Source organism: Tenggerimyces flavus (assembly GCF_016907715.1).
Lineage (GTDB): Bacteria > Actinomycetota > Actinomycetes > Propionibacteriales > Actinopolymorphaceae > Tenggerimyces > Tenggerimyces flavus.
This window is the reverse complement of the sequence record NZ_JAFBCM010000001.1, coordinates 7286925-7344595: the sequence shown is the minus strand read 5'-3', so window position 1 is coordinate 7344595 and position 57671 is coordinate 7286925. Positions and strand designations below refer to the sequence as shown.

46 protein-coding genes and 3 pseudogenes are annotated in these 57671 nt (G+C 66.2%); 28 read left to right on the top strand and 21 right to left on the bottom strand.

Annotated elements, in window-relative coordinates:
• Positions 1-145: 145 nt before the first annotated feature.
• Positions 146-625, top strand: coding sequence for a cytochrome c biogenesis CcdA family protein (locus tag JOD67_RS40710; RefSeq protein ID WP_307782651.1), 480 nt, complete (start codon positions 146-148; stop codon positions 623-625).
• On the opposite strand, the gene JOD67_RS34105 is transcribed toward JOD67_RS40710, so the two are convergent.
• The 3 genes from JOD67_RS34105 to JOD67_RS34095 form a co-directional block, all read right to left on the bottom strand.
• Positions 602-1327: a class F sortase gene (locus tag JOD67_RS34105; protein ID WP_205121794.1), complete on the bottom strand. Its 726-nt coding sequence runs from the start codon at positions 1325-1327 to the stop codon at positions 602-604. The two genes, JOD67_RS40710 and JOD67_RS34105, sit on opposite strands and share 24 nt — an antisense overlap.
• A gap of 14 nt (positions 1328-1341) precedes the next feature.
• Positions 1342-2142, bottom strand: a complete 801-nt coding sequence (locus JOD67_RS34100; protein ID WP_205121342.1) for a GVDTG sorting domain-containing protein — start codon at positions 2140-2142, stop codon at positions 1342-1344.
• Positions 2143-2807: 665 nt separating this feature from the next.
• Complete coding sequence (locus JOD67_RS34095; RefSeq protein ID WP_205121793.1) at positions 2808-3146, bottom strand: hypothetical protein; 339 nt, start codon at positions 3144-3146, stop codon at positions 2808-2810.
• A 581-nt stretch (positions 3147-3727) separates the two neighbouring features.
• Here JOD67_RS34095 and JOD67_RS34090 point away from each other — a divergent pair.
• The 4 genes from JOD67_RS34090 (at position 3728) to JOD67_RS34075 (ending at position 9252) form a co-directional block, all read left to right on the top strand.
• Positions 3728-5173, top strand: coding sequence for an alpha/beta hydrolase (locus tag JOD67_RS34090; RefSeq protein ID WP_205121792.1), 1446 nt, complete (start codon positions 3728-3730; stop codon positions 5171-5173).
• 43 nt (positions 5174-5216) lie between these two features.
• Positions 5217-6404 carry a sensor histidine kinase gene (locus tag JOD67_RS34085; RefSeq protein WP_239556186.1) on the top strand — a complete coding sequence of 396 codons (1188 nt, stop codon included), beginning with the start codon at positions 5217-5219 and terminating at the stop codon, positions 6402-6404.
• Entirely contained in the window at positions 6401-7096 is a 696-nt protein-coding gene (locus JOD67_RS34080; RefSeq protein WP_205121790.1) for a response regulator, read from the top strand. Before JOD67_RS34085 ends, JOD67_RS34080 begins: the two co-directional genes overlap by 4 nt.
• A 212-nt stretch (positions 7097-7308) precedes the next feature.
• Positions 7309-9252: a multicopper oxidase family protein gene (locus JOD67_RS34075; RefSeq protein WP_205121789.1), complete on the top strand. Its 1944-nt coding sequence runs from the start codon at positions 7309-7311 to the stop codon at positions 9250-9252.
• 1273 nt (positions 9253-10525) lie between these two features.
• Here JOD67_RS34075 and JOD67_RS34070 read toward each other — a convergent pair.
• On the bottom strand, positions 10526-10918 hold the full coding sequence (locus tag JOD67_RS34070; protein WP_239554175.1) for an STAS domain-containing protein: 393 nt from the start codon (positions 10916-10918) through the stop codon (positions 10526-10528).
• A 104-nt stretch (positions 10919-11022) separates the two neighbouring features.
• Here JOD67_RS34070 and JOD67_RS34065 point away from each other — a divergent pair, with 104 nt between their 5' ends.
• From JOD67_RS34065 to JOD67_RS34055, 3 genes are read left to right on the top strand one after another with little or no spacing between them, the layout of a single operon-like run.
• Entirely contained in the window at positions 11023-11730 is a 708-nt protein-coding gene (locus JOD67_RS34065; RefSeq protein ID WP_205121788.1) for a response regulator, read from the top strand.
• Positions 11727-13088, top strand: a complete 1362-nt coding sequence (locus tag JOD67_RS34060) for a HAMP domain-containing sensor histidine kinase (protein WP_205121787.1) — start codon at positions 11727-11729, stop codon at positions 13086-13088. The genes JOD67_RS34065 and JOD67_RS34060 overlap by 4 nt, the downstream gene beginning before the upstream one ends.
• Positions 13085-13684, top strand: a complete 600-nt coding sequence (locus JOD67_RS34055; protein ID WP_205121786.1) for a GerMN domain-containing protein — start codon at positions 13085-13087, stop codon at positions 13682-13684. The genes JOD67_RS34060 and JOD67_RS34055 overlap by 4 nt, the downstream gene beginning before the upstream one ends.
• Positions 13685-13783: 99 nt before the next feature.
• Here the strand turns inward: JOD67_RS34055 and JOD67_RS42550 are convergent.
• The 3 genes and pseudogenes from JOD67_RS42550 to JOD67_RS34040 all read right to left on the bottom strand — a co-directional run.
• A pseudogene (locus JOD67_RS42550) lies at positions 13784-14176 on the bottom strand (ANTAR domain-containing protein); the annotation flags it as partial.
• A gap of 185 nt (positions 14177-14361) precedes the next feature.
• Complete coding sequence (locus JOD67_RS34045) at positions 14362-15126, bottom strand: GAF and ANTAR domain-containing protein (RefSeq protein ID WP_205121784.1); 765 nt, start codon at positions 15124-15126, stop codon at positions 14362-14364.
• Between the two features lie 45 nt (positions 15127-15171).
• Complete coding sequence (locus tag JOD67_RS34040; protein ID WP_205121783.1) at positions 15172-15981, bottom strand: GAF and ANTAR domain-containing protein; 810 nt, start codon at positions 15979-15981, stop codon at positions 15172-15174.
• 410 nt (positions 15982-16391) lie between these two features.
• Between JOD67_RS34040 and JOD67_RS40705 the strand changes: the two are divergent.
• Positions 16392-17033, top strand: a pseudogene (locus JOD67_RS40705) (dimethylsulfonioproprionate lyase family protein).
• Positions 17034-17130: 97 nt separating this feature from the next.
• Here the strand turns inward: JOD67_RS40705 and JOD67_RS34025 are convergent.
• From JOD67_RS34025 to JOD67_RS34015, 3 genes and pseudogenes are all read right to left on the bottom strand, one after another.
• Positions 17131-17287, bottom strand: a pseudogene (locus tag JOD67_RS34025) (ATP-binding protein); the annotation flags it as partial.
• A 963-nt stretch (positions 17288-18250) separates the two neighbouring features.
• Positions 18251-20074, bottom strand: coding sequence for a helix-turn-helix domain-containing protein (locus tag JOD67_RS34020; RefSeq protein WP_205121780.1), 1824 nt, complete (start codon positions 20072-20074; stop codon positions 18251-18253).
• A gap of 4 nt (positions 20075-20078) precedes the next feature.
• Entirely contained in the window at positions 20079-21161 is a 1083-nt protein-coding gene (locus JOD67_RS34015; RefSeq protein WP_205121779.1) for an MFS transporter, read from the bottom strand.
• A gap of 18 nt (positions 21162-21179) precedes the next feature.
• Between JOD67_RS34015 and JOD67_RS34010 the strand changes: the two genes are divergently transcribed.
• The 6 genes from JOD67_RS34010 to JOD67_RS33985 all read left to right on the top strand — a co-directional run bounded on the left by JOD67_RS34010 (position 21180) and on the right by JOD67_RS33985 (position 25852).
• On the top strand, positions 21180-21470 hold the full coding sequence (locus JOD67_RS34010) for a transposase (protein WP_205121778.1): 291 nt from the start codon (positions 21180-21182) through the stop codon (positions 21468-21470).
• Positions 21467-22021, top strand: a complete 555-nt coding sequence (locus tag JOD67_RS34005) for an IS3 family transposase (protein ID WP_307782650.1) — start codon at positions 21467-21469, stop codon at positions 22019-22021. The genes JOD67_RS34010 and JOD67_RS34005 overlap by 4 nt, the downstream gene beginning before the upstream one ends.
• Positions 22022-22121: 100 nt before the next feature.
• Positions 22122-23300 carry a tyrosine-type recombinase/integrase gene (locus tag JOD67_RS34000; protein WP_307782644.1) on the top strand — a complete coding sequence of 393 codons (1179 nt, stop codon included), beginning with the start codon at positions 22122-22124 and terminating at the stop codon, positions 23298-23300.
• A complete protein-coding gene (locus JOD67_RS33995; RefSeq protein ID WP_205121606.1) occupies positions 23300-24265 on the top strand; it encodes a tyrosine-type recombinase/integrase in 966 nt (321 codons plus the stop codon). Before JOD67_RS34000 ends, JOD67_RS33995 begins: the two co-directional genes overlap by 1 nt.
• Positions 24262-25251, top strand: coding sequence for a tyrosine-type recombinase/integrase (locus JOD67_RS33990; RefSeq protein WP_205121605.1), 990 nt, complete (start codon positions 24262-24264; stop codon positions 25249-25251). The genes JOD67_RS33995 and JOD67_RS33990 overlap by 4 nt, the downstream gene beginning before the upstream one ends.
• Positions 25252-25336: 85 nt before the next feature.
• Entirely contained in the window at positions 25337-25852 is a 516-nt protein-coding gene (locus JOD67_RS33985) for a DDE-type integrase/transposase/recombinase (protein ID WP_239554174.1), read from the top strand.
• Here the strand turns inward: JOD67_RS33985 and JOD67_RS33980 are convergent.
• From JOD67_RS33980 to JOD67_RS40700, 9 genes are all read right to left on the bottom strand, one after another.
• Positions 25809-26120, bottom strand: a complete 312-nt coding sequence (locus JOD67_RS33980; RefSeq protein ID WP_205121777.1) for an MFS transporter — start codon at positions 26118-26120, stop codon at positions 25809-25811. The genes JOD67_RS33985 and JOD67_RS33980 overlap by 44 nt on opposite strands.
• A gap of 90 nt (positions 26121-26210) precedes the next feature.
• The gene (locus JOD67_RS33975; protein WP_205121776.1) at positions 26211-26975 is read right to left on the bottom strand and encodes a 3-hydroxybutyrate dehydrogenase; all 765 of its coding nucleotides are present in this window, start codon (positions 26973-26975) and stop codon (positions 26211-26213) included.
• A gap of 720 nt (positions 26976-27695) precedes the next feature.
• Positions 27696-29273 carry a protein kinase domain-containing protein gene (locus tag JOD67_RS33970; protein ID WP_275577206.1) on the bottom strand — a complete coding sequence of 526 codons (1578 nt, stop codon included), beginning with the start codon at positions 29271-29273 and terminating at the stop codon, positions 27696-27698.
• Positions 29274-30829: 1556 nt separating this feature from the next.
• Positions 30830-31297, bottom strand: a complete 468-nt coding sequence (locus JOD67_RS33965; RefSeq protein WP_205121774.1) for a hypothetical protein — start codon at positions 31295-31297, stop codon at positions 30830-30832.
• A gap of 248 nt (positions 31298-31545) precedes the next feature.
• Positions 31546-32601 carry a S1C family serine protease gene (locus JOD67_RS33960; protein WP_205121773.1) on the bottom strand — a complete coding sequence of 352 codons (1056 nt, stop codon included), beginning with the start codon at positions 32599-32601 and terminating at the stop codon, positions 31546-31548.
• 171 nt (positions 32602-32772) lie between these two features.
• The gene (locus JOD67_RS33955) at positions 32773-33168 is read right to left on the bottom strand and encodes an SPW repeat domain-containing protein (protein ID WP_205121772.1); all 396 of its coding nucleotides are present in this window, start codon (positions 33166-33168) and stop codon (positions 32773-32775) included.
• Positions 33169-33207: 39 nt separating this feature from the next.
• A complete protein-coding gene (locus JOD67_RS33950; RefSeq protein WP_205121771.1) occupies positions 33208-33792 on the bottom strand; it encodes a vitamin K epoxide reductase family protein in 585 nt (194 codons plus the stop codon).
• A 56-nt stretch (positions 33793-33848) separates the two neighbouring features.
• Positions 33849-34901 (bottom strand): SDR family oxidoreductase, encoded by a 1053-nt coding sequence (locus tag JOD67_RS33945; protein WP_205121770.1) that lies wholly within the window; start codon positions 34899-34901, stop codon positions 33849-33851.
• 158 nt (positions 34902-35059) lie between these two features.
• Positions 35060-35848: a YflT domain-containing protein gene (locus JOD67_RS40700; RefSeq protein ID WP_239554172.1), complete on the bottom strand. Its 789-nt coding sequence runs from the start codon at positions 35846-35848 to the stop codon at positions 35060-35062.
• Positions 35849-35894: 46 nt separating this feature from the next.
• On the opposite strand from JOD67_RS40700, the gene JOD67_RS33935 reads away from it, so the two are divergent.
• The 10 genes from JOD67_RS33935 (at position 35895) to JOD67_RS33890 (ending at position 48479) form a co-directional block, all read left to right on the top strand.
• Positions 35895-37586, top strand: coding sequence for a peptide ABC transporter substrate-binding protein (locus JOD67_RS33935; protein ID WP_205121769.1), 1692 nt, complete (start codon positions 35895-35897; stop codon positions 37584-37586).
• Between the two features lie 25 nt (positions 37587-37611).
• Positions 37612-38541 (top strand): ABC transporter permease, encoded by a 930-nt coding sequence (locus JOD67_RS33930; protein WP_205121768.1) that lies wholly within the window; start codon positions 37612-37614, stop codon positions 38539-38541.
• A 1-nt stretch (position 38542) separates the two neighbouring features.
• The gene (locus tag JOD67_RS33925) at positions 38543-39496 is read left to right on the top strand and encodes an ABC transporter permease (protein WP_205121767.1); all 954 of its coding nucleotides are present in this window, start codon (positions 38543-38545) and stop codon (positions 39494-39496) included.
• A 9-nt stretch (positions 39497-39505) separates the two neighbouring features.
• Positions 39506-40522, top strand: a complete 1017-nt coding sequence (locus tag JOD67_RS33920; RefSeq protein ID WP_205121766.1) for an ABC transporter ATP-binding protein — start codon at positions 39506-39508, stop codon at positions 40520-40522.
• Positions 40456-41550: an ABC transporter ATP-binding protein gene (locus JOD67_RS33915; protein ID WP_372442375.1), complete on the top strand. Its 1095-nt coding sequence runs from the start codon at positions 40456-40458 to the stop codon at positions 41548-41550. Before JOD67_RS33920 ends, JOD67_RS33915 begins: the two co-directional genes overlap by 67 nt.
• Before the next feature lie 42 nt (positions 41551-41592).
• Positions 41593-42030 (top strand): BON domain-containing protein, encoded by a 438-nt coding sequence (locus tag JOD67_RS33910; RefSeq protein ID WP_205121765.1) that lies wholly within the window; start codon positions 41593-41595, stop codon positions 42028-42030.
• Between the two features lie 1501 nt (positions 42031-43531).
• Positions 43532-43966: a PRC-barrel domain-containing protein gene (locus JOD67_RS33905; protein WP_205121764.1), complete on the top strand. Its 435-nt coding sequence runs from the start codon at positions 43532-43534 to the stop codon at positions 43964-43966.
• 230 nt (positions 43967-44196) lie between these two features.
• Positions 44197-45249, top strand: coding sequence for an AI-2E family transporter (locus JOD67_RS33900; protein WP_205121763.1), 1053 nt, complete (start codon positions 44197-44199; stop codon positions 45247-45249).
• 77 nt (positions 45250-45326) lie between these two features.
• Positions 45327-47363, top strand: coding sequence for a glycoside hydrolase family 15 protein (locus JOD67_RS33895; protein ID WP_307782758.1), 2037 nt, complete (start codon positions 45327-45329; stop codon positions 47361-47363).
• A gap of 750 nt (positions 47364-48113) precedes the next feature.
• Positions 48114-48479 carry a hypothetical protein gene (locus JOD67_RS33890; RefSeq protein ID WP_205121761.1) on the top strand — a complete coding sequence of 122 codons (366 nt, stop codon included), beginning with the start codon at positions 48114-48116 and terminating at the stop codon, positions 48477-48479.
• Positions 48480-49215: 736 nt separating this feature from the next.
• On the opposite strand, the gene JOD67_RS33885 is transcribed toward JOD67_RS33890, so the two are convergent.
• Together JOD67_RS33885 and JOD67_RS33880 are read right to left on the bottom strand one after the other, a co-directional pair.
• Positions 49216-50619: an FAD-dependent oxidoreductase gene (locus JOD67_RS33885; protein WP_205121760.1), complete on the bottom strand. Its 1404-nt coding sequence runs from the start codon at positions 50617-50619 to the stop codon at positions 49216-49218.
• A gap of 712 nt (positions 50620-51331) precedes the next feature.
• Complete coding sequence (locus tag JOD67_RS33880; protein ID WP_205121759.1) at positions 51332-51811, bottom strand: DUF6328 family protein; 480 nt, start codon at positions 51809-51811, stop codon at positions 51332-51334.
• Between the two features lie 837 nt (positions 51812-52648).
• On the opposite strand from JOD67_RS33880, the gene JOD67_RS33875 reads away from it, so the two are divergent.
• From JOD67_RS33875 to JOD67_RS33865, 3 genes are all read left to right on the top strand, one after another.
• Positions 52649-52987 (top strand): hypothetical protein, encoded by a 339-nt coding sequence (locus tag JOD67_RS33875; protein ID WP_205121758.1) that lies wholly within the window; start codon positions 52649-52651, stop codon positions 52985-52987.
• Between the two features lie 231 nt (positions 52988-53218).
• Entirely contained in the window at positions 53219-54133 is a 915-nt protein-coding gene (locus JOD67_RS33870; protein WP_205118013.1) for an IS982 family transposase, read from the top strand.
• Between the two features lie 913 nt (positions 54134-55046).
• Complete coding sequence (locus JOD67_RS33865) at positions 55047-57173, top strand: ABC transporter substrate-binding protein (protein ID WP_307782649.1); 2127 nt, start codon at positions 55047-55049, stop codon at positions 57171-57173.
• Positions 57174-57671 lie beyond the last annotated feature (498 nt).

The following is a 57671-nucleotide window of genomic DNA, read 5'->3' as shown; positions in this document are numbered from 1 at the left end:
ACCTGGTGGAGGGGTGCTGGTCGACGAGGTCGTCGACAGTGCAGTCGACAGGGAGGCGGAACGGAAACCCACGCGCGACCTACGCCCTTTTGCGGATCATCGCCGGGATCGTGGTCAGCTTCAGTGTTTCACCTTGCAGGGTTCGGTGATCTTGTCGTTCCTCGGTCTGCCGGACAACCTCCTTCGTTGGGCTGGCCTGACCGTGCTCGTTCTGGTCGGGCTCGGCCTGATCGTCCCGGCGCTGGCTCACCTGATCGAGAAGCCGTTCTACCGGCTGCCGAAGGTCACCCGGAACGCCAACGGCGCCTTCGTTCTCGGGTTGGGTCTCGGGACCCTGTTCGTCCCGTGCGCCAGTCCCGTCCTTGCGGCGATCACCGTCGCCGGCGCGACCGGGCAGATCGGGTGGCGTACGGTCGTTCTCACGGTCTCGTTCGCCATCGGTGCGGCGCTGCCGCTGCTGATCTTCACGGCTGCGGGATCGCGGATCGCGCGTTCGGTCGGAGAACCTCACACTACCGATAATCGCGCAGATCGCCTTCACCTGAGCGCGAGAGACCTAGCCAGTTACGCCTGCCCTGCCCTAGGAAGTGCGCTGCTCGAGCTAGGTCTGTGTAGGTGTGCTTGAGACCAGTCGCGCCCAGACGATGGTGTTGTCCTTGTAGGACCGTCGTGCGGAGTCGTAGTCGCCGCCGCAGGTGATCAGGCGGAGGCCCGCGTGGCCGGCTCCGGCGTAGACGTCTTTGCTGGGGAAGTCGTTCTTCGGGAACGTGGCCACCCGTTCGACCTTGAACACCGCGGTCGTACGGTCTGCTCGGTCCACCTCGATGCGGTCACCCTTGTGCAGGGTGGACAGCTGGAAGAACACGGCCGGACGTCGGTCCCAGGTGATGTGGCCCGCGAGGATCGCCGACCCCACGACGCCGGGAGTGGGCGACGGGGTGAACCAGCCCGCCTTGGCCGGGTCCTTGGGCGTTTCCATCACGCCGTCGTTGTCGAGCTCGAGGTGTTCCAATGTCGAGGAGACGTCGAGTCGGGGGATGCGTACGCGCCTCGGCTCGGACCTGGCGAGCTCGAGCTCAGGCGTCGGACGCGCCGCGGGCGAAGGCGAGCGGGACGCCTGCGGCGGTGCGGAGGAAGCGGAGGGCGACGGCGCGGCCGACTGCTTCGGCGGCGTGGGCAGCGTTTGGGTCTCGTTCACCGCGGGCGGATCGGGTTGCTGGCCGACCAGCGCGAACACGACGGCGGCCACGCCCAGAAGCGCGAGGGTGGCGCCGACGAGCGCGAGGATCCGCGCTCGTCGGCTGCGAGGCAGCTGTTCCGAGGTCAACGAGTCGTCCTGGTTCAGGACTCGACTCGGTGAGCCGCGGCGGACCGTCGGCGCGCGATCAGCACGCCACCCGCACCCAGCATCAGAACGCCACCGGCGGCGAGCAGGTCGAGCCGCTCGATCCCGTGGGTGCTGCTGGCGCCGGTTTCGACACCGCCCACAGGGGAGACCTCTCCGCAGGTCGCCGGGTTGGTGGCTTCCTCCGGGATGCCGCTCACGCCGAGGGACTTGGCGAAGACAGACTCGCCGAGCGCCTCGAGGTCGTACTTGTCGTTACCGTTGGCATCCAGGCCGTGCTGCACCACGTGCAGGTGCGACAGGCTGTCCACCAGGCCAGCTGGCAGCTGGCTGGCGGGGATGGTGCGGTCGTACTCGAGGTCTCCGTTCGCGTCGGCGACCGGGAACCGGTCGATCGCGAGCCCGCTCTTCGGACTCGTGTCGCCCTTCGTCGTCAACGACACGAACACCCCGCCGTACTGGGGAACGCCCTCTTCGGTGGCGACCTGTCCGTCACCGTTCTTGTCCGCCGACGGAGGCGGGCAGAAGAAGTCGTCGCTGTGCGCCATGCCGTGAATGTGCTGAGCGTGCGGCGAGTTCGGGGTGAAGCCCGAGCCCTCGATCTTGACGTGCAGGCTGCCGTCTTCTCGTGCGGTGATCGTCGCGTCTCCGCTGGAACCACTGTCGTTCAGCTCGTCCAACGTGAACCGGACTGTCTGGTCCGCATAGGCCGGGCTCGCGGCGAACAACACCGCGGCCATCGCCGCGATCAAGCCGGTTCCGGCCGCGACTGCCGCCGTACGTGTCAAGCGTGGCATCCGCATCACACCTTTCCGAGTCCTTCGGAATCTGGTCATTTGAGTGTGGTTCGGAGCCGGAGCCTAAACGGATGGGTTCGACCTCAACCACGGCGTGTCTATGATATAGCCGATAAAAAGGATAAAGCGGGCGATAATAGGCCCTGCCTCATTCCAGGTGCAGGTCAGCCTCTGGCTCCCCGCTCGTTGCGGGCGAGGGCGCTGCGAGACCGCCATCGTAATAACCGATGGCACCGTGGGCCTCGTCTCCGAGGGTCACTGGACGCAGTTCTCCAAGACCGTCGGCAGCCCTGCCAACCGTCGAGAACCCGCGCGATAGCTTGACTACGGTCCGTCTCGGATCTTCTTCCCAGGCACGTTCGTAGACGAAGTCTGCGACGAGCTCATGGAGTCGGAACGGACCTGCCCCACAAGGTCGTGCCCTAGCGGTTTCGACCAAATGCATGTCCGTGAGGTCAGCTAGCAGAGTTCACACCTCGACGGTGCCCGAATCCTCGCCGAGCAACTCCTCTGCGACCCACAACGGCCAGTCGTCTCCGACTGCTCAACCCAGCCGGCGGAACAGCAGCCGTCGCCGGTCATTGAGCGATTGATAGCTGAGTTCGATCCCAGCTCGCACATCGACATCGCTAACCGCGAGTTCTCCAAGCGACCTCGTTCGTCGATCAGTAACTCCTCCAGCTGCCCGAGGCCCCACGTCGGGTCCGCCGCCAGGCGAGCACCGGCGACGCAGAGCGCGAGCGGCAAATGGACAGCTCGGCGATCGACTCCGCGGCGACGACGACGCGGCCGATCCTTTCCGAACCGGCGATCTCCGCGAGCAGCCCGACGCGTCGGCGATCGAGTGAGGGGCGGCCGTCCAGCGGGACCTGCCCGTCAACGCGGCCAGACTCCGGCGCGATGTGCCGATAGACCTGCACTCCGCTCCGCTGGGAAGGAGCGGGGCGGACCTGCGCCTCGTCCGCAGCGTCGTCGAGAACGATCAGCAGCCGCCGCTCGTACACCCGACTTCGAAACCTGGCAGTCCGTGCGCCATCGTCGGAGGGGATCTGGCCTCCAAGGACACCGGGCGAACCGGAGGCGCGGCTTGCCGATGCCGCCGGGACCCACCAACAGAGAGCGGAATGCACGAGGCCATCAGGACGACGGTTCTGGTCGTCGAGTTCGTCGCAGATCTCGTCGAGGACCTTGGCGCGTCCGACCAGTGAGAGTTGGACGCCAGGCAACTCCCGTGGAACCACGACATCGGTTGGTCGATGTACGCAGCTCCGCGGCTGATCGGAGGCTGTCGCCGTTGAGGATCTGGTGTTCCAGCGGGCGGAGAGCTCGCCGGGCTCAATGCCGAGTTCGTCGGCGAGGGCCGGCCGCAGGTCGGTGTCCGCTGGGCGTTGGGAACGGGCGAGGCGCCACCTTGGCCCCTGCGCTGCCTGCTGGAGCTCCTGGTGCGGTTCCGAAGCTTGGGCAGCCATGATCAGGATCTGACTTCGATCGTGTGGGATACCGCGGTTGAAGTATCCGCGAGTGGTAGCCGCGCCGGACCGGTGTCTGTTCTGGGCTGACGTGCCGCGGTCGCGGCGAGCCGACGATGGTGCGCATGATCACTGAAGACAGGTCTGAGGGCGGGGCAATTCGTCGGCGGCGAGGTCCGCTGTTCGCTGTTGCAGGATGTGCCGGTATCGGCGGTGTCATTGTCATCCTGGTGGGGCTGCCAGCGATGTGGCAGCTGACGTGGCCGTACACCTTGGCGCTGACGCTCTTGCTGGCTGCGGGGCTCGCCGCCTACGTCGCGGCCGGAATCCGCCCCACCCGCGCGAGGATGCTGCTCGCGGCGGTCCCCACCGCCGGCTTCGCCGGTGTCTGGCTGCTGACGCAAGCATGGCCGGTCCTGCCGGATCCGAACCCATGGACGCCACTCAACGCTACAGTCGGCATCACCGGGCATCTGTGCTTCGGCCTGGAGGCGCTGGCGCTCCTCGGCCTGCTCGGCGTGGCGGCGCGTCCAGGCCGGATAAGCCGGCCACGGTGGCGGCGGGTCGTCGCGATGGTCGTCGCGGCCCCGGTCCTGGTGCTGGTGGTGGCAGTCACGACGCTGGGCGTGGTGCTCGGAAGCAACGCGTTCGCAGGCGCCGCCATCCCTGCCGCGACCGTCGCACCGCATGCGCTCCCGGCGGGCCAGCGCAGCACGGTGGAGTACTGCCGGCCGGACGGCATTCCGCTACCGATGGATCTCTACCTGCCTGCCGTGGCGCAGCGCCGGAGCGGACCTGCCCCTGTGGTCATGTACGCGCACGGTGGCGGGTTCGTTCTGGGTAATCGTCGGCTGGACGGTCTCGGCGCGCGACTGGGTGGGCATGAGGGCGCATTGTTCGTCCCGCTCCAAAAGTGGTTGAACGCGCTCGGTTTCGTGGTCGCGTCGATCGACTATCGCCTGGCTCCGGGCGTGCCACCGATGGTCCCAGTAGAGGACGCCAAGTGCGCGGTCCGGTTCCTGCGTGCGCATGCCGCTGGCCTAGGCATCGACCCGCACCACATTGGCGTGTGGGGCAGCAGCGCGGGCGGGACGATCTCGTCGCTCGTGGGCCTGGCCGGGCCCGGAGCGGGCTTCGACCACGGCCAGTACGCCGATCAGTCCAGTGCCGTCCAGGCGGTCGTGGACATGTTCGGACCGGCAGACCTGACCCGGGTCGGCGACGCAGGTCCGTTCGCCCGGTTCACAGCCCGCGTCAGCCTCGGCGGCTCGCCCGGAATCCGCCACGCGATCAGTCCGATCAGCTACGTGCGCCCCGACGCACCGCCGTTCCTCATCCTGCACGGCCGGGACGACACCGACTTCCCGGTACGGCAGTCCACCGACTTCGCCGACCGGCTGCGATCGGCCGGCGTCCATACCGCGCTGGTGGTCGTGGATGGTGCGGACCACGGCCTGGCCGTTCCCGGCGAGCAGCCATCGCAGGAACAACTCACCGAGCAGGTCGTGGACTTCCTCGCCCGTGAGTTGGCGGGCCGGTCAACGCGAAGTGCATCCAGTTGAGCGCATGCCTGGTCGCCGAAGCGCCTATCTTGGGTCCGTGGCGATGCTGAGGCGGACCGGTCGGGAGTGGCTGGTGGACGTCGTGTTGGCCCTCGTCGTCCTGACCGTCGCCGAGATCTCGATCGCCGCCGGCAGCGAGGTCGGGTCGATCCCGCAGAACGCGGGAGCGTACCTGCTCGGTGTTTCGATGGCGGTGCCCGTACTGGTGCTTCGGCGACGCAGACCGCTCGCGGAGCTGTACGTGGTCGCTGTCGCGTTGCTGGCCTACTACGTGATCGGATATCCGGGGTTCCCGCCGGCGGTCGTGCTCGCCGTGCCGCTGTACGACGCGGCACACGCCGGCCGGCTGTGGCGTGCAGTACCCGTGCCGGTCCTGTTACTCGGCGTGGGGATGGTGGTCGCCTGGCGGAAGGGTACGGCGCTGCTCGATGTCGTCGACGTGTTCTTGCCGCAGCTCGGCCTGGTCGCCGTCGCGCTCCTGCTGGGTGCTCTCGTGCTGAGCCGGCACGCCTACGCGGCGGAGGCACAGCAGAGGCTGCGCGCCGTCGAGGCGGCGCGTGACCGCGACGCGGAGCGCCGCGTCGTGGACGAACGGCTGCGGATCGCTCGTGAGCTGCACGACACCGTGGCGCACGCGATCTCGACGATGACCGTTCAGTCCGGGACTGCGCTCTATACAATGAACGACCAACCGGCGAAGGCGCGTGAAGCGTTGACCGCGATCCGACAGACGGGCAAGGACGCGCTCGCGGAGATGCGCGCCACGCTGCGAGTACTGCGTGCCAACGGGGAGCCGTCCGTCACCGCCGAACGCGACGCGGGGCTGGAACGACTCCCTGACCTGCTGACGGCGGTCCGGGCCGCCGGGCTGGATGTCGTCGTGGAAGGCAACCTCGACCGTTCACCGGCCGGCGGAACGGGCGCGTCGTTGCCCGCGCTCGTTGACCATGCCGCGTACCGGATCGTGCGGGAGTCATTGACCAACGTGCTCCGCCACGCCGGAACGCAGGCCCGGGCAAGGGTACGGCTGGAGCTGGGAAAGGGCGCTCTCGAGGTCGAAGTCAGCGACGACGGCATCGGGCCGACGCAGCCACCCGGCGACGGGCATGGCCTTGAGGGCATGGGAGAACGCGCTCATGCGCTCGGTGGCCATTTCGAAGCCGGCCCCATCGGCGACGGAGGGTTCCGCGTGCGGGCTCGAATCCCCATCGGCATTGGAGATTCGGCGTGATCCGGGTTCTGCTCGTCGATGACCAGGCGTTGGTGCGGGCCGGGTTCCGAGGCTTGCTCGACACCGCGCCCGACATCCGCGTGGTGGGAGAGGCGTCCAACGGCGGGATCGCTGTGGCATTGGCCCGCGAGCTGCGGCCGGACGTGGTCTTGATGGACTTGCGGATGCCGGACGTCGACGGGGTCACCGCGACCCGACGCATCACTGACGACGCCGCGCTGAACGGTGTTCGCGTGTTGGTACTGACCACGTTCACCGAGGAGGACGACGTCTTCGCCGCCCTTCGTGCTGGCGCCAGCGGCTTCCTTGTCAAAGACGCCGAGCCGGACGAGCTGCTTCAGGCGGTCCGCATCGTCGCCGGTGGCGAGGCCCTGCTCTCACCACGAGTTACCCAGTCGGTCATCGCGAAGTTCACCGCTTCGGCCGCGCCAACTCCCGCGCCACGACGCGAACCGCCCGAGCTCGGCCTTCTCACGCAGCGGGAACGTGAGGTCGTGCGGCTCGTCGCGTCCGGGCTGACGAACGACGACATCGCCCGTCACCTGGTAGTGAGCCCGTTGACGGCCAAGACGCACGTGTCGCGAGCCATGGCCAAGGTCGGTGCGCGCGACCGCGCACAGCTCGTCGTGTTCGGCTATCAGAGCGGGCTCGTCGCACCGCCGTACTCTCCAGGGAGTACAGAGGCGCCGTAGCACCTGGGCGCAAATGCCTCCGTCAGCCGGATGCCTGTGCCGCTGCTGATCGAGACCATCTCAGCATGTTCGAGATCAGCGCAAACCTGTCTGAGGTCCTCGGCGCCGTTCTGTTCGTCGTTTGGTCACTGGCTGGATATCGGACCGGACAACTTGCCTCCCGTCCAACGCCGCGCAAGCTTCGTCGCACCGCGCGATGGATCCTCGTTCACTTGAGTGCGGGGTTCCTCTTCCTGATCGTCCAGCTCGTATTCGCCCTCGACTTGTGGACGATCGACTGGAACTTCGCCTCGAACCGGGTCGTACTCGCGCTACCCGCCGTCGAGATTCCCGCAATCGCCGTTGGCGCGTTGACGATCCCTCGCCTGTGGCACCTCGCGCGGGGGAGGTCGACGCCGCTTCACCGCGAGGCGGCAAGCCCGCATCTTGTCGTTCCCGTGCAACTAGCCGGACTCGGCGCGTTCGTCGATTTCTGGGTGGTGTTCATCGACCGTCCGGCTCCGCCGTACCTGAGCTACGCCACGCTGATCTGGATCGCGCTCGGGGGTGGGGCGGTACTGTTGTGGCGTCGGCAAGCTGGCCGCCAGCGCGGTTTGAACACGGCCGCACCGCTCGGCAGGACGGCGCTGTGGCGGCGTAGTGCGAGGGCGGCCGTCGGGATCGGTGCGGTGGCCATCGCCGTGGTCGGCCTCATCGGATACGGCACGCTTACGAGCCGATTGCCGGACCGTCTCGGCATGGCGTCGGCGACGATGGATTGGGGCGGCGGCCCGGTTGGCGCCGCTCATCACCCTACCCACCACGTGCTCGCCGCGAGCCACGGCGACGTCGCCGTTCCCACGCTGACCGGTCATACCGCCGGGACGCCCGATGTACGGTTCACCCTTGTCGCGCAGGAGCAACGCCTCCGGCTCTCGTCCGGGCGTGCCGTCGAGGCGTGGACGTTCAACGGGCAGGCACCCGGTCCAGAGCTGCGCATGCACCAGGGCGATCTGGTCGAGGTCACCGTCGTCAACCACCTGCGGTCAGAAGGCGTGACCGTGCACTGGCACGGCCTGGACGTACCGAACGCCGAGGACGGCGTCGCCGGAGTAACCCAGGATGCGATCCAGCCGGGGCATCGCTTCGTCTACCGGTTCCGCGCCGATCAGGTCGGCACGTTCTGGTACCACTCGCATCAGGCATCGGCGCCCGCCGTGGCGCGCGGGCTGTTCGGCCCGCTCGTGGTGCTGCCTCGCACCGCGCCCTCCACCAACGTCCTAGACATCCCGGTGGTAGCACACACCTGGCAAACCTCGCAGGGCAACGTAGAGGCGCTCGGGACCTCCGACACCCCGCAGCGCCGCACGGTCACGGCCGGCACGCACGTCCGGCTTCGACTGATCAACACCAGCGACAACCTCACGTCCGACGTCCAGCCGAGGATCCTCTCGGTCTCGGGCGCCCGAGTGCGCGTCACCGCGATCGACGGGACCAACCTCCACGGCCCGACCGAACTGGCAACCGTGCGGCTGGCGATGGCGGTCGGCGGACGGTACGACGTAGAGCTCACCATGCCCGACCATCCAGTCCGATTGACTGACGAGCTCGCGCCGACCGCCGGGTTGGTGCTCAGCCCGTCGGGGACCGGGAACGCCCGGCCAGTGCGTCTCGACGGCCCGGTGTTCGACCCCGCCGCGTACGGTGCGTCGGCTGCGACACCGTTCGACGCGCAGAGCAAGTTCGACCGCTCGTTCCGACTCATCCTCGACGACGGGCCCGGCTTCTACGACGGGCACTTCACGTTCCCGCCGACCATCAACGGCAAGGTGTTCCCCGACACACCGATGCTGATGGTCCGCGAGGGCGACCTCGTCAAGACCACGATCATCAACCGCGGCCACCTCGATCATCCGATGCACCTGCACGGCCACCACGTCCTCGTATTGACGCGCAACGGCATACCCACGACAGGCAGCCCGTGGTGGAGCGACACGCTCGAGGTCGAGCCCGGCGAGGTCTACGAGGTCGCGTTCCGGGCCGACAATCCAGGGGTCTGGATGGACCACTGCCACAATCTCGACCATGCCGCCCACGGGATGGTGATGCATCTCGCCTACGCCGGTGTCAGCAGCCCGTACGAGGTCGGACACGCGACGACCAACCGGCCCGAGTAGACGCATGCTCCACCTGAGGAGTGCCCTGCAGCACAATTACGGTTGGAGGCGGCCTTCCGTACGACGTCGACCCCGTCGGCGAGCAGTGTGCGCCAACAGATCGCGTCGACCACCGGAGAAACCGTACCGACGCAACGGATGTCGCCCGTCCCCCGGAAGCGTAGGTCGACACTTAAGTTCGCTACTGGCGCGCAGTAGGTTGGGCGCCTTGCGCACGGAGGCAGTCCGAGCTGTCACATGCTGGATAACAGCCATTGCTCTGTACCTATCGCCTCAGCTGCGGGTCGCTCCTACGACGGTTGGCGCAGGGCAGTGAGAAAGGCATGCTGAGGGCCGTGTCGATACCTCATCCTCCACCGGCGAGGAAGGCATAGCAGCAGATTGCGCTACCAGCGATTGCGACGTCGTGTCTGAGGATGCGGTAGCCGCATTGGCCGCATGGGGTGCGATCAGGTGGGCGACGCCTTCCACGCTGTCGAAGGTGAGATGACGTTGTCGTGGGTGGTGACGAAGAACGCCTTATTGTAGTCGTTGCCGCAGGCCTCGCAAGCGGGCATGGGTGTCCCCCTCTGGTGGAGCGAGGCGAGTTGGCGTCCTCACTTCATGGCACAGGTGCGCCGTACAAGGGCCATTGGTGGCGCAGTTTCGTGGCGGTCTCCGACGGAATCAAGGAGCTCGTCGCTCAACGCACAGGGCCCTCGCGAGTCGGCCACTCGGTTCGGGAGGGTCGCCAACCTCTCGCTTGAAAGGCTGCGGACCGCGCGGGGTGAGAAGGCGACCAGGTAGTCACCGGGCAGCGACTGGAAGTGGTCCATGTCCGAGTCACCATCGCTACCGGCGCAGCGCGGGGAGCCGGGCCGATCGAAGGCGCTGAGGACGAGAACGGGCGGGGAGACGCGGCAGGCGAGTTGGACCTGGCCGGACTTGTGCAAGTCGATGACAGTCAAGCTTGGACCGGGCAGAAGGTCGTTGCCCAGCTGTCGATTCATGAATCTGCACAGGACGTCCACAGAATCGGCAGCCGGGCATCGGACCGACAGGAGCTTCGCGGCAACCGTCTGGAGTTGTCTGTCGATGCTCGGGTGTGGGCACCGGATCGCCGGTTCGCCGATCAGCAGCCGAACCCGGTCGCGAGATCGCACCAGGAGACCGAGTCCATCGCCCCCTGACGTCACGCACACCGACCAGCCGAACCGGTCGATGACATCGCAAGCCGCGTGTGCTGTCGCCCTGGCTTCGCGTGCCGGATGGCTCCGCTCGACCTTCGCCAGCGTCATCCGGCATCCCTCATCTCGGTTCGCCCGTCGGCGGGCGAGGGCAGCTCGATCTCGAAGACGTGGTGCAGCCCTGTGCGTCGAAGTAGGTCCAACGTCCGCCTGTTGGGTGTCCTGAGGACCACTCCACCACCGCGGATCCTGCAGATCCTGTGAGTGCTCAGCAGAGCTGCGACGCAGGTCGACGACAGCTGTCGCAAGCCAGCGACGTCGACGACGATGTCGCGGACTCCGCTCATCAGGAGATGGCGTAGGTTCCACCGAAGGTCTGCCAGGTCCTCGACGTGCGCGTCGTCTGTGAGCTCGACGATCGCGCGGTCGCTGTGCGTCGTGTCAACAGACCGCCTCACTGCTCGGCTCCTCTCGCAGTTCCTTTCGACGAACCACCTCAACGCTGGCAGCGAGGGGTTGCGGTCGACACGCGGACTGTATTGCGATCGCGTGACGATGCAACCCCGCCCGCTGCTCCGGCTTCCGCCCTTGACAGCATGGGGGAGTGACGAATCGGCTGCTCATCGTCGAGGACGACGACCGGATCCGGGCCACCCTGCGTCTCGGGCTGGAGGACGAGGGTTACGTGATCGTCGAATCCGCGTCGGCGGAGTCGGCTCTCAAGGAGGTCGAGGACACACCTCCGGACGTCATGATCGTCGACCTGATGCTCAGTGGGATGGACGGTTTCGCCTGCATCCGTGAGGTTCGACGCCACCGCAACCTGCCGATCATCGTGGTCAGCGCCCGCACGGACTCGCACGACATCGTCGCCGGCCTCGAGGCAGGTGCGGACGACTACGTGACGAAACCCTTTCAGATCAAGGAGATTTCGGCCCGTTTGCGTGCTTTGCTCCGCCGCACCAGGCCGGCGATCGCCGACGAGTCTTCCGACGCTGAGATGGTCATCGACTCGGTTGGTCCTTCTGCCCTTGTCCTCTCGCATCGTGCCGGAACGGTGCGTCGCGGTGAGGACGACATCCACCTCACGTTGACGGAGTTTCGCCTGCTGAGCGAGCTCGCGAGCGTGCCCGGAAGGGTCGTCAGCCGTCGCAGTCTGCTGGAGACAGTGTGGGATCGTGACTACTTCGGCGACGAGCGGATCGTTGACGTTCACGTGCGACGCCTCCGAGCAAAGATCGAGCCGGATCCCGCACATCCGTGCCTCATCCTCACGGTACGAGGGCTCGGATATCGGCTCGACCGGCGATGAGACCACCGATTCTGGGCCTGCGCGGTCGGGTCATCCTCGCCTTCGGCGTCGGTGCCGCCGTCATCACGACGGCATTCGCCGCGTTGACGTACCTGCTCGCCCAGGGTTACCTCACCGAGCAACGCCATCGAATCGCCCTTCGACAGACGTTCACCGACGCGACCCTCGTCCGCGACCAGCTCCAGACGGCCGGAGTGAACGCCTCCGACGCTCTTGCCAAGCTCGCTCCTCCGACGACGACAACGATCGTCCTGCGCTGGCGAGGAGACTGGTATGCGACGTCGCTTGAGGGTGGTCGTGACGCCGTCCCGGCCCCGATCCGCGACCATGTGCGCAACGGCGACGTCATCACCCAGCGCGTACAGCAGGGTGAGGATCCCGACCTGATCATCGGGCTCCCGCTTCCGGCCGTGAACGCGGAGTTGTACGAGATCAGCTCCCTGCAAGAACTCGACGAGACGTTGCGGGTCCTGGGAACCGTCCTCGTCGTCGGAGCGCTCGTCGCGGCTCTCGGGGGTGGCGCCCTTGGCGTCTGGGCCAGCAGGTCGGTGATCCAGCCACTCGATCGCGTCGCGGCCACCGCCGCGCTGATCGCCGCCGGACAACTTGGAACCAGGCTTCCCGCGACCCGCGACCCCGGGCTCGCGACGATCGTCGGCTCCTTCAACAGCATGGTCGACACCCTGCAGCAACGACTCCAACGCGACGCCCGCCTCGCCGCAGACGTCAGCCACGAGCTCCGTTCGCCACTCACCACGCTCGTCGCCGCAGTCGAGGTGATGAACACCCGCCGCGACGAACTTCCCTCACGATCGCGTCGAGCCCTGACCCTGGTCACAGAGGAGCTCGGACGCTTCGAGCGGCTGCTGCAGAACCTCCTGGAGCTTGCACGAGCCGACGCCGGTCTCGACCCCTCCGCCATCGAAACGATCCCAGTGTCGGAGCTCGTCGAACACACCCTCGACGTGACCGCCCGACCCGTCGGGCTGCTGACGCAGCCGAAGGAACGGGCGACCGTCCGAGGCGACCGCGTCCGATTAGAACGAGTCCTCACGAATCTCCTCGACAACGCCGACCGCCATGGAGGCGGTGCCACCGGTGTCACCGTCGTCGCGACCGCGGAGCGCGTCCTCGTCACAGTCGAGGACGATGGGCCAGGTGTGCCCGAAGCCGACCGCGGACGGGTCTTCGAGCGCTTCGCGACCGGCGTCGCCCGGCAGTCCTCCTCCGGGACGGGACTTGGCCTCGCGCTGGCGGCCGAAACGGTGACCGCCCACGGCGGCACCATCTGGTGCACCACCAAGCCGTCCGGCACCGGGGCCAGGTTCACCTTCGCCCTGCCGCGAAGCGACGCATGACCACCCGGCGATCCATCTCGACCACGCTGCTGGTCGGCCTCTGCCTTGGTGGTCTGGCGGCGTGCGGTGTTTCGGTGGACGACGAGCCCCATGTCGTTCAGCCGACGGCGATACCTAACGGACTCCTGGATCGTTCGCCCTCCACACCGACGGTCTCACCCGCGATACCCGTCGGTCCTGCCACCACGTCGTACTTCCTCGAGGCGAACCGGCTCGTAGCGGTTCGACGCCCGGATCGGGATGGGACCGCACCCGGAAAGCTCCGCCGAGCGATCCATCACCTCCTGGCTGGTCCCACCGACAATGAGCAGGCACATGGCCTCAGCACAGCCATACCGTCCGACCTCGAGCTGACTGTGGTCTCACTCCGGGACGGTAGAGCAACCATCGACCTCACCGGAACCCTTCCCAACCCCCCGGCCCAGAACCTGACACTCGCAGTCGCCCAAATCGTGCTCACCGCGACCGCAGTCAGCGGTGTCGGAGAGGTCCAACTGACTCAGCAGGGCGAAACGATCGAAGCACCCCTCGTGGACGGATCCCTCACCGCGGAACCACTCACCGCCGCCAACTACCAGATGCTGCTCGCATCCTGAGAGCGAGCGAATAGACCCGTTTCCCTGCCCGCGACTACATAGTCCACGGTAATGGGCTCGGTGAGGAAGGAGCGAAATCAGGCCGCGCCTAGGCCAGGGCTAGTTTGGTGGGGTGAGGATGGCGTCGAGGTCGGCCGTGGCGGCGGTGCTGTCGGTGATGGCTCGGGCGAGGTCGGTGAGGCGTTGGTTGTGGGAGCGGGCGTGGGCCCGGAGGCGGGTGAACGCGGCGTCCATGGACAGTCCTCCGCGTTGGGCGAGGACGCCTTTGGCTTGTTCGATGACCACGCGGGTGTCGAGGGCGATCTGCAGTTGGGCGGTGAGTTCGTCGCGGTGCTCGCTTGCGCGGTGTTGCAGGATCGCGATGGTCGCGATGTCGGCCAGCGCCTGACCAAGTCCTAGATCGTCGTCGGCGAGCGCGCCTGGGTCGCTGCCCAGCAGCGTCAGCACTCCCACGACCTGGGTTCCCCGCCGTAGCGGGACCGCGTGCACGGACCGAAACCCGCACGCCGATCACCGTCGCTCGACGGATCTCACGCCGCGACCATGCCGCCCTCTACGTCGAACAATCCGAGGGCATGATCAGGCAGCGGCCTGCCGGACTCGCCAGGCAACTAGACACCCTGACGCCGCTACCCACGCCTTGCCCTGGCAGGCACGTGGTGGTGCGAGATCCTTGGTCAGTCGGAAATCGACGACGCAGCCCGGGGTACAGGTTGGGCAGCGAGGATCTCGTTCGCATCGAGGTCGCCGGTGGCGACGTCGCGGGCGATGTCGGACAGCAGTTGACTGTGGGCTTGGGCGTAGCGGCGGAGCGCAGTGTACGCCTGGTGCATGTCCAGGATACCGACTTCGGCGAGTACCCCCTTGGCTTGCTCGACCACGGTGCGGTGGTGGAGGGTCGCCTCGAGCAGTTCGTAGAGGATCTCGTCGCGACGAACAGCGCGTTGTTGCAGGATGCCGATGGTGGCGATGTCGGCTAACGCCTGACCGAGCGCGATGTCCGGCCCGTCGACGGCGACCGGGCGGGTGTTGAGCAGAGTCAGCGACCCGATGACCTCGTCCCGCAGCCTCATCGGCACCGCACACGCCGCGCGGAATCCGGCGTCGACAGCTGCCGGGACGAACTGTGGCCAGCGGTCGGAGTCGGCGACCAGATCGGCGCTCGCCACGACGGCGCCGGTGCGGGCTGCATCCAGGCAGGGTCCCTGCTGGGTTTGGGCGGCGAACACCTCGACCAGCGCCGCGTCCTCCGAGGACCCGGCGGCAGGGCGCCAACCGCCGCGCTGGTCGGACAAGATCACCCCGGCGGCGTCGACATCCAGCAGCTCCACTGTCCGCTCGGCGAGCAGGCTGAAGAAGTCGAGCACGTCGAACCGAGCCACGAGAGTGTCGGCCAGCAGGACAAAGGTGTCCGCCAGCCGCTGATCACGGGTAGTGCTCATCAAGACGACCTCCTGTACGGCACCCTTACCTCGTCGTGTGGGGCGTCATGGCCCCGCCCTACCGTCGACGTCACCGTCGGCCTCAGGGTCCAGAACGTCAGGGTCGCGGGTGAAGCGCAGTGCCCGGGCGACCACCTCCTTGGCCACTTCGGCCAGGGGACGGTCGTGGATGAAGGCGTGCCCGCGCAGCCGCATCAACGCCACGTTGGTCGACACCTTGAGCTGAACCTTCACCATCCCCACCGCCTGATGGATCTCGACGTGGGGATCGGCCAGCCAGCTCAGATCGGACGAGGCGTGCCCGTCCAACTCCTCCACCACCCCCTGGGTCGCGAGGTCGGCAAGAATCAACGCGTCGGTCAACTCCAGCCGTGTCAGCGGCCCAGGGACTTCACGGTACAGGTCCAGCGACCCCAACCTGACCACCCCGACCTGCAACGGGAACGAGAACACCGCCGCCGCACCCAACGCCCGCGCCGCCGCGGTGAACCCCGGCCACCGCGTACTCTCCGCACTCAGATCCGCCACCAGCACCGGCCCTCCAGACGCGAACGCGTCCAAACAAGGGCCCTCCCCCACAGTGAGCTGCAGATCCTCCAACCCTGCGCTGACCTCATTTGTCGCATACACCAACCCACGGGTCGGTTGCCCATCACCTTCCGGAAGGTGACTGAGCACCGTCGCACCCGCCCCGGTGACCGACAACTCGTCCACACTGACCGCGCACACCAGTCCCACAGCGGAAGCAGGCCCAGCCACAAGATCTCCGGTGCCGTTCCAGGCCCGCTGCATTGCGCGGTGCCGAGCGCGATCCGTGGCCAACAAGGCCACCAGGCGTGCACGGCGACTCTCCATGACCACCTCCGCCCTACCGTCATCCCAGCCTAAGCCCATCGGCCGAGTGGGTGCGGCGCTCGCGAGATGCGGAGTTTGTTCCCTGGACCAAGTCGCGAGCGGTCGAGGCGCCGCTCCGCCTCGCCTGGGATCCACGGCAACATGACCATCTGCAATCAGCGGCCGGCCTGACCACCTCCGAAATGCCCGGCCCGGCGTGTGACAGCCGCGGCCGATCGGGTTGGACTGGCGCACGCCCTCCTCGACCAGGAAGTCGAAGAATAGCCCGTACCGGCCGCTGCTGCAGCGTTGCGTGCGCCAACACCTCGCCAATAGGTGCCCCACCCACGCTCCGCCGGTTGGACTGAGAGGTGACCTGTAGACTGCATGGTGGGCGGACCGACCGGCGTTGCCGGGTGAGGAGTTCGCCCATGACCGTCGAGCCAGCGACCGACTTCCTGCGTGCCCTGAGCGTGCATCTGCGATCCGCCGACCGCTCCGGACCCGCGGCGGATGAGCTGCTCAAGTCCGCGATGCTGCTTTCTGTGCGGGAGAAGCATCTCACGTCCGCGGAAGCGCCGAACGCGCATCACTCGTTGCCGGTCTGCACCTTCTGGGACGACGCTCGCACCGCGGCCGGACGCGACGTGCCAGCGTTGGCCGGCCCTTTGGCCAGGCTCGCCGACCGGCTCGTCTGGATGCAGAACCCCAATTATCGGAGGTCTCCGCCGTCGCCAACGTTCCTCGACAACTACGGTTTCGCCGCTATCGTCGATCGGCCCGGCGGGGCGCCGTCGCTCGCGTACGACGATCGGGTAGCGGTCGGACTTCTCATGCTGGGGCCGAAGACCGAGTAGCCGCCGCACCACCATCCCGCCCTCGAGGACTACGTGTCGTTGACCGCCGCGGAATGGTGGACCAAGACATCCGGCTGGCAACCCGGGCCGGCGGGCAGCGTAAGGCACCATGGCACGTTCGTCGAGCACGCGATGCGGGCCGGCGACCAACCCCTCCTCGCGATCTATGTCTGGCGCGGGGAAGAGTTCATTCCGTCGACCTGGGCACCTCGGTGACGCAGGAAAGGCCCGACGATCCGCACGATCTTCGCCCAATCCTCCGCCCCCTTTGCTCGTTTGCCGCTGGTGGTGACACGTTCCTTACCAACACCCCGAGTTCCATGTAGCCGAGTTCGTCGATGCAGAGCAGGTCGACGCGGCCGTAGCGGGCGATCGTCTTGGTCAGGATCTTCTCGTCGGCGGCCTCGACGAGTTAGTTCACCAGCTTGGTGGCCAGGGTGTATTTGACCCCGGTAGCCGGCCATCGCGGCACAGACGTGCTCCCGCACCAGAAGGCACGTCATCCTCCCATACACAAGCCCTCAGGTCGAGCTCAAACTCACCGACAACAGACTCCCCACCAACAGGTGGAGCCGACGCTCACCGACTAGCGGAGCTGGAAGCCACGGTCAAAGCCGCCGCGTTATTGTGCTCGACCGAGGTCGGTTCCAGATCCGCAGCCATTCGATCGCCCGCTCGTCCGGCGTACGCCGGCGACCTTGCTCAGTTGGCTCGGTTAGCTCGAGCCGGATGCACCAAGCTTGACCCACGGGGCGGCGATGACTTGACGTAGAGCGCGACCGCGGGGTCTGAGGGTTCCCAACGTCAGAGGTCCCTGAGTCGACTCGTTACGAGGCGGGTCGACAGGCTGTACGCCAGCGGGCCGACTGTTCAACCGCAGAGGGGAGAGTGGCACGGGCTTGTTTGCGATCCGACGCGCTGAGTCGGAGACGCCGCTGGGGGTGCATGCGCTTGCGTTTGTGGCCCTCCTGGTGATAGCCACGTCGCTTGGTGTGGAAACGAGGCGGCGGGCCGCGAGTTCGCGGTTCCGGCCGAGTCTGAACGAGCAGCGCCCTCGTCGCTCAGCGGGGACTTCAACGCTGACACCGACATCGCTTTGATGAGTGGAACGGGCTTCGGACGCTGCCTGTCGCATCGGCCGAGGGAAGCGCGGGCGCGTTCAGCCGAACCCAACTCCGCCGCCGCCGAGTTCGCTTCTGGGCAGTTGGCTCGGCGTAAATATCACAATCAGCGAGACTTCAACAGCGACGGGCGCACGGATGGCGCCCTCACAGGTGCATGGACGCGCTGCTGGGTGGCAACCACGTCGACGGCCTGGTGGTCGTCTACCCGGAACGCCTTTCCCCTCGCGCCGCACTCCAGGCCGCTGTCGCCGAGCTGGAGCGCTGGCTGCGCTGACGGGCGCGCCGTGTCGCCGGCATCTGTGAACGAGTTCAGGCGTGCAGTTGCCGAAGGCGCAGCGCGAGCTGGATCTCCAGCGCGCGGTCCGGGGAGTGCCAGTCCTCGCCGAGCAGGGACGCGATCCGGTCCAGCCGTTGCACCACGGTGTTGACGTGGACGTGCAGCGAGTCCTTCGCCCGGGTCAGGTTCGTGCCGGAGTCGAAGTAGGCGCGCAGCGTGTCGATCAGGTCGGTGCCGCGACGCTCGTCGTAGTCGAGCACCGGCCCGAGGATCGCGCGGACGTAGCTCGCCAGATCGGTGCGGTCGCCGATCAGCTGACCGACGAAGCCGAGATCGGCCAGCGCCGCGCCGTGTCCGGCCCGGCCCAGTGCCAGCAGCGACCGGACGCATCGGGTGGCCTCGGCGGCGGCCGCCGCCAGTGCCGTCGGGCCGGCGGCTGGACCGGATGCGCCGACCGTCACCGGGGCGTCCACCGTTGCCGATAGCTCGGCCGACAGCTTGGTCGCCAGGGAGCTCGGAGCGCCGGCGGCCACTAGCATCACCACCTGCTCGGCGTGCAGGCCTACCAGTGCCGCGCACCGACGGCACGCCATCGCGAGTCGGCGACGTGACGCGCCATCCACGTGGGCGATCAGCACGGTGTACGGCGCGGCCAGGTCGATGCCCAACCGGCGACCTCGAGCGAGCAGCGCGGTTGGGTTGCGGCTTGGCGCGGTCAGCAGGTCGGTCAGCAGCTCGCCGCGCACTTCGTCCTCGGCGCGGGCCACCGATCGCCGCAGCAGGAGCAGAAGCGCTGTCACCACCGCAGCCCGCTCGAACAGTCGCCGGTCAGCGACGCCGAGCGCGCGGTGGCCTGTGAGTACGAGGCACCCGAGCGGCTCCGGGCCGGCGAGCACCGCGCACACCCAGTCGGTGCCGGCCGGGACCGCCCGGCCCGACGACCGTGATCTCGCGATCGCGGCCTCGGGTGGTGGGAGCGGCTCGGTGCCGACGCGTGCCAGCTCGGTGCCGGACTCGTCGAACAAGACCAGACCGCCGCCGAGCACCGCGGCCATCTCGCCGGCCACCGCTACAAGGTCGCCACCGCGCAGCACCAGCTGCATCAGCCGATCGTGGGTGTCCTCGCCGCGGTGCATCTCCTCGTTCGCCCGGCGGGTCTCGGCGAGCAGCTGCGCGTTGTCGATGGCGACCGCCGCGTGGTCGGCGAGCGACGACAGCAGCGCCACCTCCTCGACGGTGAAGTCGCGCCGGGCTCGGTCGGCCGCGAACAGCACACCGATCACCTTGCTGCCCAGCGACATCGGCACGCCCAGGATGCCGACCATGCGCTCCGCCCTCACCGCTTCGTCGATCGGCCGGGTGTGGGCGAACCGCTCGTCGTGCAGGTAGTCGGCGCTGGCGTAGGGGTGCGCGGTCTGCGCGACCAGGCCGCCGAGCCCATCGCCGTGCCCGATGCGCAACCGTGTCAGCAGCGAGGACACCGAGCCGTCGGTGACCCGCATGTATGTGCTGCCTGCCTCCTCGTCATTCATGCTCAGGTAGGACAGATCGGCGCGCAGCAGCATCCGCGCGCGTCGCACGATCGAGCGCAGCACCTCGTCGAGGTCGCGCAGCTTGGACAGGTCCCGCGCGGTGTCGAACAGTGCCGTGAGCTCGGCCTCGCGGCGGCGGTGCTCGGTGAGGGTGTGCCGGATCCGCAACGCGACCTCGACGGCTGCCTCGACCTCCGCCGACGTGTGCCCGGCAGCCCGCGCCGCCACCGCCACCTGCGCCAGTTGCTCGCCGCTCGCACCGTCGGCGAGTAGGTCGAGCAGCTGGCGCAGCACACCGGAGGTGCCGAGGTCCACGCAGGTCATGCTTTCACTGTTGCCCCGGGGCGGGAACCGCGGCGACCACGTCAGGGTCCTCCTCAAGCGACGACCCGCGGGTCTCCCTCGCGACGACCACGGCGACCACCGTGATCAGGCACATCGCCGCAAGGTAAAGCGACACCGGCAGCGTGCTGTCCCACGAGTCGAGCAGCGCGACCGCGATCAGCGGCGCCACCGCGCCGGCCCCGATCGACGCAAGCTGGTAGCCGATCGACGCGCCCGAGTAGCGCACCCGGGTGCCGAACAGCTCCGAGAAGAACGCCGCCTGCGGGCCGTACATTGCACCGTGCAGAACCAGGCCGACGGTCGTCGCCAGCACGATGACGCCGAATGACCGCGTGTCCAGCAGCGCGAAGAACACGAAGCCCCACACCCCCATCCCAGCAGCGCCGAACAGGTACACCGCCCGCCGGCCGACCACGTCGGAGAGCAGGCCCCACAGCGGGATCGTGACGAGGTGGACGCCCGAAGCGATCAGCACGGCGGTCAGCCCGGCGGAGCGGTCCAGGTCCAGTATCTGGGTGAGATACACGAGGATGAACGCGGTGATCACGTAGTACGACACGTTCTCGGCCATCCGGGCTCCCATGGCGATCAGCACCGAACGCCAGCTGTGCTTGAACACCTGCACGATCGGCGCCTTCTCAGCCGCACCGCGCTCCTCGGCCTTGCGCGCGGCCGCCAGGAACACCGGCGACTCGGCCACCGCGAGCCGGATCCACAGGCCGACCACGACGAGCACCGCGGACAGCAGGAAAGGGATCCGCCAGCCCCAGGACAGGAAGGCCTCGTCGGATTGCACGGCGGCGAGGACGGCGAGCACCGCGGTCGCCAGCAGGTTTCCGCCGGGTGCGCCGGCCTGCGGGAACGATGCCCAAAACCCGCGACGCTTCGTGCCGCCGTGCTCGGAAACGATCAGCACCGCGCCGCCCCACTCGCCGCCGAGGGCGAAGCCCTGCACCAGCCGCAGGAACGTCAGCAGCAGCGGTGCCGCGACGCCGATCATCGCGTAGGGCGGCAGCAGGCCGATGCCGAACGTCGATATGAGGTTCCCCCCGGACCGTAGAGGCATCAGCTATAAGGGGTAGCGATGTCTGAGAAGCGGAAGAAGTACGACCGGGAGTTTCGTGAGGGTGCGGTCCGGATCGTCGAGGAGACCGGGAAGCCGATCGCTCAGGTGGCCCGTGACCTGGGCGTGAACGAGGGCACCCTGGGCTACTGGGTGAACCGGGCTCGGGCAGCGGTCGAGGGCACCAGGGGGTTGTCGAAGGACGACCGTGAGGAGCTCAACCGGCTACGCGCGGAGAATGCGGAGCTCCGGATGGAGCGTGATGTCCTCAAGCGATCCGTGGTCCTGTGGGTCAAGGAGGCGACGAAGTGAGCGTGGCACGCTTCATCGCCGACCAGAGGACCAGCTATCGGGTGCCGCACACCATCACCTGCGTCCTGCTCGGTGTCAGCCTTGCCTGGTTCTACAAGTGGCTGGGCCGAGCCGAAGCACCCGGTGCGGCGGCCGGGTTGCACACACCGCGGGACCGGCGCCGCGACACCATCGACCGTGCGGTCGCGGTCGCGTTCAAGAAGGCTCGTGGCCTGCACGGCTCGCCCCGGTTGCACGCCGACCTGGTCGACGACGGCTGGAAGGTCAGCGAGAAGACGGTGGCGGACTCGATGCGCCGCCAAGGGCTGGTCGCGCGCCGGATCCGGCGCGCGAACGGGTTGACCCGGCAGGACAAGACCGCCCCGGTGTTCCCCGACCTGCTCAAGCGGGACTTCACCGCGTCGCGTCCGAACGCCCGCTGGGTGGGCGACATCTCATGCCGATGTCGGCATGAGATGTCCTATGCCGACCTTCGGAATATGCCGACGTCGCTGGCGATGACGCAGGTCAGCGGCGGTGTTGAGGTTCGGCAGGTCGGCATAGTCGCGTAGCCCGGTTGACCCTTCAGACACGGAGTGTCTGGAGGTGATGTCCGTGACGAAGAGATCGTCAACTGCCCGGTCGTATCCAGTTCGGATCCCACGGGTTGCGGTGGGTCCCTTGGCGCCAACGGTGCTGGGCGAGTGCTCGGCATGGTCGGCCGCACAGGGGTACTCGCTGGGTTCAGCAGCCGGGATCGGCAACCTGCTGGAGCGGCTGAGCATGTGGATGGAGGAAGTCGGCGCCGGTGTCGATGACCTCGACGAGGACGTGCTCGCCGAGTTCGTCGCAGCTGAACTCTCCCGAGAACTTCCCTGCGCCAGCGTGCAGCGCTGGACGGGCACGATGAGCCGGTTCTTGGCGTCCGCTGGCTATCTGGGCGCAGCCAGGAAGAGGCCGGATCAACTCACGCCGGTCCAGGCCGCGGCGGAGGACTGGCGTTCCTGGATGCGTGAACAGCGTGGTCTGACCGACAAGACCATCGTGGCCTACTGTCATTACGCGGCCAGCCTCCTGGACGAGATGACCGCCACTGACGGGTCGGTGGAATGGGACCGGCTCGACGCGGCCATCGTCAACTCCTACATCGCCGAACGCGGCCGACCCTATGGTGTCGTAGCTCGTGCTCACATCGTCGGATCGGTCCGCTGTCTACTGCGGTGGGCGTTGTCCACCGGCCGCCTCAACCGCGACCTGACCGGCGGCATCCTCAAGCCTGCTGGGACGCGACGTTCAGTGCCGCGAGGGGTGGACGCCGAGCAGGTCGCAGGCTTGCTTGCCGTGTGCGATCCGGCCACGGCCATCGGGACACGGGACCGGGCCGTCGTCGTGACCTTGGTGCGGCTGGGCCTGCGCGCTGGTGAAGCCGCCCGTCTCAGGCTCGACGACATCGACTGGGCCAGCGGACTCCTGAAGGTCACCGGCAAGGGCCGCGAGCACACGCTGCCGCTCCCGGTCGACGTGGGCCAGGCGCTGGAAGCGTGGCTGCGACTACGACCACCCGCGCTGGACAGGGCGGTGTTTGTGCGGCTGAGGGCACCGCGCCAGATGATGACGGTCGCGGGGCTCTCGGGGATCATCGCGCGACTGTCAGACCTGGCCGGGATCGATCAGATCCGCGCGCACCGGCTGAGGCACACCGCCGCGATGGACGTCTTGGCTGCGGGTGGCTCCTTGACCGAAGCCAAGGAGCTTCTGGGCCACGTCTACACCGTCACCACGATGACCTACGCAAAGGTCGACCTGGTGTCGCTGCGCGAGCTGGTCGTCCCGTTCGGGCAGGTGCCCTGATGACGACGCCGACAACCCCGACGACGCCGACGTTGCGTGAGCGACTCGACGAGTACTTGGTGATGCGCCGGGCGCTGGGGTTCCAGCTGGGCGATCTCGAACGGCAGGTCGGCCTGTTCTGCACTTGGCTCGAAGCACGCGGCCAGAGGCAGACCTTCACCATCGACGACGCCGTGACGTGGGCCCGGCTCAATCCCGACGCGCACCCCTCGTGGTGGGCGACCCGCCTGTCGTTGGTCCGCCGCTTTGCCGGCTACCTGAACGCTAACGGTGTCGACGTCCCGGTCATCCCCAGCGGGCTACTGCCGGCCAGGAAGCCCAGGGCGGTTCCCTTCATCTACACCCAGAACGATATCGATGCGTTGCTCGTCGCCTGCGACATCGAGTTCACCGACGAGCGGATCGCCGCGACCCTCCGCACCGTTATCGGTCTACTCACCGCCACTGGCCTGCGGATCAGCGAAGCGCTGAACCTGGGAGTCGATGACATCGACCCCGACAACGACGTGTTAGTGATCAAGGCTGCCAAGTCTCACGAGCGGCTCGTTCCGGTCCACCCGTCGACATCGACCGCGCTGCAGCAGTACATCGCTCTCCCTGCCCGCACAGCCACCCAGCCCGATCCCCACGGGCCGGTCTTCGTGACCTCCCAGGGGACCGGCTACGCCTACGTGTCCTTCCAGTCCATGTTCAAACGAGTCAGGGAGGCTGCCGGGCTCACCCCGCGCGCCAGGGCACGCCCCCGCCTGCACGACCTGAGACACACCTTTGCCACCGCGCACATGACCGCGGCCTACGCCCACGGTGGGGATCCCGACCGGGTCCTGTCGCTGCTCACCACCTGGCTCGGGCACTCCGATGCCGCCCACACCTACTGGTACCTGACCGCGACCGGCGAGCTCATGGCCCTTGCCGCCGGGATGCTCGAACCCGACGAGCAGGGTGACGGAGGAGAACCGTCATGAACGCTCTGGCCGCCAGTCTGCAGGCATACTTCACGACCTTCGCGCACACCCAGCGCGACCTGTCCGCCAACACGATCACGTCCTACCGCGACACGTGGCGGCTGCTGCTGAAGCACCTGACTGCGACGCTCGGGGTTCCTGCGGACGCACTCGACTTCGACGCCATCACCGCAACGAACGTCGCCGGGTTCCTCGACCACCTCGAACACGAGCGTGGCAACAGCGCCAGGACACGCAACGCCCGACTGACTGCGATCCGCTCCGTGCTCGCCCGGGCACTGCCCGACCATCCCGAGCACGCCGCCACGATCACCCAAGTCCTCGCGATCCCACCCAAACGCACAACCAGGGCTGTCATCGAGTTCCTCACCACCGACGAGGTCGACACACTCCTCGCCGCACCCGACGCCACGAATTGGACCGGGCGACGCGACCACGCCCTGCTGGCCCTGACAGTGCAGACCGGTCTACGGATCAGCGAGATCTGCTCCCTGACCGTCGACGACGTCCACCTCGGCGCAGGCCCCCACGTTGCCTGCACCGGCAAAGGGCGACGCCAACGCGTCACCCCGCTGACCCGAGCAGCCGTGGCCATCATGACCACTTACCTCGCAGAACGGATCAACCGCCCCGGCACTGCGCTGTTCTGCGGTCCCCACGGGCAACCCTTGTCCCGCGACGCGCTCGAGCACCGGCTCGCCAAACACCTCATCACCGCAACGACGACCTGCCCGAGCCTCGCCGGCAAGCACGTCACGATGCACACACTGCGGCACACCGCGGCGATGAACCTCCTCGCCGCCGGAGTCGACGTCTCCGTCATCGCGCTCTGGCTCGGACACGCCGACACCCACAGCACCGACGCCTACCTCCACGCCGACATGGCCATCAAACAGGCCGCCATCGACCGAACCAGGCCACCCGACGTGAGACCCGGCACCTACCAGCCTGAGCCCGACATCCTCGCCTGGCTCACGGCCCTCTGACTATGCCGACCTCCCCAGCCCCGAAGCCCCACCGGCACGCACCGTCGCCCGCGACGTCGGCATAAACCGAAGGTCGGCATAGGACATGACCGAGATCCCCACCGGCCCCGATGGCCGTGGTCCGAAGCTGTACCTGGCGACCGTGATCGACCTGTACTCCCGTCGCCTGCTCGGCACCGCCACCGGGCTCCGCCTCGACGCCGAGCTGGCCCGGGCGGCGATCACGATGGCCGTAACGACGCGCGGCGGGAAGGACGCAATCTGGCGGGAGGAGGAGGCCGACCGGGTCGTCTTCCACACCGACCGCGGCTCGACCTACACCGCACACGCGTTCACCAGACTGTGCCGGCAACTCGGCATCCGCCAGTCCATGGGCCGGGTCGGGTCGTGCTTCGACAACGCCGCCGCCGAGGCGTTCTTCTCCTCCCTGGAGTGGGAAGTTCTGTCACGACACGACTTCGAGACCACCCGCCAAGCCCAGACCGCTGTGCTGGACTGGTGCTACGGGTTCTACAACCACCACCGCCGACACAGCTCGGCCGACATGATGAGCCCGATCAACTACGAGAACACCACGGCCCCCAACCGGGAAGCCGCATAGAGAACCCTCCACGATTCGGGGGGAACCACAATATCCCCATCAGCACCAGGCTGATCACGAGTAGCTTCTTGCGGCCGACCTTGTCGCCGAAGTGCCCGAACACCAGCCCGCCGATGGGCCGGGCGGCGAACCCGATGGCATAGGTGGTGAACGCCAGCAGGGTGCCGGTGAGCGGGTCGGCGTTCGGGAAGAACAGGGTGTTGAACACCAGCGCCGCCGCGGCACCGTAGAGGAAGAAGTCGTACCACTCGATGGTCGTGCCGATCATGCTGGCGGCCACGATCCGCGCCAGCGACCGCTTCGACGGGGATGGGGAACTCACAAGATCACCGCACTTCCTTGGGCTCGGACATCGGATTCAGTTCGCGGTCCATCCGCCGTCCAGCGCCACCGACGCCCCCGTGAGCGCTCCCGCGTGCGGACCGCAGAGCCAGCGGACGAGTTCGGCGACCTCCGCCGGCTCGACCAACCGCTTGATGGCTGGACGGTCGAGCAGGATCCGCTCGACCACCTGGTCGACCGGCAGGTCGTGGGCGACCGCCTGCGCCGCGATCTGGCTCTCGACGAGCGGCGTGCGCACGTACCCCGGGCTGACGCAGTTGCTGGTCACCCCGTACGCGGCCCCCTCGAGCGCCGCGACCTTGGACAGCCCTTCGAGGCCGTGCTTGGCGGCCACGTACGCGGACTTGAACGCACTCGCCCGCCGCCCGTGCGCACTGGACACGTTCACGATGCGGCCCCACCCCCGGGAGTACATGTGCGGCAGGCACCGGCGAATCAGCAGGAACGGAGCGGTCACCATCACCCGCTGGATCAGCGTGAACGTCGCCGGCGGGAACTCGTGCAGTGGCGCGACGTGCTGGAGGCCGGCGTTGTTGACCAGGACGTCGACCTCAGCCGGCAGCTTGTCGATCGCGTCGCCGTCGGCCAGGTCCACGACGTGCGCCCACCCGCCGACGTCGTCCGCCACCCGCTCGGCCGCCGCGGCATCCCGGTCGACCACGTGCACCTTCGCCCCGGCGGCGGCCAACGCCTGCACGCAGGCCGCACCGATGCCGCCACCACCGCCGGTGACAAGTGCGATGCGCCCGTCGAGCTCGGTGTGGCCTGGACCACCGTTCATGCGGAGAACGTTAGGGTCCGGGTGCCGTCACAGCCATATGTCGATGAGCCATAGCGGACCAGAGAACCATGTAGGTTTCAGCCAGTGGCGTCGCTTGTTCTGAAATCCTGAGGCTCATCCGAAATCGAGAAGTGGGTGGGAGCAACCGGCGCCGGCCAAGCATCGACGCATTACGGGGTTGCCCGTGCGTGGGACAGTCCGATTAACGGCGGATGCGAGCCTTGGCATCGGTTGGTTGGCGCTCGGGGTGATGCGGCCTTCAAAGGTGATCGCGAAGGCATTGAGCGCCTGTTTCCCGATCGACCAGATGTCGCCTAGGCCGCACAACGCCAAATCTGTTGACCCGTCCGTCGGGAGCTAAGTTGGCTAACTTGGCTGGTTGCGGGTCGCGTGGGCTGCCTGCTCGAGCAGCTTGGTCACCACGACCAGTGACCGACCCGCGTCCACCGCTGCGACGTACCTCAGGTCGACAAGACGATGATCTGGCGAAGGTTCCCTACCAGTAGGCGCAGCGGTACGTATCGCGAGATCAGCAACATCCAAACCAAGTTCGACTTCGGCCAGAACCGCATCTGTCCATACGACCAGGCATACCGGGCGACCTCCACGGCTTGCAGGCCCTGAGCAGCTGGCTCGCGTACTCCTCCCGCACTCGCTCCACTCCCAGCGCTCGTCTGCGCCGCTCGGCCTCGACATGCTCCGAACCAGTCACTGGATCCATCATCGGCGAACACTCGGCGAAGGCTCGAGAGGTTTCTCGGTTGGCGCCGACGACGGCGTCGATTCGCTCGACTCGCTGGGCTCCGGATCCGGCTCTGGCTCCGGTTCTGAGGGCTCGGGGCTCGGCGACGGTGTCCCGGGATCGGGATCGTTCGGTGTGGGGGGCGGGTTCGTCGGGACTGGCTTGGGTTCTCTCGGTGTAGGTGCCAAAGTCGGAGCCGGTGTGGGAGCCGGTGGGGATGTCTCGGGACTCGGGCGGCTGGGCTCCGGGCTTGGTTCGTCGCTGGGTGGGGACGGTTCAGGCGTCGACGGCTGTTGTACGTCGACGTCATTGGCGCCACCCCTGGCCCCCACCTTGGCGCCAGCCTCGGCCGCCGGCGTTGTGTCGGCGCCAGTCTTGTCGGGCTGAAGGGGAGGTTTCGGGCTGCCGGTCTGATCTGGCATCGATTCCCCCGGCAACGTTCCCGTTCCCTGAGGCGAGCCCAATTCCGGCCAGTTGACGAGCAGGAAGGCTCCTCCGGCAAGGGCGAGTGCGGCGGCGGCCGCGGCGACAGCTGCTGTGACGGCGTAGGTCCGGGCTGGCGCACGGCGCCCGCGCTCGACCGTCGCGACGGTCCCGGCCGTATCAACGGCCTCTAGTAGCTCCATGGCCTGTGGTGACTTCGTGGCCGGCGGATTGTTGAGCGCGGACTCGATGTCGGCCCGCATCTGCGCCGCGGTCTGGTACCGCTCGTCGGGATCTTTGGACAATGCACGAAGGACGATCGCCGCGTACAGCTCCGGTACCGTCGGATCGATCGCCCGCGGCGACAGCGCCTCCTCCTGAACGTGTTGGTACGCCACCCCGAGGGCGGAGCCGACAAAAGGTGGCCGAGCGGTGAGGAGCTCATACAGCAGGCACCCGGTCGAGTACACATCGCTCCGGCAATCGACAGGAATGCCGAGAGCCTGTTCCGGCGAGAGATAACGCGCAGTGCCGAGGATCTGATCGGTCTTGGTCAGATTCGCCGCGGTGTCCGAGTCCGACATCGCCAGAGCGATGCCGAAGTCCATGACCTTCACCAGGCCCTCGTGGGTGACCATCACGTTGCCCGGCTTCACATCGCGATGCACGATGCCGGCCCGGTGGCTGTAATCCAACGCGTCGAGGATCGTCGCGGCGATGTCCATCGCGCGGTCTGACGTGAGACGCTGACCGTCGCGAAGCAGCTCGCTGAGAGCGTCGCCGGTCACGTACTCCATCACCAGATAGGGCAGCTCGGCTCCGTCGATCGTGTCGACGCCGGCATCGTAGACGTCGACGATGTGGGGGTGCTTCAGTCGTGCGACCGAGCGAGCCTCTCTACGAAGCCGCTCGGGAAAGGTCGGATCCGAGGCGAGGTCCGCGCGCAGCACCTTTACAGCGACGACGCGACCGAGCCGCCGGTCGTGCGCCCGCCACACATCGGCCATCCCGCCATGGCCGACTATCGCCTCAAGGTCGTACCGCCCATTCAGTCGCTCATGTGCCACGCCGGTAGACTTCCATGTCTGAGTGCCTCGAAACCCCTGCCCACATGAGAAACTTGCCTCCGCCATCGCGCTAGCCTCAGCTGAGGATCAGCCCGCACTGGGCTCAGCCTCATGCACGCGTGACCGTACGACGTGACCGCGGCATGAGGAATTCAGACATCGTCATCACATCTCGGCGCCGATGAGCGGGTCGTGGGATCGTCCCCATCGCCGGCTATCCGTCGGATTGACGGCGTCTCTCAGACCGTGACGGTGAAGGTTTGATGACGAGTTCCCGGCTGGTTCGGTCCGTTGTGTAACTCCCAGCTTCGTGGGTAGCGAAACGCCAAGCCACGAAGGAAAGGGCCAGGAAGGAAAGGGCCACGACGATTGTGGCACTCATACGAGTGGCGCCTGAGCGCCTCGACGCCAGGACGGGCCGACCGTTCTGGTCGACGGGCCTCGCGTTTCGTGGGTTGGTCGTACGGAACTGGTCTGATGCGTACCTCACCTGCGCCAGCGGCACGCTTAGCCTCGGGCTTTGGGGTGGTGTGATGTGAACGCGTATCGGGTGGTGTGGCGGAAGGTCGTCTCGAGCTTTGTAGCGTTCGGAGCCTTCCTGGCATTGGTGACGTGGTCGTTCGGCGGGTCGCTGGGGGTCTTCGTGGTCGTCACAGTGGGCGGCGTCGTGGTGACGGCTGGTGTCGAGGCTGCGGAGATCCCTTTACGTGCGCGGCGTGAGTTCGTGCGGAACGTGGCGACCAAGTCGCTTGCGGCGGGCGCGGTCGCGGTGGGTCTCGCTGGATACGTTGCGCTTGTTGGTGGTACCGCGCTGCTCGCGGCGTTGATCGTCTTCGCCTCGGCGCCGTTCGCGATCACGCTCTACGTCCGCTGCTACCGTCGCCGCGTGCCGCCGACGCGTGTTGCCTCGAATCAACTGGAACGGCCGGATCGATCCGATGAGCGACAGGAACAGGTGCCCTCTCACACGACTGATCTACCGGCGCCTGGTCGCCGACCTGCATCTACCGACCGAGCTCGGTTGCTGCCGCCCGGTCCCGAACCAGGTGGTCTTGACGATGCACAACTCTGCCTGGAGTGGCGGCGCAGCTTCCGTGTGCTCGAGCGATCCGTTCGCGCGGACCGGCTCCGCGTCGTCGAGCTCCGACAGCGCTACCTCGACGAGTTGGAACGTCGCCATCCAGCAAAGTTCCGCCGATGGCTCGAGTCTGGAGCGCGTGCCGCCGGAGATCCAAGCCGGTTCCTCGGCGAAGGATCCGGGGGGTCCAGGCCACGGCATAGCTAGGTGTCCAAGTACAGGAGATCACCATTGAATGAGGAGTCCTGTAGCGATCCGCCTGGTCCACGATGATGACGCAACCGGAGATCCAGACCCGTCGCGATGGACGCGATGCTCGTGATTGCGTGACAGTGCGAGCGGGGAAGCGAACTGGACCAGGAGCGAGACTACCGCTCCGACTAGGAACGCCGCGGCGATGCGTGCCCGCCCTCTTTGGCCTCAACGTGAGATCCGTCCTATGAACTCACCCTGGAACAGCCGTTCTGCCTGCACGAACTGTTGCCCGCTCAGGGCGTTCCCGCGCGGGTTACAGGAACGCCCACAACTCACCTATCCCGCATTGTCATGTCGGTGAAGATCCTGGGATGGGGACGTCGGCGTAGGCGCGTTCGTGTTCGACGACGAGGACCGGAACGGTGATGGGAGCGGCGCGAGTGAAGGTGAAGGTGACGTCGACGACGAAGCCGGCCCGCACTGGCTCGCCGCGGAGTGTGGCTGTGGCTGGTGTTCGACCCAGGGTGGTGGCGACTCCGAGGTTGGCCGCCTCCCGGGAGGCCAGCGGCAGGGGTTTCGGTGTGAGCTCGACCTGTCCGCCGACCATAGTGACGCCGGTGAGGGCGTCGTCGGAGGTGCCTTCGTTGAGGATGGTGGTGAGCAGGGTGCCGTGTCCGTCGCGGCCGGAGACAGCGACGATGTTCCGCAGTGCCAGTTCGCCGGTGTTGCGCGCGATGCCTTGTCCGGTGCCGTACTCCACCGCCGACGTCGGAACCGACGGCCCACATTTGCCAAGGAACGGCAGCGTGGCAGCCATCACTGCGACCAAGAAGAACAGGCCGACGAGAGCTGCGGGACGAGACGTGCTCCGTCGGGGATCTACCGTCACTGCGGCGGGCGCTCCTGGCCTGATATCCGTGGTTTCGTCAACCTGTGATGGACCATGATCCGACGCTCTTGAGTCATCGCGCTCCGGGCGTTGTTCGTGGTCTCGTTCGTGGCTGACGGTATGGCGGCGCTGCCTGTTCGTCAGGTTCCGCAGATATGTGCGGCGGGTGGGACCAGTCATGTGGGGAGCTCCCCGAAGGTGACCTTCAGTTGGCGGGTGTCGCCGCCGCGGTGGACGTGCATGGTCGCGGTGTCTCCGGGGTCGAAGTCACGAAGTGCGCCGAGGAGGCCACCGACGGAGTCGACTTTGGTGTCGGCGACAGCGGTGATGACGTCGCCGGTGCGCATTCCTGCGGTGGCGGCGGGGCTGTTCTTCGCGACGTCCATGACGATGGCGCCGGCGTCGACGTCCAGGGCGAGCGCTTCGACAACCTGCGGTGTCAGTGGGCCGGCGGCGACGCCTAGGTAGGCGTGCTGTGCGGTGCCGTCGGCGAGGAGTTCGTCGACGGTGTCGGTGACAGTGGGGGCGGGGATGGCGAAACCCAGCGAGACGGCGCCGGCGGCTGGGGGAATGTAGGCGTCGTTGATCCCCACGATCTTGCCCTCGGTATTGAGGAGGGCACCGCCGGAGTTGCCGGGGGAGATGGCGGCGTCGGTTTGGATCAGGTCGACAAGCGCGGGCGCGCCTTGTGCGGCGCCGGGAATGTTGCGGCCAAGGCCGGAGACGATGCCGGCGGTGACGCTGTTCTCGAAGCCGAGCGGGCTGCCGATCGCCACCACGAGTTCACCGCGAGGAGGCAGCGTGGCGGCGAAGGATGCCGCGGGCAAGTCCCGGCGATCGGCCTGGATCACTGCCAGGTCGGTCGGTTCGTCGGTGGCTAAGACGGTTCCAGGGGTCCGAGTGCCGTCGGCCAGGCCCAGTTCCACCTTTCTCGCGTCGCGTACGACGTGGGCGTTGGTGACCACCACGCCGGCGTCGTTGTAGACCACGCCACTGCCCAACCCTTCCCCGGCGAACACCGTCACTACCGACGGCTCCACCCGGGCCACCAGCTCCGGCAGCCGACCGAACAACCCTCCTCCGCTGGTGTCGCCGTCCGGGTCCGCGCTGGTTCCGTGCATCGATGGCGAGGGGGTCGGCTTCTCCACAGGCCCGCCGGGCTCATCGGTGCATCCCGCCGTCCACCCGAGCACTCCGAGCATGACGCCGAGCATGACGCTCGCGGCCGTCATGCCACTGGATTGGACCTGGTCAGAGGTCCTGATCGTCCGTCGCCTCACCTGCCACCACCTCTGCGTCAACCCGCGTCGACTTGTCTGCGCGGCTATCCCTGGCGCCGGCCGCATCGATGACCGGATTCCTCTCCCATACTGGCGAGATACGCGCCGCTCCTGACTGCGTCGTCATTCAACGGCTCCTTCCTGCGAACGCCGCGGGATGGCTTTCCAGCCGCCGCCGTAGCGGCTCAGATCCGCGCGACGGCCCGACGCCGTAAGCAGGACGACCGCGACGCCCGCGACAAGGCCGTTGACCACCGCGTCCCCTGGGTGGGGCAGCAGCCACGGCGCTGCCAGGAGCCAGAGTCCCGGAACGAGATTGAACCACCGCAGAGCACGGGTGATTCTGAACGCGGAGAGGAATCCGGCCGCCACGATGATCGGTCCCACCGTACGGAAGCTGTCCGCGGCACCGCCGAAGTCCGTGGCACGGTCGAAGGCGAAGCCAAGCAGAGACGGTGCCGCCATCAGCTCAACACCGATGGCTGGTACCACCACGCTTACAACGACGTTGCGCCACATCTCAGGGGTCCACTCCCGTCGGTTGTCAGCAGTCGGTTGTCAGGTCTGGCTCATCGTGTGGCTCGGCCTGGCGGACCGCGTTCCCCAGAACGCCCGCCAGGTTGACTCGCCGCGAGCGTGGACGCCGCGCAGATACTGCAGGCTGGCCAGTACCTCGTCGACTGCGGGCGCGATCATAGCCAGGGAGACCGCGGCCGAGGCAAGGCACAACGTGCAGTAGGCGCCGTAGAGGACAGGCTGGGCGATCACTAGCAGGATGCTGACCGCACCGAGCGGACCGACCGCGATCCCGAAGACGATGACGATCCAAGGCATCGTCCGCCACCGGGCACGGCCCCCGAAGACGCCGCTGACGGCGTCGAGAAGGTAGGCGGCGGCGCCGAGAGCGGCGTCGGATACCGGCAGCACCCGCGACAGCGAGGAGTCCAGGACGGTGCGGCTTCCGTCCCCGAAGAACGGTTCCCACACGTCGCCGACCAGTCCGTACTGGTAGGCCGTCAGGTAACTCGCGATCGCGAACCCGACCATCGCCAACGCGACGATCGGCAGACGTTGACGCCATGATGATGGGTTGGCCGCCCAACCGGGAGGAACGGCGCCGTAGGGCGGGATGGCAGAGGTCATCAGCTCTCGCCTCGCGTCTCGCACCTCACGTTATGCCTCACGTCTCGCCTCGCCTGCTAGGTGCCGTTGGCGTTGCCGTTACGTAGGGCCAGCCCGGCGGCAGCCGCGGTGAGACCGGCGGCGAGCACCCCGTACACGAGCTGACTTTTGTGGGTCGCCAACCAGAGCTGCGTACTGCGGGACCGGGCGCGATCGTCGAAGACGCCATGTGCGCCACGATCGTCGGTGTCGTCGGCGGGCGCGTCGAGGTTGTCCGTCCAGGCCTCACGATCGATCGGTTCACTGGTCTGCTGACCATCGATCCCGTAGCGGGCAAGGTAGTGATCCAGCAGACCAGGGGCGAACCGGTTACCGATCCGCGCCTTGACCGTGGGCCACCCCACGTTCAGCTCGCGAGGCCCGTGATCGGCGGCCCACACCACCGCGCGAGCGGCGACCTCGGGCTGGAAGATCGGCGGCACCGGCTGCGGATGGCGCGGCAGCCGCGTCCGGACCCAACCGAACTGTGGAGTGTTCACCGCCGGCATCTGCACCATCGTGACCCGGACATCACTGCCCTCGGCCAGCAGCTCCGAGCGCAGCGAGTCCATGAACCCCTGGATCGCGTGCTTCGACGCGCAGTACGCCGACTGCAGCGGGATACCCCGGTACGCCAGCGCCGAACCCACCTGCACGATCGTGCCGTGCTGGCGAGGCCGCATACGCCGCAACGCCTCCAGAGTTCCGTACACGTAGCCCAGATAGTTCGTCTCCGTCACGCGCCGGAACTCCTCCGGCGGGATGTCCCAGACTCGAGCGAACACAGACACCATCGCGTTGTTGACCCACACGTCGAACGGGCCGAGCTCGTTCTCGAACTGGCTCGCCGCGGCCGCCACCTGCTCGTGGTCGGCGATGTCGGCTTCGACGGCGACCACCTTGCTGGCGCCAAGCTGCAGCGCGTCACGACGCGCCCCCTCCAATCCCGCCCGGCCGCGGGCCACAATGCCCAGGGCCGCGCCGCGGGACGCGAACTCCCTAACCACGGCCCTCCCAATTCCAGCGCTCGCGCCCAACACAACAACGACTGAACTATTAACGGATCGCACAACCACGGCTACGACCTCCATCCAAGCGACTTGGTGCAGAGTTGACGTTCGAACCGACTGAGCCAATTCCCTATGCCAGCGTGCAGAAACTCACCGAACCTCGCCGGGTGCTTGACGGTCTGATGACGACGAGATGAAGGTTCTGCGTCCCCAGATGGCTTCTTGGCAGTCGCCATGCCTCACACCGGAAGTCCGGGTGGATCCTCATGGCGGACATCGTGGGAAGTGTTGTGCGGGCCGGTGGTGGTCCTGGCGACCGCCCTGGCGCGTGGAATGACGTCGCCACGAAGTGCCAGTTGGGCGAGTTGGTTGGTCGCCTCCTCGGCATGGCTCAGGTCGCACCAGACGTCATAACTGGTGGCGACGATCGCCGATCGAGAGGTGAAATCGCGCCGGCCACCAACTTGGGCGTATCCGACCGCACCGAACACCATGCCGAACAGCGCACCGAGGATGAGGCCGGTGAGCACCGTCGCCAGCCAGTTCGCGCCGACGGGGGCGAACAGGCCGAGCAAAAGGCCGACGAACAAGCCGAACCATGCTCCGCTGGCGAGTCCGGCGCCCAAGGCGCGAGGCCAGGTCATCCTGCCGGTGATCTCCTCTACCTGCCGAAGTCCGTTACCGATGATGCTGGTGTGTTCGACCGGAAACTTCTGATCCGACAGGAAGTCAACCGCCCGCTGTGCTTCGACATAGGTGCTGTAGGAACCCACCACCATCCCATTCGCGGGAAGATCGACGACCAGCTGACTGCGTCGTGCAAACATCGGTATCTCCTTGTTTCGGGGATCAATGAGGTCGTGATCGGCGCCGTACCCGCAATGCCGGGGATGAATCCCGCGGGGGTGCAGATGGGCACGGAACGGATCCCGATCGTCATGAAGGTTCCGATCGTGCGGCGGACTCATGACGATGACATGTCGTTTCGCCTCTGCTTGCGTAGCCACGATGTGCGCGGGAAAGCCCACAGCCCAACGGGATCCAGTGCGAGGTCCGGCGATCCAAGGAGGAGCCATGAGCGATCGAAGGATGCCGACCGACATCCAGCGGGCGCTCCGCAACGCGGGGTTGAGCCGCCGCGGATTTCTCCGCGTGGGGGGTGGTGGACTAGCCGGAGCGGCCTTCCTCGGAGTCAGCGGATGCGGTGTCTTCGGCAGTGAGGAAGAGGGAAGCACCGACTCTGAGGCTCCCGAAACTATGAACCGCAATCTTGGTGCCGAGATCGACGATCTCGATTCGGCGACCGCGACCGACGAGATCTCGTTCGAAGTTCTGTACAACACCATGGAAGGCCTGTACCGGCTGGATCCGAGTGAGGAGCCACAACCGGCACAGGCCGAAGGTGTCGAGGTCAGCGAGGACGAGCTCGTCTACACGTTCAGGTTGCGCGACGGCATCACCTGGTCGAACGGTGACTTGGTGACATCGCGGCATTTCAAGTTCGCTTGGCTCCGCGCGATGGACCCGAAGGTGGCGAGCCAGTACTCGTTCATCCTCGCCGAGTTCGTCAAGGGTGGTGCGGAGTACAACGCGGGCAAGGGGAGTCGCGATCAGGTCGCGATCGAGACTCCCGACGATCGGACGCTGCAGGTGACGCTTGTCGGACCAACGCCGTTCTTCCTCGGACTCACGGCGTTCACGACGTACCTGCCTCAGAACGAGGAGTTCGTCGGGCAGCAGGCCGCGGATTACGCGAAGGGTGCAGCCAACCTGCTGTTCAATGGCCCGTACAAGATGACGCGGTACAGCCCGGCTAGCGGTGGCACGCTCGAGAAGAACGACCGCTACTGGGACAAGACGAACGTCGACATCGAACGCATCAACATGCGGATCGTCAAGGACACCAACACCGCGCTGACCCTGTACCAGTCGGGGGAGATCGACCTGACTGGCCTGACCGGTGAGCAGGTGCCGAGGTTCGAGGACTCGCCGGAGCTCTTCCGCACCGTCAACTTCACCCACTTCTTCGGGCAGATGAACCAAGGCAACCCGGCCATGGCCAACCTGAACATCCGCAAGGCCTTGATGACGGGGTTCGATCGGAAGCTCCTGACGGACCGGGTGTTGAACGACGGGTCGGAGCCGGCGTACGCGTTCGTGCCACCAGGCATGGAAGGGCCGGAGGGCCAGACGTTCCGCGAGGCGAACGGCGACCTCGTCGAGCCCGATCCTGCGGCGGCCCGCGGCCTTTGGGAGCAGGGTGTCCGCGAACTGGGGAAGGCGCCGAAGATCGTCATGCTGTTCTCCGACAGCAGCACCGCGCGTGACATCGCGACGTTCATCCAGGCGGAGTACCAGAAGCACTTGGGTATCCGGGCCGACATCGACATCACCACGTTCGAGAACGCCCTGGATCGGGTGAACAACCGCGACTACCAGATCTCCTTCGCTTCCGGCTGGGGCGCGGACTACAACGACCCGATGACGTTCATGCAGTACTTCACCTCCGGGTCGGGATTCAACCGCGCGGGATGGTCGAACGATCGGTACGACAAGCTCGTGGGTGGCGCCCGCAAGGAGCCGAACAACGCCAAGCGCATGGCCATGATGCTGGAAGCGGAGAAGATTCTCTTCGAGGAGGCTGTTCTCGTTCCGGAGTACTTCGAGGCGGTGGTGGGGCTGAAGAAGCCGTACCTGAAGAACTTCGTCTCCCACCCGTACGGGCCGGAGCCGGACTGGAAGTACGCACGGCTGGACAAGCAGTAGGGACTCTGAAGGGGACTGGTCGTTCATGCTGCGTTACACGGTGAAGCGGCTGCTCAACGCGGTCGTCATACTGTTCGTGATCATCACGATCACCTGGCTGCTGATGCAGTTCCTGCCCGGTTCTCCGTTCAACGACCAGCGACTGACCGAGCAGGCCCGCGCCCAGCTGGAAGCGAAGTACGGGCTGAACGAACCCCTGCTGGTGCAGTACACCACGTACCTGTGGAACGTCATCCAGGGAGACCTCGGAAACTCGTACTTCCTCAACGGTCGACCGGTCACGGCGATCATTCTCGATCGGTTGCCGGTCTCGGCGTTCCTGGGGTTGCAGGGCATCGTCGCCGGGACCATAGGCGGGATCGCGCTAGGAGCGATCTCGGCGATGCGGCACAACACGGTGTGGGACCGGCTCAGCACGCTTGTCTCGGTACTGGGCATCTCCGTACCGATCTTCGTGCTGGCTCCGCTGCTGCAGTACTGGATCGCGTTCAAGTGGGGTCTGTTGCCCATCGCGTTCTTCGAGAGCTGGGCACATTCGGTACTGCCTTCGCTGGTTCTGGGCATCTACGTGGCGGCCGTCGTCGCGACGTACACCCGCACGGAGATGCTGGAAGTTCTGAACCAGGACTATGTGACGCTCGCGAGGTCCAAGGGGCTGGGCGGGTTCCATGTGATGACGCGGCATGTGCTGCGGAACTCGATGGTGCCTTTGATCACCATCATCGTTCCGCTTGCGGCGGCGCTGCTCACCGGGACACTCGTGATCGAGCGGGTCTTCGCCATCCCCGGCATTGGCGAGCAGTTCGTTCGGTCCATCACTGTCAATGACTATTCGATGATTGTCGGCACGACGATCCTGTTTTCGATCTTCTTCGTGACGGCCTATCTCGTCCAGGACCTGTTGTACGGGGTCGTCGATCCGCGCATCCGGGTTGCCGGAACGAGGAGTGGGTGACATGGCGACCAACGAGCGGCGGACCAAGGAGACCCAGGACAGCTTCGAGCCGAGCGTCTTCGAACCCATCGGACCTTTGGAGCACGACGCAGAGCAGCTCACCGGTGCACCGATCGGCTTCTGGCGGGACGCGTGGAGGCGGCTGCGGCGGAACCGTACGGCCCTGGTCTCGGCCGGCGTGATCATCTTGGTCATCGCCCTCGCCGCGATCGGGCCATATCTCACGACGGACTCTCCTTCGCAGCTCTCGCTCGACCGGCAGTACGAGCGTCCGTCGCTGGAAGGTGCATGGTTCGGGACCGACCAGTTCGGCCGCAGCATGTGGGACCGTGTGTGGGAGGGCACCCGAGTTTCGCTCTACATCGCGTTCCTCGCCACGGTGCTGGACCTCGGCATCGGCATGTTCTACGGCGCGATCTCCGGATACTTCGGCGGCAAGGTCGACAACGTAATGCAGCGGGTCGTCGAGGTTCTCGTTGGAGTACCCAACCTTGTGGTGATGATCCTGGTGATGCTCGTCCTGGAACCCGGCATCCTCACCATCACGATCGCGTTGGTCATCACGGGGTGGACCTCGTCGGCGCGGTTGATCCGCGGTCAGGTGTTGCGGCTCAAGGAGCAGGACTTCTTCCTGGCGTCGCGGGTGCTCGGAGCAGGGGTCGGCCGATTGATCCTCCGGCACCTGATCCCGAACGTGCTCTACATCGTCGTCATCACACTGATGTTCACTGTTCCGTCGGCCATCTTCTTCGAGGCCTTCCTGAGCTTCATCGGGCTGGGGATCGCTCCTCCTGAGGCATCGCTTGGATCTCTGATCAACACCGGTGCGGAGACCATGCGGTACTACCCGTACCTGCTGATCGTTCCGGCTGTCGTCCTGAGCCTCCTCACGGTCGGTTTCCGGCTCCTGGGTGATGGGCTGCGGGACGCCCTCGATCCCCGATTGCGAAGCTAGAGGTGCTTGATGCCTGACCTTCTGCTGGAAGTGTCGGATCTGGAGATCTCGTTCCACTCGTATGCCGGCGACGTCCGTGCGGTACGAGGAGCCTCGTTCGATCTGCGACGCGGAGAGACCCTTGCTGTCGTGGGGGAGTCGGGCTCGGGCAAGTCCGTGATGGCTAGGAGCCTGGTCGGACTGCTACCGTCCAACGCGAATGTCGAAGCCGGCTCGGCGATGCTCGACGGCACGGATTTGCTCCGGCTGGGCGACCGCGAGCTCGACCAAGTACGCGGTTCGAGGATCGCGATGGTCTTCCAGGACCCGATGACGTCGCTCGATCCCACCATGAAGCTCGGTAGACAGCTCACCGAAGGCCTGCGCAAGCGGCTCGGGTTCTCTTCCGGTGAGGCCAGGCAGAGGGCGGTGGAGTTGCTCACGATGGTTCACCTCCCCGACCCCGAGGAGCGCCTCAGGCAGTATCCACACCAGCTGTCGGGAGGTATGCGTCAACGCGTCGTGATCGCGATCGCACTCGCGTGCGAGCCGCAGATTCTTCTGGCGGACGAACCCACAACCGCGCTCGACGTCACCATCCAGGCCCAGATCATGGAGCTTCTCGGCGAGTTGCAAGAGCGGCTGGACATGTCAATCGTCCTGATCACCCACGACCTGGGAGTCGTGGCGGGTATCGCGGACCGGGTGGCCGTGATGTACGCAGGACGGATCGTCGAGATCGGCCAGGCCCGCGAAGTGTTCTACCAGCCGAGAATGCCCTACACGTGGGGACTGTTGACCTCGGTGCCGAGGCCCACGCTCGACTCCGGCCAGGCACTGGCGACGATCCCTGGATCGCCACCTGATCCCCTCGATCCACCCACGGGGTGTCCCTACACGACCCGATGCCCCTACGCGATGGGGATCTGCGGGCATCAGATGCCAGAGATGACGAGGTTCTCGGCCGAGCACATCGCCGCGTGCTGGCTGCACCATCCCATGTCACCAGACGTGGACCTGCCGACGATCGACGGGAGACCACTGTGAGGACGGTCGGATCCAACCAAACATCTGGCCGGGCATCCAGCCGGGTGACCGATCGAGCCGGGCGGAGACCACTGCTGCAGGTGAAGGGATTACGGAAACACTTTCGCGTCGGACAGGGAAGCGTCAAAGCGGTCGACGGCGTCTCGTTCCAGATCCATCGGGGCGAGACCTTCGGGCTGGTCGGCGAATCCGGGTGCGGGAAGACGACCGCGGGACGGGTGCTCGTCCGGCTCCACGAACCCACCGATGGGCACGTCCTGTTCGACGGTGAGGACATCTTCGACGCGAAGGCGAGCCGCCGGAGTAAGGCGCGCGAGCTCAGTCGGTCGATGCAGATGGTCTTCCAGGACCCGCAGGCATCGCTCAATCCCCGCATGATCGTCAGCGACATCGTCGCGGAAGGCATCGACATTCACGGACTCGCCGACAGCCGGAAGGAGCGCCTCGACCGCGTCGGCGAGCTTCTCGAAACCGTCGGCCTGAGACCCGAGCACGCCGGCCGCTATCCGCACGAGTTCTCCGGCGGGCAACGGCAGCGGATTGGGATCGCTCGCGCGTTGGCCGTCGAACCCGCGTTCATCGTCGCCGATGAGCCCGTCTCCTCCCTCGACGTGTCGATCCAAGCGCAGGTCGTCAACCTGTTACGGAGGCTGCAGGAGGACAAGGGCCTGACCTACTTGTTCATCTCTCACGACCTGTCGGTCGTGCGCTACCTCTGTGACCGGGTGGGGGTCATGTACTTGGGGCAGCTGGTCGAGCTCGCCGACACAAGGGAGCTGTTCCGTCATCCATTGCATCCCTACACCCAGGCACTCCTGTCGGCGGTGCCAGTGTCAGATCCAGATGCAGCGGCGTTACGGAAGCGGATTGTGCTTGAGGGCGACCTTCCCAGCCCGATGGATCCTCCGTCGGGTTGTCGGTTCCACACCCGGTGTCCGCGCGCGACGCCGACCTGCGGACAGGTACCGCCGGTATGGCAGGAGTCGATGCCCGGACACTGGGTGCTCGCCTGCCCATGCGCTCGTTGAACCGTATTTCAAAGCGTGTATCGATTGTTCAATCGTCTATCGATGAGGAGGTGGGCTGGGATGTTAGGACCAGATGATCTTCGCCGCAGCGAAGAAGCCGCGAACGCCGAACGCGTCGCCAGGGAGACCGTCGCAAGGATGGCGGAACCCCCCGCCGTGGCGCCGGTGCCGCCCTGGAGCTATCCAACAGGCCGCTACTACGACTCGTGGTTCGGCACGGATCCTCCACCCGCGGAACGCGAGTTCAGCGACGGCGAAATCAATGCCGTCATCGTCGACCGGCTCCACACCAACCCGCACACGCAAGACGACACGATCAAGGTGGACGTCAAGCAGCGCGTCGTCATTCTCGGCGGCGAGGTGTCCTCGTGGCTCGCCAAACGCGCCGCCGGCGACGACGCCTGGGATACACGAGGCGTCGTCGACGTCAGCAACCAACTCGAACGACGCGGCCGAGATGCTCGCGGGAGAGATGCCTGAGCCACGGATCGCCAGAGGCATCTGATCCCCAGACTCGGGCACCGGGACACCCAACAAACGGACATTGGATTGCTTGGACGCACCGGGCTTGACCGCGTCTCCGCGGTCGAGCACCGCAGCCGACCTGATCGGAGGTGAACAACGCAGCTGACGATACCGAGTGCCGATCCGGAGGGTTGGCGGATGGGAGTTGTCCGGACATGTTGGCTCGCCGACCGCCTGTTACCTGGGCCCGCGGCGCTGCCCAACCGCTCGCCCGACCCACGCTTGGATTGCGACTCTGTGACGAGTCTGTGACGACGCGATCCCAGTGGCATAAGCGCTTGGCGTGTGGGTAGCCCCGCTACAAGCGTGCCGACGAGTTCGAGGCTTGCGGATCTGTCGAATGCGAATCGCCCGTCGATCGGGAGGATCCGGCTTCCACGAGGGTTCGTCATAAACATCTGAAGACGATGAAGCAACGGAAGTCATAGACCGGATGGACCTCCAAAGGGGAGGGCTGAGATGAAGGTGTACCGACGAGTGTGGTGGATGGTCGCCGGGCTGTGGGCGTTGCCCGGCTTCGTCCTCGCCTTGTTCTGGTCCGTCGCCGGCACGTTGACGGTCTTCGGGCTCGGTATCGCTGCCGGCTTTATGATCGCGCAGCCCTCGGCTGCTCGGGCATGGGCCGCTCCCCCGTCTGCAGGGCCTCCCCCCGCCAAGGGCCCCTCTAGACCCGGTGTGGCCGCCGACTCCTTCGTCACCGGAATCGCCGCAGTCGCCGCGTCCGGGCATCTCGCCACGACTGGATGGTTTGCTCTGCCGGTCATGATCCTTATCGCAGTGGCATCACCGCCGGTACTCAGCAGACTCCACCGCCGCTATATCCGCCCCCACCCACCATCCGGCGACGATCCCCGCCGTGTGGACCGAACACGGCGGCCACCAGATGCCAAGCACCCACCCGGCAGTGATGAGAGTGATGAGCCGAGGTGGTGGCTTGCCCCAAGGACGAAGGATCCTAGTCGTCCTGCACCGCCCCTGCCGTCCAACCCACCCGGGTGTTCGATACCGGCGGGGCCCATGGGGTCCAGGCAGTTCGGTCCCGAACCGGAAGGCCTCGACGACCGGGAGCTATGTTTGGCTTGGCGGCGCAGCTTCCGAACGTTAGAGAACGCCACCTCCGACGCGGACCGCATCGAGATTGTCGACCTTCGGCAGCGCTACCTCGACGAGCTGCAACGGCGCCACCCCGCGCACTTTCACCGCTGGCTCGGCTCCGGGGCTCGAGCCGCTGGTGATCCGGCCAAGTTCTTGACCGCCGATCTCAACCAAGCACCGCCCCACCAAACGCCGCCACATGGCCAACAACCGCTGCCTGGTTGAGGCCCAACGATGCGGCCCAAGGCGAACGAGCGGTGAGAAAGGAGTCGATGCCTACGAAATCGCGGCATCGGAGGACGAGACCAGACGATGTTCGGCCGCTTGGTCGGACAGTTTGAAACGTAGCGAAGGAGGATTCATGGGCGAGGATGCGCAGTCTGTTTTGGTGCGACTTGGTGATACGGACTTGACCGTGGCGGATGGGAACGACGATGTTCGTGGACGCGTCGTAGTCGACCGGTCAGGGGAGGAGATCGGTGATGTCGATGGTCTGCTGATCGATGAGGAGGAGCGGCGGGTTCGGTTTCTTCAGGTTGGGTCGGGTGGCTTCCTGGGCATCGGCACCAAGAAGCAACTCATTCCTGTGGATGCCGTCACTAGGGTGGACGAGGACGCGGTCCATATCGATGTCGAGCGCGATCGGGTAGCCGCGGCCCCGGTCTACGACCCAGACCTCGCCCAAGACCTCACACAGCAGCGAGGCTTCTACGAGGGCCTCTATGGCTACTATGGCTACTCTCCGCACTGGCTGCCCGGGTACGTCTACCCCGGCTACCCCCACAACCGTCGCTGAACCAACGGACCCGATCCATGAACCCTGCCGTGATCCCTGGTCCCGTCGCCGGTATCGGACCACGGCGGGTTGCCCGTGGACGCCACCGGGCCCGGCAACGTGCCGCCTGGGTGGGCCGCGCAGAACACACCTCGGGAGACCCGTCGGAACACACATCTGGAGACCCGTCGGAGCACCGCTCAACCGCCGAGCGACTGGCACAACTTGTGCCGGCTGTGGTGCCGGTATGGGTGGTTCGCGTGGTGGGTTTTGGGGGCGCGTTCGTCGTGGCGGCGGCGGTGTGTTGGCTGGCCGGCCCGCTCGTAGCGCGGTTGGCGGTGGTGTGGTTGACGTTTGCCATCGCCGTCTTAGCGACGGCCCTGGTCTATCCGTTGTGTAGCCGGTTGCGCCGGACCGGGGCGCCGGCAGCGGTCGCCGCTCTGCTGGGGTTGGTGGTGTTGCTGGGGATCCCGATCGGGCTGGTGGTGGTGTTGTCGACCCGCGTCGCCGCCCAGGCCGACCAGTTGGCGGAAACGGTCGGCACCGGGCTGGACAGGCTGCGGAGCTGGCTGATCACCGGGCCCCTGGCGCTGGACGCCGCGCAGCTCGACGCGGTCCAGGATCGGATCCTGGAGGCGTTGAAGAACATCGTTCCCGGTCCGCTCGCGGGCGCCCAGAGCGTCGGATACCTGCTCGGCGCAGTCGTACTGTCGATCTTCGCCACGTTCTTTCTGTTGAAGGACGGCCTCACGATGTGGCGGTGGATCACAGCGAAGGTTCCCACGCGACACCGGCGTCGCCTCGACACCGCGGGACAGCAGGCATGGACGACGCTGACCGCCTACGCGTCCGGTGTGCTCATCATCGCAACCGCCGACGCGGTCGTAATCGGCGCTGCGGTGCTCGTCCTCGGCGTGCCGATGTGGATTATTCTAACCCTGCTCGTGTTCGTCGGAGCTTTCATACCCATTATCGGCGCCACTGTTAGCGGCGCTGTGACCGTGTTGGCCACCCTGGTCACCAACGATCTGCGCGACGCGGTGATCGTGCTGATTGTGGTGTTGGTCGTCCAGCAGGTCGAGGGCAACCTGCTCCAACCTCTGGTGATGCGTCGAGCGGTGCGACTGCACCCTCTCGTCACCTTGATGACCGTGACTGCCGGAACCGTGCTTCTCGGCATACCTGGCGCCCTGCTCGCGGTCCCCACGGTTGCGGTGGCAGCAGCCGTGGCCTCCAAGATCGCCGAAGCCCACACCATTCCCGACACCATTCGGTCCACACGGGCTGAACCCGAACGTGAATGACAACCCCCGTCCGTCCGCGATGCCCCTGGATACATGACCTCCGGGCCCCTGCGCTCGTCATCGGATGAACGCTAGCCATCGGAGGAGACAGACGATCACATCAACGAGGGAGGTCCGTGGTGGCTTTGCCGATCGAGGACTACGCCGTCATCGGTGACACCCAAAGCGCGGCGCTGGTCGGGCGAGATGGCTCGATCGACTGGTTGTGCCTGCCCCGGTTCGACTCCAGCGCCATCTTCTCCGCGTTGTTGGGTCGACCTGAGCATGGCCGCTGGCTGCTTGGGCCTGCCGGTGAGGTCCATGCGGTGCGGCGCCGCTACCGCGGCGACACGCTGCTGCTGGAGACCGAGTTCGACACCGAGGACGGAACCGTGCGGTTGGTCGACTTCATGCCGCCCAGGGGCGAGGCGGCTGATGTGGTCCGCATCGTCGAAGGCGTCCGCGGCCGAGTGTCGATGCGAATGGAACTGACGCTGCGGTTCGACTACGGCCGCGTCCTACCCTGGGTGCGCCGTATCGGGCACGACGTTGTCGCCGCCGCCGGACCGGATGCGGTGTGGCTGCGCACTCCCATCGAAGTCCACAGCAGAGCCAGCCGCGGTAGCAGCACCGGTGAGGACGGCAACGGTGGACGCAGCGACCACGGGAACAGCGCGGACGCACTCACCAACGCTCTCGCCAAGGAGTCTGTGCTGGTGGCCGAGTTCAGTGTCGGTGAGGGCTTCTCCGCACCGTTCGTGCTGACTTGGCGCCCTTCCCACCAACCTGCCCCGCATCCGGTGGACCCCTATCTTGCGCTGGCCACCACCGACGCGTTCTGGCGAAACTGGATCGCACCGTGCACCTACGTCGGCGAGTGGCGGGACGCTGTCGTGCGGTCGTTGCTGACGTTGAAGGGCCTGCAGTACGCCCCGACTGGCGGCATCGTTGCTGCGACGACCACCTCGTTGCCGGAGCGTTTGGGCGGAGTGCGGAACTGGGACTACCGGTTCTGCTGGCTGCGTGACGCCACCATCACCCTGCAGGCCTTCATGCATAGCGGCCTGTTCAGTGAGGCTGAAGCGTGGCGGCAGTGGCTGCTCCGGGCGATCGCCGGCGACCCCGGCAGCATGCAGATCATGTACGGCGTCGGCGGCGAACGACGCCTCACCGAGTACGACGCGGACTGGCTACCCGGCTACGAGAGTTCCGTCCCGGTACGGATCGGGAACGCCGCGTCTGAACAGTTCCAACTCGACGTCTACGGCGAGGTGATGGACGCCCTTCACCAAGCCCGCAAGGACGGACTCGCCAGAGACGAAGACGCCTGGGCCTTGCAAACGGCGATGATGGGCTACCTCGAGCGCCACTGGACCCGCCCCGACGAAGGTATCTGGGAAGTTCGCGGCGAGTCGCAACAGTTCACCCACTCCAAACTCATGGCCTGGGTCGCCGCGGACCGCGCCGTCAAAGCAGTCCAAGACTTCGGGCTCCCAGGCCCGGAACGCAGGTGGCGGGCGCTGCGCGACGACATTCGCTCCGACATCCTCACCCATGGCTACGACCACGACCGCGGAACCTTCACCCAGTACTACGGTTCCGCCGAGCTCGACGCCGCCATGCTCATGGCCCCGCTGGTCGGGTTCCTCCCCGCCAGCGACGAACACATCCGTGGAACCGTCGCCGCGATCGAGAAGGAACTCCTCGTCGACGGCTTCGTCCACCGCTATACCCAGCCCCCGGCCCACGTCGACCCAGCCAGCTCCAGAACCGCTGACCGACAAGCTGAACGTTCTGGCGGGGTCGACGGGCTGCCACCAGGCGAAGGCGCCTTCCTCGCCTGCAGTTTCTGGCTCGCAGACAACTACGCCCTCATGGGACGCCGCGACGAAGCCCATCAACTATTCGAACGACTCCTCGCACTACGCAATGACGTCGGGCTGCTCGCGGAGGAATACGACCCGCGCGCGCAGCGCCTCACCGGCAACTTCCCCCAAGCGTTCAGCCATGTCCCGCTCATCCAAACCGCACGCAACCTGTCCACCATCGAAACCCGAACCGACATCGCGCTAAGAAGCCGCAACCGTCCAACCCAAGCCCATCACGGCGCAGCGCCGCCCGCACCCCGCGACTAAGGTGGCGCGCCGCCCAGGCGGGTAGATCCGCCCGTTCGGCGACCGCGAACCCCAAGGAGAAGGCCATGCCTCCAGATGCCACCCACCACCCAAGACATCCGCGCCACGCCTCGAGGCGCCAGCTGCTCTACCAGCCGTACCAGGGGTCGGTCGGAAAGGTTCTGGCCACTCCACGAGCCCATCCGCTCGCCGACGTGCGAACCGTGGTGCGACGCGAAGCGCAACGGCGATTCGTGCCCGCGCCAGAGAGCAGGTCTCCAGCTCCACCCCCGCAGATGCCACGCCCAGCCTGCTCTGACGTTCACATCAGCGGCGATCGTGTCGTCCTGATCGCCATCGACGAGCACCTTGAGCAAAGCACCTATCTCCGCGGATACAGGGCAGCGTCCGAGGTCTACACCGACCCGGCAGGAACCTCGATGGTCCGCGTCGCCACCGAACTCGACTGGTACTGCTGGGCCACCGATCCCGACCCCGCACGGCCGAAACAATGCCCCCACTCCAAACCCTGGCCAGCGGCCCTGGTCTGGGCAGAATGACCTCCGCCCGGACACGCCGCGCGCACTCCATCCGCACACATGGGCACCGTCCACCACCGATGACACCGACAAGTACCTGGAAGGCGGACCGTGCGAAAGAACCTTGTGCGCGGTCCGAACTAGACAAACCGACTCGACAAACAGGGCAATGCGGGTCAACGACACCCGGTGCTACGCCACTTCCTGGCGCACCGCTACGAAAGGAGAAACGATGAGCGGAACGATGGGAAACGAGCTCGGCCCAATCACCGCGGTGCGGGAGACCATGACCGTGCTGGACGCCCGCAACGAAGTGGTGGGCGAGGTTTCAGAAGTGAAGATGGGCGACCCGGCGGCTGTCACCGAGCAGGGACAGACCCCGTCCCCTGATGACATGACCTTAGTGGGCCAGATCGCTTCGGCATTCGGCGTAGGAGGACTTCAGGTACCGGACCAGGAAGCCGCGAGGCTGCTCCGGATCGGATACGTCAAGATCAACCGTCGCGGCATCCTGACTTCGGACATCTATGTCGGCGCGGATGAGGTCGACCGGGTAGAAGGAAACAGGGTCTACCTATCCACACCCGTCGACCGCTAAGCACTGGGCAGCCAGGCCCGCTTGCATGCCGACGTCAATAGCAGGTTGACAAGGTATGCGACCGGCGCAAGGGCAGTACGATCCTAAGGGCCAAGGTCACTGCTCGTCTCAGCCGTCATCGGCGCCTTCGGCGTCTTCGTTGGTGAACTCGGAGACCGGACTCTGCAGCCTCGGCAGGTGCGTCGGCCAGCTCGGCCTCGCCGACGTAGGAGCTGGGGGAGTCGAAGGAAACGCCGAGGGCGGCGATCAGGCGCGGCAGGTCCTGCACCAGCACATGTCCGAGTCAGGATGAGCGCAGCGATCGCTGCCATGAACGAACGTGCATCGACATCTCCCAAGAGATCCCGGAACCTCGGCTAATGAATCGTCAGCGCTGCAGACGTCGTCATCTCATGCGCTGCGGCGACGCGCTGATCTTCCCGCACCTCCGCTAAGAGAACCTCGGCGATCCACCGGCCTCGACGTCGAGCAGGTCCCACCGATCCGACGAAGACGAACGCCGGGTCCGCCACCTCCTCGCCGACTTGGAACTCCATAGGGCTCACGCATGCCTGACGTGATCCTGCGGCGCCGACCGCTCTCACCGTGCTCTCGGCGCCGTCTCCTCGTTGGCTAAGGCAATCTCTGCTGTGTTGTCCTCCCCGCCGCGGGCCAGCGGTCGTCAACGCAGTGGGGAGGACTGTGCATCAGCGATGCTGGTCGCCCAAGCCTGGCATGGTCGTCGTGTAGTACGCGCCTACTTGTCGGTATCGAGCTTCAACGAGTTGACGGCGGGGCCGGTCAGGACGGCTCCGGTGGAGTCGAAGCGGGAGCCGTGGCAGTAACAGTCCCAGGTGGAGTCTGGGGCGTTCCAGTGCAATGGGCAACCGAGGTGGGTGCAGGTCGGGTGGTCGTTGCCGAGACGGCCGGCTATGAACTCCTTGCCGACGTGGAAGCCGCCTGTGACGAGCTTGCCGACCGCCTTAGCGTCGCCGATACGGCCGGCATTGAAGGGCGCCGCCCAGCTGTTCTCGCGACCGGCAAGGTGGTCGGTGAGCATCAGTGCGGCAGCGGCGCCATTGGAGAGTCCCCACTTCCTGAATCCGGTCGCGACAAGGATCGCGGTGCTCGTGGGCGAATATCCGACGTATGGCAACAGGTCAGGGGTGCTGTAGTCGTGGGCGAACCAGCGATGTTCGATCGTTTCGACCTCGAACGTGTTGTGCGTCCAGGCTGCCAGCTCGTCCGATCGGTAGGCAGCGTCGTCAGTCTTGCCGACCTGGTGACCGTTGCCGACGACGATCATCCCGGTGGGGCCGGCGGCCAGCCAGGGTCGGGTAGACCAGTTCGGTGGCTCGATCTGGATGGTCATACCGGCGGGCGCGGCATTGCGCAGCCGTACGGCGATGCCGTACGCGCCGATCGGTCGCGTCTTGGCGAAGTACCCGCCCAGTGAGCCCAAGGGAAGCAACGTCGTGACGACGGCTTGGTTGGCGCGAACGCTACTGTGCCCGAGGCCTCGATCGGAGATGCGCTCGACGGAGATGTTCACGGACTGGTCGCGTAGCTCATCGACGGAGGTGGCGCGGCTGTGCTCGTAGATCGTTCCGCCGGCGGAGACGAACGCCTCTGCCAGCTCATTGAGGTACCGGACTGGGTCCAGATGGTACTGGCCGTCGAAACGCACCGCTGCTGCGATTTCGAACGGCAGGTCGATCGTCTCGTCCAGGTGAGCAGGCAAACCGAGTCGCCGAGCTGCATCGGCCTCTGATGCCACTTCATCGCGCCGCGTCGGCTCGAGTGTGTAGGCCCAGGCAGGGGCACGTGTGAGATCGCAGCTGATGCCGAGTTCGTCGACCAGCCCCGTGACTAGGTCGATGCCTGCGACGTTCGCAGTCGCGTACTGCTCAGCCACCTCGACAGTATGCCTGGTCTCCAGGGCGTCATAGATGAACCCGTGCTGGCTGGTGAGCTTCGCGGTGGAGTACCCGGTCGTACCTGACGCGATCTCCGCGGCCTCCACCACCGCGACCTGTGCGCCGTCACGTTGTGCGAGGTAGGCAACGTGCAGGCCCACCCAGCCTCCACCTACCACCGCTAGATCCACATCGATGTCACTAGTCAGGGCCGAATAGGTCGGCCGCTCCAGCGGAAGCCACATACTCGATCGCACCATGATGTCCGATTACCCCACCAACGACTAGACATGCCCGGCTCAGGGGTCGTTCTCGTGGAGATCGACATTCGATATGCACCGCTCGGCGACATGGAGTTCGATCCTTGTCGAATGCGACCGGTACACCATCAACGCTGACAGCACACTCCTCGCTGCCAATCCGTCCGAGCCGCTAGTTTTGCCGCCTCCTTGGCTGGAACCCGGAGTCCGAGCTGCAGGTGCCGGCTAAGTCAGCGGGAGCCAGCCGGCCCAGCTCGTGATCTACAATGCGAGGGATGGAATTCAGTGCTCTGCCGGCCTATCAAGTCGATCCTCTCTCGATGAGGCTGCCGTCGCTCGGCTAATGTCGAAGGGATTGGTGGATTGTCGGTCTACGGAGCCATGCGAACAGTCCTCATGCACGCGCCCCTTAAATCCGATCGGGCGAGTACGCTGGGTCCAGCCAGGGATGCGACGCGACGTCTCACAAGCAGCCTCGGCCTTCATCAGTAACGGGCGTAGCTCCGCCGGCCTTTCCGTACCGGGTTTGCGTACTCAGAATGGATGCAGCGCCGTACTCCGGCAGGTCCTCCGACGCCAGATCGTGGTGGGGATCCGTCAGCGCGCAAGGATCGATGGTTCGGCGCCGCCGGAATAGCCTCGCGCTCGGCGCGGTCGTTCGTGAGCCTCGACCACCTCCGACCGCTGCGCACTAATGTCATGTGGTGACGTTCTTCTGCGCACGCCTCCGGCGCAGCGGGAGGATGAACCACGTGAAACCGACAGTAGCCGCCAAACCGGCTGTTATCGTCGCAGCTGCTTGGTCGCGGTACAGCAGGTCCGTCACGAGGAACGTCACAGCCGGCAGAGCGATGGCAAGCAGCGCCATGCCTGTGATGGTCTGCCTCGACGCAGTAGACACCAACTTCGCTTTGTCGTAGTTCGTGTTCTGCAGCTGGTGGTAAGCCGTCTCGCCGAGGAGGAGCACGATCGAGAATGCACTACTCAGGAACGCGATGAAGTAGGCTGTGCGGTCCAGCCGAGACAGCGACTCGAACCTTGCTGTGAACGGCAGAGTGATGAGGAAGACAAAAAGGATCGAGACAACGGGCAGCACTAGTCGGAGCTCGCCCGTAATCTCGGCCAGCCGTCTGTCGGCGTCGGTGTCGCGGGTGTCGTTGTCCATATCGTCGGGCATAGTTGCGAACGGTAGCAAGCTGTTCGCGGTGCCTCCCGGGGATGGGCGCGGCGCCAAGTCCATCGGATCGCGGTCAATCCGCGACCACGATGTGGTCATGTCGGCGCACTGGGAGCAAGGCTTCGCGCTCAATAACGCGTCACCATCGCGGACGGACCCGCTAGATGGGCCTGCGTGCAAGATCCGGCGCAGATATGCGAATGCGGCCGCCTGTGCGCGGTCAGGGGCCTATCGTAATCCCCAGCCCTCCTCCGAGCACCGATGGCGATCCGTAAGATCCCAGGAACGATCCTCGGATCTCCCCAGTGAGGGAGGATCTTTGTGGGGTTGTTGGCGTCGTAGCGGGCGACACTGCCCAGTCTGCTGGAACGACTTCACCGTGGCCACTCGCCGAGCCCACAAGCACACCTGCTCCAGTCGCCGCCGCGGCCGGTCGACGTCGCGTCCGGGCCAACTGGCAAGCAACCTGGGGCCCACACCACCGACCACACTCTCGCAGCCGGCGGCACATCGCCGCTGTCCCCACTGCGGCCGCGCCATCACCATCGTCAGGTTGCCCACAATCCCCGAAGCAGCACGCGTACAACCCGACCCGCTACCCAACGACGTCATCCCGGGAGGAAGGAACTTTGGTCCAGCCATGCACGTACCTGCCGATTCGCTTGTTGGCGATGGGTGCGGCGTCGCCGGCTACACCGTGGGAGGCGTTCTTCGAAAGGGGCTGCCCGGCCGCGGTTGATGAGGTCGCGCAGTTCAGGTCGGTGTGTATCGACCTGGTATTGCCCTAGGTAGTCGGCGGCTCTGTCTGATGTAGGACTTGACAGTTATCCTGCACTCATGACCACAGCCGGACCTACCGATGGCAGCGTCGGCGCCGCCACATTTGATCCCTATGATGCGTGCGGCGACGCCGAGGAGACGCCGGCCGGGCCGTTGATCAAGGAGTATCTCGGGGGCGTGCTGCAGCTGTTGATCCGGGGCGCCAATCCCGACGCGAACCCGGTGCTGCGGGATCTGCCGCACCCGATCGCCATCCTTGACGTGCCCTTCGGCTCGGCCAGCTTCTTCGTCGTCGAGGCCGAACTGGCCGACGGTACCCGCCGGAGCTTCAACGTCCAGGTCTCCGAGGTCACCGAGAAGGTGGCCGAAGACTCCAACGATGGCGAAGACGGCTAGGGACCTCGATTGAGCTTCGCGGACTCCGCGGGAACCGCAGTGTGCCTGCGAGCACCTCGGGCTGTGAGGATCGTGTCTGCCTAGTGATCGACGGCTGGGACCGATGCAGGTGTTCGCCTTTCCTAGATGATCGATTCCAAGGGGTGTGGTTCGGCGTGGTGAGTGTTGGCTGAGGTGGAGGGTGTCCAGGATCGGCGTTGCTTACCCGACGCCGATCTCGTGGAGACCTTCGTGGACGCTGACCTGGACACCCTCGCGACAGCACTGTACGTGCGGACCGATGATTGGTTGAAGTCGGCGCCGGAACGAGCGCCATGGCGTCCTGCGGTGGGTATCGTTCCGAAGATCAGTGACGCTGAACTGGTCACCTTGGCGGTGATGCAGGCACTGCTCGGACACACCAGCGAGGCGCGCTGGTTGCGCTATGCCCGGAGCCACCTGCGGGCGTTGTTCCCGTATCTGCCCAAGCAGCCCGGTTACAACAAGCGGCTGCGGCGGTTGGGCTCGACGATCGGTTGGTTGGTCGGGGTGCTGGCCCGCGACACCACGATGTGGACCGACGATGTGTGGGTGGTCGACTCGACTCCGGTCGAGTGCGGTCGATCACGCGAGACCGCGCGTCGTTCCGATCTGGCCGGTTGGGCTGAGTACGGCTACTGCGCCAGCCACTCCCGCTTCTTTTGGGGACTGCGGCTGCATCTGCTGTGCACCCTGCACGGGCTACCGGTCGGGTTCGCCCTGACCGGAGCGAAGGCCGACGAACGTCAGATCCTGCTCGGCGTCCTCCACGCCGACCCCGACCTGACCACCGGGAGGGTCGGGCAGATCGTGATCGCGGACAAGAACTACTACGGCCGCGAGTTCGAGACCGCCCTGGCCGACGCCGGCCTCCACCTGCTCCGCCCGACCCGCAAAGGCGAGACCCCACGGGCAGGCGCCGAGTTCTTCCAACCGCTACGACAAGTCATCGAGTCGATCAACGACACCTTCAAAGGCCAACTCGACCTCGAACACCACGGCGGCCACACCCCCGCAGGCGTCTGGGTCCGCGTCCTCCAACGCGTCCTGGCCATGACTACCGCGATCTGGCACAACGATCACACCAGCCAACCGATCAAGCGATCACTCCTGGCCTACGACCACTAACCCCTTGGAATCGATCATCTAGTCGATCTGCGCACACAAGGACGTTCCCACGAGAAGTCCGCGGCGGTTGATGACGTAGCCGATCCGGAGCGGCCTCGCCGCTTTCTGGGCCGGTACTGAAGCCCTCCCACGCCGGAATACCGCGGCTATCTGACCCACGAACGTCACGTCATCAGGCGGGCTTCCGGCTGCTGCCGGCGATGTAGCGAACGTCGGGATCGTCAACACCCTGGATCGGGGACAGGCCACCGTCACCCGAAGTGTTAGCCGGTGCGGCCCGATTCGTCGTGGACGATCACCTTCACCGCCGCTTTCAGTTACCGTTCCTGTCCTCGTCGTCGACGCGACGCGCCTACGCCGGCATCGCGATCCCGGAACCTTTCTGGCCCTGACGACTCCACTGGCTGTCGCAGGGACGGCGGCGGTGGGGCGTACGCCATCGTGACCTTTCCCGAGGGATCGGAAGCGATCGATCTCCTCACCTGAGCTCCCGGGGCATCCGAGTCTCAATCTTTGGATCGGCGATATCAGAGGTGTGTCGTGGATGACTGGATGCGCAGGCCTGAGCATGGCAGGGAGAGTCGCAGCGCTCCTACTTTGCGGATTCGTGACGGTCGCGTGTCAGGTCCACTGCACCGTGCATTGGCCGGTTGGCTTGGGGTAGGCGAAGGGGCGGCATGAGGCTTGAGGCCGAAGTAGCGCTGCACGAATGAGTTCAAAGGAAGGAATCTCGATGAAGCCAGGTAGAGCGGTCCACATCGTCGCGGCAGGCCTGGTTGCCATCATCGCCGCGGACTTGGCCCATCGTCACAGGACGAAGAGCGCATCGATGACAGCTACCTCATCCCTCAGCCCGCTGAGGGGAAGGGAGTAGAACGTGATGAGCGACAATCCGATGAGCGACCATCCCCAGGTGAGCCGTCGCACCATCCTTTACGGCACGGCCATCGCGGCCGGTTCAGTCGTTCTGGCCGCCTGTTCAGGTGGGGGAGGCGGAACTCCCGGCAGCGGCGGCGCGAACCGCGACAGCGGCACGGACGCCCCTGCGGGCGTCAAGGGTTCCGCGAAAGAGCCGCCGCCTGTCCCGTCCGGATTCAAGGAGTCTCCTCTGCTCAAGGCACAGGCGGCTTCGGGAGCGATCCCGACGTTGGCCGAGCGGCTGCCTGAGAGGCCGTTGGTCGTCCCGCACACCTGGGTGCAGGAGGGCAAGTATGGCGGCAAGGTTCGGATGCTGTGTGAGACGACGTCTGGTGACCGGGCGGCCTCGATTGGTGAGTTCTTCTGCGGTCACAAGATTATCCGTTTCGTCAACGACGGTCTCGACATTATCCCCGGCCTCGCCGAGAGCTGGGAGATGAACGCGGATGCGAGCGAGTGGACCTTCCACTTCCGCGAGGGCCTGAAGTGGTCCGACGGGAAGCCGTGGACGACTAAGGACATCATGTTCTGGTGGGAGGACATCGTCCTCGACGAGGCGCACACCGAGGTGCCGCCGGATGAGACCCGTTCCGGTAGGAACACGCTGGCGAAGTTCGAAGCGGTCGACGAGGTCACGCTGAAGATGAGGTTCGACGCACCGGCGCCGCTCACCGCGCAGCGGATCGCGATGTGGGTCAACGGGCCCATGCAGAACGGGCCGTGGTGGATGGTCCCGGCGCACTACGCCGAGCAGTTCCACCCGAGGTACAACAAGAGCGCGCCGAAGAACTGGGCGGCGGCTGGCGGTGTGTTCGAGACCAAGGTCGATTTCACCCGTAACCCGGACTGCCCGACGATGACCGGCTGGCGCTGCAAGAGCCATGACGCGCGGAGTGTCGTCTTCGAGCGGAACCCGTTCTACTACGTGGTGACGAAGGAGGGTTCGCAGCTGCCGTTCGTCGATGAGCTCGTCTTCACTGCGGTGCTTGACGCCGAGGTCGGCAAGCTGCAGATGCAGCAGGGCAACGTGGACTATGTCCAGGGCCAGTTCCTGAAGGTGGGCCTGTCCGACATCTCGGTGTTCCGCCGGGCCGAGGAGCGGAGCGGGCTCGCCCTGCTGCTGTGGGACGGCGGCTCCGGCACCAGCTCGATGTGGTTCCTCAACTACGACCACAAGGACCCCGAGCTCCGCAAGCTGTTCCGCGAACCGAAGTTCCGGCAGGCACTGTCCTTCGCGTTCAACCGTGAAGAGGCGCAGAAGTCGATCTACTTCGAGCAGGGCGAGCTCACCAGTGGCACGCTCAGCCCGAAGGCCAAGGAATACCTGGTCAACGACCAGGGCAAGCAGGCCTACCAGGAGTGGCGGGACGCGTGGGTGAAGTACGACCCCGAGACCGCCAAGCGGCTGCTCAACGAGGTCGGTGTCGTGGACAAGGACGGCGACGGGATCCGCGAGCTTCCCAGCGGCAAGAAGCTGAAGCTGTCGATCGACCGCTCTGCGAACGCCGATCCCGAGCACATCCAAAAGGACAACCTGCTGATGCGTGACTGGAAAGCGGTCGGCGTCGACGCGACCGTCAACCCGATCCCTCCCGAGGGCTTCAACGAGCTGTGGGACAACGGGCAGCTGATGGTGCACAGCAACTGGGAGGTCGGCGACGGTCCCAACCACCTGCTATACCCGCAGTGGCTGGTCCCGATCGAACAGAGTCGCTGGGCACCGCTCGAAGGCCGGATGTACAGCCTTCGGGGCACCCCGGCCGAGAACCAGGAACTCGACGTCGACCCGTTCAAGCGCACGCCACCACGCATGGAGGCCGAGAAGGGCGGCCCGATCGAGCAGCTGTGGAACAAGTACGACCAAACCAAGCTCGAGCCCGACGAGATGAAGCGCACGCAGCTCGTCTGGGACATGATCAAGATCCATGTCGAGCACGGCCCATTCTTCAGCGGCACGGTGGCCAACACACCGCGGGTCATCCTGAAGAAGAAGGACCTGCGGAACGTACCCACCAAGCAGAACCTCCAGCTCGGCGGATTCGCTAACCCGTGGATCCACCCCACGCCAGCCGTCTACGACGTCGAGACCTACTACTGGGACAACCCCGACCAACACCCATAGGAAGCAGCTTCCCGCCGAGCCACCGGGCCTCGTCGGAGGAAGCCATCACGCGTCGGCCACGGTGTGCAACCCGCGGTGTGCAACCAGCGGTGGCGTGCTAACCATCCCTGATCCGTCGACGTTAGCTTGACACCTCACACTCGATGGGAGGGCGGTAAGGAATACGGCGGCGCGAGAGCGTACTTCTCCCGTGCGCTGTGACACCTCCGCGACCACTTGCCGCACAGTTGAACAGCAGGACGCCCTCCTGACTTCCGTGACTCTGTTACTGCCAGACTCTCAGTCGAGCAAGTGCAACTGGAGAAGCACGGGATCCGCCGTTCCTCGAGGACGAAGTAGACGACGTGTGCACATCAATGGGATGCCCGAAGTAGCGCATGCGGCTTCGACGTCAACGCCTGGCCGAAACTCGACGCTCGCCACCTGCGACCGAGCGAGAGGATCGTCGAGACGTTTGGCCCCAGTGTAGTCAGGCGGATTTAGTGAACGTCGCAGCGA

Bases quoted from the DNA above. Each gene is read 5' to 3' on its own strand.
- JOD67_RS34100 (WP_205121342.1), bottom strand. From the start codon at position 2,142: ATGCCACGCTTGACACGTACGGCGGCAGTCGCGGCCGGAACCGGCTTG.
- JOD67_RS34090 (WP_205121792.1), top strand. From the start codon at position 3,728: ATGGTGCGCATGATCACTGAAGACAGGTCTGAGGGCGGGGCAATTCGT.
- JOD67_RS34085 (WP_239556186.1), top strand. From the start codon at position 5,217: ATGCTGAGGCGGACCGGTCGGGAGTGGCTGGTGGACGTCGTGTTGGCC.
- JOD67_RS34060 (WP_205121787.1), top strand. From the start codon at position 11,727: ATGAGACCACCGATTCTGGGCCTGCGCGGTCGGGTCATCCTCGCCTTC.
- JOD67_RS34055 (WP_205121786.1), top strand. From the start codon at position 13,085: ATGACCACCCGGCGATCCATCTCGACCACGCTGCTGGTCGGCCTCTGC.
- JOD67_RS34045 (WP_205121784.1), bottom strand. From the start codon at position 15,126: ATGAGCACTACCCGTGATCAGCGGCTGGCGGACACCTTTGTCCTGCTG.
- JOD67_RS34040 (WP_205121783.1), bottom strand. From the start codon at position 15,981: ATGGAGAGTCGCCGTGCACGCCTGGTGGCCTTGTTGGCCACGGATCGC.
- JOD67_RS34020 (WP_205121780.1), bottom strand. From the start codon at position 20,074: ATGACCTGCGTGGACCTCGGCACCTCCGGTGTGCTGCGCCAGCTGCTC.
- JOD67_RS34015 (WP_205121779.1), bottom strand. From the start codon at position 21,161: ATGCCTCTACGGTCCGGGGGGAACCTCATATCGACGTTCGGCATCGGC.
- JOD67_RS34010 (WP_205121778.1), top strand. From the start codon at position 21,180: ATGTCTGAGAAGCGGAAGAAGTACGACCGGGAGTTTCGTGAGGGTGCG.
- JOD67_RS33995 (WP_205121606.1), top strand. From the start codon at position 23,300: ATGACGACGCCGACAACCCCGACGACGCCGACGTTGCGTGAGCGACTC.
- JOD67_RS33990 (WP_205121605.1), top strand. From the start codon at position 24,262: ATGAACGCTCTGGCCGCCAGTCTGCAGGCATACTTCACGACCTTCGCG.
- JOD67_RS33985 (WP_239554174.1), top strand. From the start codon at position 25,337: ATGACCGAGATCCCCACCGGCCCCGATGGCCGTGGTCCGAAGCTGTAC.
- JOD67_RS33980 (WP_205121777.1), bottom strand. From the start codon at position 26,120: ATGATCGGCACGACCATCGAGTGGTACGACTTCTTCCTCTACGGTGCC.
- JOD67_RS33975 (WP_205121776.1), bottom strand. From the start codon at position 26,975: ATGAACGGTGGTCCAGGCCACACCGAGCTCGACGGGCGCATCGCACTT.
- JOD67_RS33970 (WP_275577206.1), bottom strand. From the start codon at position 29,273: ATGGCGGAGGCAAGTTTCTCATGTGGGCAGGGGTTTCGAGGCACTCAG.
- JOD67_RS33965 (WP_205121774.1), bottom strand. From the start codon at position 31,297: ATGGCTGCCACGCTGCCGTTCCTTGGCAAATGTGGGCCGTCGGTTCCG.
- JOD67_RS33960 (WP_205121773.1), bottom strand. From the start codon at position 32,601: ATGACGGCCGCGAGCGTCATGCTCGGCGTCATGCTCGGAGTGCTCGGG.
- JOD67_RS33955 (WP_205121772.1), bottom strand. From the start codon at position 33,168: ATGTGGCGCAACGTCGTTGTAAGCGTGGTGGTACCAGCCATCGGTGTT.
- JOD67_RS33950 (WP_205121771.1), bottom strand. From the start codon at position 33,792: ATGACCTCTGCCATCCCGCCCTACGGCGCCGTTCCTCCCGGTTGGGCG.
- JOD67_RS33945 (WP_205121770.1), bottom strand. From the start codon at position 34,901: ATGGAGGTCGTAGCCGTGGTTGTGCGATCCGTTAATAGTTCAGTCGTT.
- JOD67_RS33935 (WP_205121769.1), top strand. From the start codon at position 35,895: ATGAGCGATCGAAGGATGCCGACCGACATCCAGCGGGCGCTCCGCAAC.
- JOD67_RS33930 (WP_205121768.1), top strand. From the start codon at position 37,612: ATGCTGCGTTACACGGTGAAGCGGCTGCTCAACGCGGTCGTCATACTG.
- JOD67_RS33925 (WP_205121767.1), top strand. From the start codon at position 38,543: ATGGCGACCAACGAGCGGCGGACCAAGGAGACCCAGGACAGCTTCGAG.
- JOD67_RS33920 (WP_205121766.1), top strand. From the start codon at position 39,506: ATGCCTGACCTTCTGCTGGAAGTGTCGGATCTGGAGATCTCGTTCCAC.
- JOD67_RS33910 (WP_205121765.1), top strand. From the start codon at position 41,593: ATGAGGAGGTGGGCTGGGATGTTAGGACCAGATGATCTTCGCCGCAGC.
- JOD67_RS33905 (WP_205121764.1), top strand. From the start codon at position 43,532: ATGGGCGAGGATGCGCAGTCTGTTTTGGTGCGACTTGGTGATACGGAC.
- JOD67_RS33890 (WP_205121761.1), top strand. From the start codon at position 48,114: ATGAGCGGAACGATGGGAAACGAGCTCGGCCCAATCACCGCGGTGCGG.
- JOD67_RS33885 (WP_205121760.1), bottom strand. From the start codon at position 50,619: ATGTGGCTTCCGCTGGAGCGGCCGACCTATTCGGCCCTGACTAGTGAC.
- JOD67_RS33880 (WP_205121759.1), bottom strand. From the start codon at position 51,811: ATGCCCGACGATATGGACAACGACACCCGCGACACCGACGCCGACAGA.
- JOD67_RS33875 (WP_205121758.1), top strand. From the start codon at position 52,649: ATGACCACAGCCGGACCTACCGATGGCAGCGTCGGCGCCGCCACATTT.